Annotated in this window: 48 protein-coding genes and 1 tRNA gene (1 of these 49 running past the window's edge); 27 read left to right on the forward strand and 22 right to left on the reverse strand. The window is 37.2% G+C overall.

The window, feature by feature from the left end:
- The first annotated feature begins 601 nt into the window (after nucleotides 1-601).
- The 4 genes from nrfH to B5X51_RS05945 all read left to right on the forward strand — a co-directional run bounded on the left by nrfH (nucleotide 602) and on the right by B5X51_RS05945 (nucleotide 7,502).
- Nucleotides 602-1,207 (forward strand): cytochrome c nitrite reductase small subunit, encoded by a 606-nt coding sequence (gene nrfH / locus B5X51_RS05930; protein ID WP_079720005.1) that lies wholly within the window; start codon nucleotides 602-604, stop codon nucleotides 1,205-1,207.
- The gene (gene nrfA, locus B5X51_RS05935) at nucleotides 1,207-2,709 is read left to right on the forward strand and encodes an ammonia-forming cytochrome c nitrite reductase (protein ID WP_079720007.1); all 1,503 of its coding nucleotides are present in this window, start codon (nucleotides 1,207-1,209) and stop codon (nucleotides 2,707-2,709) included. The genes nrfH and nrfA overlap by 1 nt, the downstream gene beginning before the upstream one ends.
- Before the next feature lie 76 nt (nucleotides 2,710-2,785).
- A complete protein-coding gene (gene ccsA / locus B5X51_RS05940; protein ID WP_245828709.1) occupies nucleotides 2,786-5,935 on the forward strand; it encodes a cytochrome c biogenesis protein in 3,150 nt (1,049 codons plus the stop codon).
- A 286-nt stretch (nucleotides 5,936-6,221) separates the two neighbouring features.
- Nucleotides 6,222-7,502, forward strand: a complete 1,281-nt coding sequence (locus B5X51_RS05945; protein WP_079720009.1) for an alginate export family protein — start codon at nucleotides 6,222-6,224, stop codon at nucleotides 7,500-7,502.
- 91 nt (nucleotides 7,503-7,593) lie between these two features.
- Here B5X51_RS05945 and B5X51_RS05950 read toward each other — a convergent pair whose 3' ends face one another.
- Nucleotides 7,594-8,160 (reverse strand): PAS domain-containing protein, encoded by a 567-nt coding sequence (locus tag B5X51_RS05950; RefSeq protein ID WP_079720010.1) that lies wholly within the window; start codon nucleotides 8,158-8,160, stop codon nucleotides 7,594-7,596.
- Nucleotides 8,161-8,550: 390 nt separating this feature from the next.
- On the opposite strand from B5X51_RS05950, the gene B5X51_RS05955 reads away from it, so the two are divergent.
- From B5X51_RS05955 to B5X51_RS05970, 4 genes are read left to right on the forward strand one after another with little or no spacing between them, the layout of a single operon-like run.
- Complete coding sequence (locus B5X51_RS05955) at nucleotides 8,551-9,141, forward strand: HupE/UreJ family protein (RefSeq protein ID WP_079720012.1); 591 nt, start codon at nucleotides 8,551-8,553, stop codon at nucleotides 9,139-9,141.
- Between the two features lie 57 nt (nucleotides 9,142-9,198).
- Nucleotides 9,199-9,630, forward strand: a complete 432-nt coding sequence (locus tag B5X51_RS05960) for a deoxycytidylate deaminase (protein WP_079720014.1) — start codon at nucleotides 9,199-9,201, stop codon at nucleotides 9,628-9,630.
- On the forward strand, nucleotides 9,627-11,216 hold the full coding sequence (locus B5X51_RS05965; RefSeq protein WP_394331561.1) for a S41 family peptidase: 1,590 nt from the start codon (nucleotides 9,627-9,629) through the stop codon (nucleotides 11,214-11,216). The genes B5X51_RS05960 and B5X51_RS05965 overlap by 4 nt, the downstream gene beginning before the upstream one ends.
- 9 nt (nucleotides 11,217-11,225) lie before the next feature.
- Nucleotides 11,226-11,528 (forward strand): hypothetical protein, encoded by a 303-nt coding sequence (locus B5X51_RS05970; RefSeq protein WP_079720016.1) that lies wholly within the window; start codon nucleotides 11,226-11,228, stop codon nucleotides 11,526-11,528.
- Here the strand turns inward: B5X51_RS05970 and B5X51_RS05975 are convergent.
- Genes B5X51_RS05975 through B5X51_RS05985 form a run of 3 tightly spaced genes read right to left on the reverse strand, consistent with a single transcriptional unit; the run spans nucleotide 11,523 to nucleotide 12,905 of the window.
- A complete protein-coding gene (locus tag B5X51_RS05975; protein ID WP_079720017.1) occupies nucleotides 11,523-12,128 on the reverse strand; it encodes an FAD-dependent oxidoreductase in 606 nt (201 codons plus the stop codon). The genes B5X51_RS05970 and B5X51_RS05975 overlap by 6 nt on opposite strands.
- A gap of 1 nt (nucleotide 12,129) precedes the next feature.
- Nucleotides 12,130-12,327 (reverse strand): hypothetical protein, encoded by a 198-nt coding sequence (locus B5X51_RS05980; protein ID WP_079720019.1) that lies wholly within the window; start codon nucleotides 12,325-12,327, stop codon nucleotides 12,130-12,132.
- Nucleotides 12,324-12,905 (reverse strand): MarC family protein, encoded by a 582-nt coding sequence (locus tag B5X51_RS05985; protein ID WP_079720021.1) that lies wholly within the window; start codon nucleotides 12,903-12,905, stop codon nucleotides 12,324-12,326. The genes B5X51_RS05980 and B5X51_RS05985 overlap by 4 nt, the downstream gene beginning before the upstream one ends.
- A gap of 135 nt (nucleotides 12,906-13,040) precedes the next feature.
- Between B5X51_RS05985 and B5X51_RS05990 the strand changes: the two genes are divergently transcribed.
- From B5X51_RS05990 to B5X51_RS06015, 6 genes are all read left to right on the forward strand, one after another.
- Entirely contained in the window at nucleotides 13,041-13,604 is a 564-nt protein-coding gene (locus tag B5X51_RS05990) for a DUF3109 family protein (protein WP_079720023.1), read from the forward strand.
- Nucleotides 13,605-13,815: 211 nt separating this feature from the next.
- Entirely contained in the window at nucleotides 13,816-14,640 is an 825-nt protein-coding gene (locus B5X51_RS05995; RefSeq protein WP_079720025.1) for a DUF4412 domain-containing protein, read from the forward strand.
- 12 nt (nucleotides 14,641-14,652) lie between these two features.
- The gene (locus B5X51_RS06000) at nucleotides 14,653-15,006 is read left to right on the forward strand and encodes a DUF4870 domain-containing protein (RefSeq protein WP_079720027.1); all 354 of its coding nucleotides are present in this window, start codon (nucleotides 14,653-14,655) and stop codon (nucleotides 15,004-15,006) included.
- 4 nt (nucleotides 15,007-15,010) lie between these two features.
- A complete protein-coding gene (locus tag B5X51_RS06005) occupies nucleotides 15,011-15,748 on the forward strand; it encodes a hypothetical protein (RefSeq protein WP_139374841.1) in 738 nt (245 codons plus the stop codon).
- Between the two features lie 234 nt (nucleotides 15,749-15,982).
- Complete coding sequence (locus B5X51_RS06010) at nucleotides 15,983-16,915, forward strand: ribonucleotide-diphosphate reductase subunit beta (RefSeq protein ID WP_079720030.1); 933 nt, start codon at nucleotides 15,983-15,985, stop codon at nucleotides 16,913-16,915.
- A gap of 331 nt (nucleotides 16,916-17,246) precedes the next feature.
- The gene (locus B5X51_RS06015) at nucleotides 17,247-18,593 is read left to right on the forward strand and encodes a deoxyguanosinetriphosphate triphosphohydrolase (RefSeq protein WP_079720032.1); all 1,347 of its coding nucleotides are present in this window, start codon (nucleotides 17,247-17,249) and stop codon (nucleotides 18,591-18,593) included.
- Nucleotides 18,594-18,691: 98 nt separating this feature from the next.
- On the opposite strand, the gene B5X51_RS06020 is transcribed toward B5X51_RS06015, so the two are convergent.
- The 3 genes from B5X51_RS06020 to B5X51_RS06030 all read right to left on the reverse strand — a co-directional run bounded on the left by B5X51_RS06020 (nucleotide 18,692) and on the right by B5X51_RS06030 (nucleotide 24,089).
- A complete protein-coding gene (locus tag B5X51_RS06020) occupies nucleotides 18,692-19,675 on the reverse strand; it encodes a DUF3078 domain-containing protein (protein WP_245828710.1) in 984 nt (327 codons plus the stop codon).
- 74 nt (nucleotides 19,676-19,749) lie between these two features.
- Complete coding sequence (dxs, locus tag B5X51_RS06025) at nucleotides 19,750-21,528, reverse strand: 1-deoxy-D-xylulose-5-phosphate synthase (RefSeq protein WP_079720035.1); 1,779 nt, start codon at nucleotides 21,526-21,528, stop codon at nucleotides 19,750-19,752.
- A gap of 338 nt (nucleotides 21,529-21,866) precedes the next feature.
- Nucleotides 21,867-24,089, reverse strand: coding sequence for a tetratricopeptide repeat protein (locus tag B5X51_RS06030; RefSeq protein ID WP_079720037.1), 2,223 nt, complete (start codon nucleotides 24,087-24,089; stop codon nucleotides 21,867-21,869).
- Nucleotides 24,090-24,381: 292 nt separating this feature from the next.
- Between B5X51_RS06030 and B5X51_RS06035 the strand changes: the two genes are divergently transcribed.
- Both B5X51_RS06035 and B5X51_RS06040 read left to right on the forward strand, forming a co-directional pair.
- Nucleotides 24,382-24,831, forward strand: a complete 450-nt coding sequence (locus B5X51_RS06035) for a nucleoside deaminase (RefSeq protein ID WP_079720039.1) — start codon at nucleotides 24,382-24,384, stop codon at nucleotides 24,829-24,831.
- A 125-nt stretch (nucleotides 24,832-24,956) separates the two neighbouring features.
- Nucleotides 24,957-28,547 (forward strand): bifunctional metallophosphoesterase/BamA family protein, encoded by a 3,591-nt coding sequence (locus B5X51_RS06040; protein ID WP_079720041.1) that lies wholly within the window; start codon nucleotides 24,957-24,959, stop codon nucleotides 28,545-28,547.
- A 103-nt stretch (nucleotides 28,548-28,650) separates the two neighbouring features.
- Here the strand turns inward: B5X51_RS06040 and B5X51_RS06045 are convergent, their stop codons facing one another.
- Genes B5X51_RS06045 through sqr form a run of 3 tightly spaced genes read right to left on the reverse strand, consistent with a single transcriptional unit; the run spans nucleotide 28,651 to nucleotide 30,705 of the window.
- Nucleotides 28,651-29,127 (reverse strand): DsrE/DsrF/DrsH-like family protein, encoded by a 477-nt coding sequence (locus B5X51_RS06045; RefSeq protein ID WP_079720043.1) that lies wholly within the window; start codon nucleotides 29,125-29,127, stop codon nucleotides 28,651-28,653.
- Between the two features lie 18 nt (nucleotides 29,128-29,145).
- Nucleotides 29,146-29,454 carry a TusE/DsrC/DsvC family sulfur relay protein gene (locus B5X51_RS06050; RefSeq protein ID WP_079720045.1) on the reverse strand — a complete coding sequence of 103 codons (309 nt, stop codon included), beginning with the start codon at nucleotides 29,452-29,454 and terminating at the stop codon, nucleotides 29,146-29,148.
- A 21-nt stretch (nucleotides 29,455-29,475) separates the two neighbouring features.
- Nucleotides 29,476-30,705 carry a type III sulfide quinone reductase, selenoprotein subtype gene (gene sqr, locus B5X51_RS06055; protein WP_079720046.1) on the reverse strand — a complete coding sequence of 410 codons (1,230 nt, stop codon included), beginning with the start codon at nucleotides 30,703-30,705 and terminating at the stop codon, nucleotides 29,476-29,478.
- A 545-nt stretch (nucleotides 30,706-31,250) separates the two neighbouring features.
- Between sqr and B5X51_RS06060 the strand changes: the two genes are divergently transcribed.
- A complete protein-coding gene (locus B5X51_RS06060; RefSeq protein ID WP_079720048.1) occupies nucleotides 31,251-32,480 on the forward strand; it encodes a hypothetical protein in 1,230 nt (409 codons plus the stop codon).
- A gap of 42 nt (nucleotides 32,481-32,522) precedes the next feature.
- Here the strand turns inward: B5X51_RS06060 and B5X51_RS06065 are convergent, their stop codons facing one another.
- The 3 genes from B5X51_RS06065 to B5X51_RS06075 form a co-directional block, all read right to left on the reverse strand.
- Nucleotides 32,523-32,993 (reverse strand): hemerythrin domain-containing protein, encoded by a 471-nt coding sequence (locus B5X51_RS06065; protein ID WP_079720050.1) that lies wholly within the window; start codon nucleotides 32,991-32,993, stop codon nucleotides 32,523-32,525.
- Nucleotides 32,994-33,376: 383 nt separating this feature from the next.
- Nucleotides 33,377-35,518: a glycoside hydrolase family 97 protein gene (locus B5X51_RS06070; RefSeq protein ID WP_079720052.1), complete on the reverse strand. Its 2,142-nt coding sequence runs from the start codon at nucleotides 35,516-35,518 to the stop codon at nucleotides 33,377-33,379.
- 106 nt (nucleotides 35,519-35,624) lie between these two features.
- Nucleotides 35,625-35,888: a hypothetical protein gene (locus B5X51_RS06075; protein ID WP_139374842.1), complete on the reverse strand. Its 264-nt coding sequence runs from the start codon at nucleotides 35,886-35,888 to the stop codon at nucleotides 35,625-35,627.
- Between the two features lie 416 nt (nucleotides 35,889-36,304).
- Between B5X51_RS06075 and B5X51_RS06080 the strand changes: the two genes are divergently transcribed.
- Complete coding sequence (locus tag B5X51_RS06080) at nucleotides 36,305-36,910, forward strand: DUF998 domain-containing protein (RefSeq protein ID WP_079720056.1); 606 nt, start codon at nucleotides 36,305-36,307, stop codon at nucleotides 36,908-36,910.
- Nucleotides 36,911-36,988: 78 nt separating this feature from the next.
- Here the strand turns inward: B5X51_RS06080 and lpdA are convergent, their stop codons facing one another.
- The 7 genes from lpdA to B5X51_RS06115 all read right to left on the reverse strand — a co-directional run bounded on the left by lpdA (nucleotide 36,989) and on the right by B5X51_RS06115 (nucleotide 45,697).
- Complete coding sequence (lpdA, locus tag B5X51_RS06085) at nucleotides 36,989-38,392, reverse strand: dihydrolipoyl dehydrogenase (RefSeq protein WP_079720057.1); 1,404 nt, start codon at nucleotides 38,390-38,392, stop codon at nucleotides 36,989-36,991.
- A gap of 18 nt (nucleotides 38,393-38,410) precedes the next feature.
- Nucleotides 38,411-39,787 (reverse strand): 2-oxo acid dehydrogenase subunit E2, encoded by a 1,377-nt coding sequence (locus B5X51_RS06090; RefSeq protein ID WP_079720059.1) that lies wholly within the window; start codon nucleotides 39,785-39,787, stop codon nucleotides 38,411-38,413.
- 10 nt (nucleotides 39,788-39,797) lie between these two features.
- A complete protein-coding gene (aceE, locus tag B5X51_RS06095) occupies nucleotides 39,798-42,461 on the reverse strand; it encodes a pyruvate dehydrogenase (acetyl-transferring), homodimeric type (protein ID WP_079720060.1) in 2,664 nt (887 codons plus the stop codon).
- 373 nt (nucleotides 42,462-42,834) lie between these two features.
- The gene (locus tag B5X51_RS06100; RefSeq protein WP_079720062.1) at nucleotides 42,835-43,509 is read right to left on the reverse strand and encodes a hypothetical protein; all 675 of its coding nucleotides are present in this window, start codon (nucleotides 43,507-43,509) and stop codon (nucleotides 42,835-42,837) included.
- A gap of 108 nt (nucleotides 43,510-43,617) precedes the next feature.
- Nucleotides 43,618-44,631 (reverse strand): acyl-CoA dehydrogenase family protein, encoded by a 1,014-nt coding sequence (locus B5X51_RS06105; RefSeq protein ID WP_079720064.1) that lies wholly within the window; start codon nucleotides 44,629-44,631, stop codon nucleotides 43,618-43,620.
- A gap of 67 nt (nucleotides 44,632-44,698) precedes the next feature.
- A complete protein-coding gene (gene pnuC / locus B5X51_RS06110) occupies nucleotides 44,699-45,298 on the reverse strand; it encodes a nicotinamide riboside transporter PnuC (RefSeq protein WP_079720065.1) in 600 nt (199 codons plus the stop codon).
- A gap of 327 nt (nucleotides 45,299-45,625) precedes the next feature.
- Nucleotides 45,626-45,697, reverse strand: a tRNA-Arg gene (locus tag B5X51_RS06115).
- A 121-nt stretch (nucleotides 45,698-45,818) separates the two neighbouring features.
- On the opposite strand from B5X51_RS06115, the gene B5X51_RS06120 reads away from it, so the two are divergent.
- The 4 genes from B5X51_RS06120 (at nucleotide 45,819) to B5X51_RS06135 (ending at nucleotide 48,830) form a co-directional block, all read left to right on the forward strand.
- Nucleotides 45,819-46,121 carry a hypothetical protein gene (locus tag B5X51_RS06120; protein WP_079720067.1) on the forward strand — a complete coding sequence of 101 codons (303 nt, stop codon included), beginning with the start codon at nucleotides 45,819-45,821 and terminating at the stop codon, nucleotides 46,119-46,121.
- A 92-nt stretch (nucleotides 46,122-46,213) separates the two neighbouring features.
- Nucleotides 46,214-47,203, forward strand: a complete 990-nt coding sequence (locus B5X51_RS06125; protein ID WP_079720068.1) for a DUF1028 domain-containing protein — start codon at nucleotides 46,214-46,216, stop codon at nucleotides 47,201-47,203.
- 42 nt (nucleotides 47,204-47,245) lie between these two features.
- The gene (locus B5X51_RS06130; protein ID WP_079720069.1) at nucleotides 47,246-47,611 is read left to right on the forward strand and encodes a hypothetical protein; all 366 of its coding nucleotides are present in this window, start codon (nucleotides 47,246-47,248) and stop codon (nucleotides 47,609-47,611) included.
- A gap of 64 nt (nucleotides 47,612-47,675) precedes the next feature.
- Nucleotides 47,676-48,830: a DUF3095 family protein gene (locus B5X51_RS06135; protein ID WP_079720070.1), complete on the forward strand. Its 1,155-nt coding sequence runs from the start codon at nucleotides 47,676-47,678 to the stop codon at nucleotides 48,828-48,830.
- Between the two features lie 18 nt (nucleotides 48,831-48,848).
- Here B5X51_RS06135 and B5X51_RS06140 read toward each other — a convergent pair whose 3' ends face one another.
- Nucleotides 48,849-50,399 carry a M20/M25/M40 family metallo-hydrolase gene (locus B5X51_RS06140; RefSeq protein ID WP_079720071.1) on the reverse strand — a complete coding sequence of 517 codons (1,551 nt, stop codon included), beginning with the start codon at nucleotides 50,397-50,399 and terminating at the stop codon, nucleotides 48,849-48,851.
- 142 nt (nucleotides 50,400-50,541) lie between these two features.
- Between B5X51_RS06140 and B5X51_RS06145 the strand changes: the two genes are divergently transcribed.
- Nucleotides 50,542-52,935: a S9 family peptidase gene (locus tag B5X51_RS06145; RefSeq protein ID WP_079720073.1), complete on the forward strand. Its 2,394-nt coding sequence runs from the start codon at nucleotides 50,542-50,544 to the stop codon at nucleotides 52,933-52,935.
- Entirely contained in the window at nucleotides 52,935-54,161 is a 1,227-nt protein-coding gene (locus B5X51_RS06150) for a cysteine desulfurase-like protein (RefSeq protein ID WP_079720075.1), read from the forward strand. Before B5X51_RS06145 ends, B5X51_RS06150 begins: the two co-directional genes overlap by 1 nt.
- Before the next feature lie 332 nt (nucleotides 54,162-54,493).
- Here B5X51_RS06150 and B5X51_RS06155 read toward each other — a convergent pair whose 3' ends face one another.
- Nucleotides 54,494-55,636: a cystathionine gamma-synthase gene (locus tag B5X51_RS06155; protein WP_079720733.1), complete on the reverse strand. Its 1,143-nt coding sequence runs from the start codon at nucleotides 55,634-55,636 to the stop codon at nucleotides 54,494-54,496.
- Between the two features lie 88 nt (nucleotides 55,637-55,724).
- On the opposite strand from B5X51_RS06155, the gene B5X51_RS06160 reads away from it, so the two are divergent.
- The 3 genes in view from B5X51_RS06160 to B5X51_RS06170 are tightly spaced (at most 10 nt apart) and all read left to right on the forward strand, a layout consistent with a single transcriptional unit that may run on beyond the window.
- On the forward strand, nucleotides 55,725-56,516 hold the full coding sequence (locus B5X51_RS06160) for a DUF3298 and DUF4163 domain-containing protein (protein WP_079720076.1): 792 nt from the start codon (nucleotides 55,725-55,727) through the stop codon (nucleotides 56,514-56,516).
- A gap of 10 nt (nucleotides 56,517-56,526) precedes the next feature.
- Nucleotides 56,527-56,880: an arsenate reductase family protein gene (locus B5X51_RS06165; protein WP_079720078.1), complete on the forward strand. Its 354-nt coding sequence runs from the start codon at nucleotides 56,527-56,529 to the stop codon at nucleotides 56,878-56,880.
- Nucleotides 56,873-57,671, forward strand: partial view of a DMT family transporter gene (locus tag B5X51_RS06170; protein ID WP_079720079.1) — the 5' portion only. The gene runs 101 nt beyond the window's last position; the window shows 799 of its 900 coding nt (coding positions 1-799); it begins with the start codon at nucleotides 56,873-56,875; its stop codon lies beyond the right edge, outside the window. The genes B5X51_RS06165 and B5X51_RS06170 overlap by 8 nt, the downstream gene beginning before the upstream one ends.

Raw genomic sequence — 57,671 nt, forward strand, 5'->3', positions numbered from 1 at the left:
CTGCTATCGTTTTAGGCTTGGAAGAAATTGATTATCAGGATTAACCTATGAACAATAAAAAATGGGCCTTATAATGGTTACCGTATTTCTTTTGGGGCAATCAGCTAATAACACTTAAAATTGAATTCCTGGAAAATAATAAATACGATAAAAAATTATCTAAAATCTTAGAAAAACATCAATTCAGCATAGATAAATTAGTTGAGAGAGATTATTTATTCCCAAACATCCAACCTTATAAAGCCACAAAAACCACCTGCCCAGATGCTTTAGCAATAATCATTAGCAGTATAATTACCTGGCGAAGTAATGTTAAATTTTATTAATCTTTTTATACAGTCCCATAATAGGTATAATTATGAAATAACTCTAAAAATTTATATTTTTAGACGAGAGATTCAGCTAAAATTAACTTAAACCCCTGATATTGTGCAAACTATTTTCAATAATAAAAAAACATGAAATCATGCTTCAAAACTTTAATTAAAAATGATCATTATCATATTTTTGCAGGAATGAAATTTTTAAATTGTGCCTGGTTTTGTAGAGTTTATAATAAATTAATAAGAAATAATCAATTTATTCCTGACCCCCAAACGTAATGAAATCATTCTTTAAAATTCTACCTGAACGTGGCTCCAATTGGCGTCAGATCGCATTGTTTTTTATTGCGGTTATTATTGGTTTGGGACTCTTTATGATGAAAGAGGCCAGAGTTACTTCATATCTTTCTGACGATCCCCAGGCTTGCGTAAACTGCCACGTAATGACTCCGGTTTACAACAGCTGGATGAACAGTTCTCACAGAGAATGGGCTAACTGTAATGATTGTCATGTTCCTCATGATAATTTTGTAAATAAATATTACTTCAAAGCTAAAGATGGCTTATATCACGCCTCGGTATTTACTGCCAGGGCTGAGCCAGATGTGATCAAAATGAAAGAAGCTTCACAAGAAGTAGTTCAACAAAACTGTATTCGTTGCCATGTGCAACAGGTTACCCAGGTTAAATATGATGGTTGGATTGAAGATCATAAGGAGAAACGCACTGGTAGGCAGTGCTGGAGTTGTCACAAACAGGTTCCTCACGGAAAAATCTACGGCTTAAATAGCATTAAATATAATTTAGCACCAATACCAACCGATCAGGAAGAGATGGTTATTCCAGATTGGTTAGCAGAACAAACCACCAAAAAACCACAATAATGAAAAATAAAGTACTTTTTATTGTTACAATTATAGTTGTGTTCCTTTTGGGGCTATTAGCCTCAAGTATTATCAACAGAAAATCTGAGGCAAAATACCAGTTTGTGCCTAAGGTTGAAATTAGTGAGAATGAACCTAGAAATGAAGTGTGGGGTGAGAATTACCCAAAAGAATATCAGTCTTACCTTCAAACAAAAGACACCACATTTAAATCTTTTCAGGGAGGTTCGTCTATGATTGATGTTTTGGAAGAAGATCCCAGTTTGGTAATTCTTTTCGCCGGTTACGGTTTCTCTAAAGATTACAACCAGGGAAGGGGCCATGCCTATGCCATAGAAGATATTCATAACACCTTAAGAACAGGTGGCCCAGAAGGAGAAGGAGACGGGCCTATGCCATCTACTTGCTGGACATGTAAAAGCCCAGATGTTCCCAGATTAATGAATGAAATTGGGGTAACAGAATTTTATAGTGGAAAATGGGCCGATAAGGGTGACCAGGTGGTAAACCCAATTGGATGCGCAGACTGCCATGACCCAAAAACTATGAAACTTCGTATTACAAGACCTGCCTTAGTGGAAGCTTTTGACGCCATGGGGAAAGATATCAATGATGCTACCCATAACGAGATGCGTTCTCTGGTTTGTGCGCAATGCCATGTGGAGTACTATTTTAATAAGGAACTCCCAGGTAAAGAAGGAGTACCATACCTTGTACTTCCGTGGGAAGAGGGTATGACTGTGGAAGACATGGAAAGATATTATGATAATATCGAATTTTCTGACTGGACTCACCAGTTAAGTAAAGCACCTATGTTAAAAGCACAACACCCAGGATACGAGACGTTTCAATCAGGTGTGCATGCAGACAGAGGCGTGTCTTGCGCAGATTGCCATATGCCTTATAAAAGTGAAGGTGGACAAAAGTTTACCGATCATCATATTCAGTCACCGCTCAACAATACTTCCAATGCCTGTCAGGTTTGTCATAGGGAGGAGTCACAGAAGCTTATCGCAAACGTATATGAAAGACAGGAGAAAGCTTCCGAGAACAGGCTGAAACTTGAAGATTTATTGGTAAGAGCACATTTGGAAGCTAAAAAATGCTGGGATTTGGGCGCCACAGAAGAACAAATGAAAGATATACTTACAGATATTCGCCACGCACAATGGCGATGGGATTTTTCGGCTGCAGCACATGGAGCCTCATTCCACGCTCCGGTAGAAATTGCAAGAGTTATAGGCGGAGGACTGGTAAAAGCTCAGGACGCCAGACTTAAATTAAGTCGTTTGCTGGCCGATCTTGGTCATAATAAGCCAATAGAAATGCCTGATATCAACACGAAAGAAAAAGCTCAAAAATATATTGGGCTGGATATAGAGAAGCTTGAGGCTGAAAAAGAGCGCTTCAAAGAAAACCTTCTTCCTAAATGGATGGAAAGAGCTGAAGAGCGTGAAGCAAAAATGGATACAAAGAAAGTAGTTACTTCATCAGAGGAGTAAAAATTAAGATTGGTTTATATGGAGGCACCTTACAAAAAAAGGTGTCTCTATTTTTTATAGAGAAAAAAGAAATTCAATGAAGAGACTATATAAAATCTTTGCATCACCGGTACTAGCTATTATTTTATTGTTTGCATATGCCGTGGCGATGGCAGTGGCTACTTTTGTGGAAAATGATTTTGGTACGGCAACAGCCTGGCAATTAATCTATGATTCCTTATGGTTTGAGCTTATCATGCTAGGGCTGGGGCTCAGCTTTTTGGCCAATACATTTAAATATAACCTCTGGAGAAAGGAAAAATTGGCCATCCTGTTATTTCACCTTGCCTTTATCGTTATCCTAATTGGCGCAGGAATTACCAGGTACACTTCTTACGGAGGAATTATGCGTATTCGTGAAGGCGCAACCTCAAACACCATAATTTCAGATACCAATTTTCTAAAATTCACCCTAAGTGATAAAAATGGTTCAAAAACTCTTGAAAAAAGAATAAGTTTTTCGCCAATTGGTGATAATGATTTCTCCATAGAAACCGAATTCAACGCTAAGCCTGTAAGCGTTAGTTACAACGAATTTGTAGCCGACGCTGTGCCGGAAATCGTTGATGATGTTGAAGGAGGAAAACCTATGTTGCAAATGGTAGTTTCGGCAGGTAGCCGGCGCCAGACCGTTTTTCTTGAAAAAGGAGAAATAGAAAATATTGGTGAGCATAATCATTTAGTAGGCTTTGAGGCTGAAGGGGAAGGAGTAATTAATATTATTGAAGAGAATGGTAGCTTTAAGATTAAATCTCCCAGAAATCTTGGAACTTTTGTAATGACTACCGAAACTGCAAGTACCCTGGTAAAAGATAGTTTGCACCCTATGCCTTTACGTACGTTATACCGAGATGGAGACGCATCATTTGTGCCTATGTCCTACCATCCCAAAGCCGCTATAAAACTGGTGAGCGAATCAGAAAAACCAAAAGATAATGATGAGATAAAAGATGATGCTCTAATTGTAAATGTAAAAGTTGGTGAGCAAGAGGAAAAAGTAAGTTTACTCTACAGAGAGGGTTTTCTCCCCTCCCAGCATGAAGTAGAACTAGGAGGAACTAAAGTAATCCTGTCTTACGGATCGAAAGCCCTGACTACGCCGTTTGCTATTCAACTGGAAGATTTTCAACTGGAACGTTATCCGGGTTCTACAAGTCCTTCGGCTTATGCGAGTGAAGTAAAAGTACTGGATGAAGGGAAAGAGATACCTCATCGTATCTATATGAACAATGTACTGGATTATGAAGGCTATCGTTTCTTTCAAGCCAGTTATGATACAGATGAAAAAGGAACGGTGCTGGCGGTAAACCATGATGCCCCGGGAACTTATGTTACCTACGCAGGATATTTCCTTATGATGATTGGGATGTTCTTCACCCTCTTCGGGAAGGCTTCCAGATTTACCCAGATAAATAAGAAATTAAAAAAAATGAAAACTCTAAGTATCCTTATCCTGGTAATGCTGTTAAGCACTTTTAACGGCACACAAGCCCAGGAATCTGATCCTGAGATCACGCTAGATATTATTGAACAACAAGCGATAGACGAACAGCATGCAGAAATGTTTGGAAGGCTACTGGTTCAGGATCTTGATGGCCGTATAAAACCTGTAAATACCCTGGCTTCAGAATTTCTTAGGAAACTCACTCTTAAGCCATATTTCAAATTCAGCAAAGAAGGAGAATCAATAAACTTAAGTGCTAATCAGGCATTTTTGGCCATGCATACTTCTCCAAATGTCTGGCAATATATCCCCCTTATTAAAATAGATAAGGATAAGGCGGGAGGAGCATTTTCGGCCCTTGAATTTAGCGAAAACGGGATGGTTTCTTTTGCCCAGCTTCTTGATGACAAGGGTAATTATTTACTGGTAAAAGCCATAGAAGATGCTAATCAAAAAAAACCTGCAGAGCGTAACGAATTAGACAAGGAAGTGATTAAGGTTGATGAGCGTTTTAATATTCTGTATAACGTTTTTGCCGGTCATTATTTGAAGATTTTTCCTAACAGTAACGATGAGACCAACAAATGGTTTAGCCCCACACATGATTTCAATGACTTTCCCGAGGAAGATGCTCGTTTCGCAGAAGGCATAATTCCTGGATATTTTAATGATATTAAGAATAAGGATTGGGCGGCCGCCAGTGAAAAGTTAGTATATATAAATAAGTTCCAGGAGGTTCTTGGAGCTGAAATAATCCCCAGCCCTAAGAGGGTGGAAGCAGAAATATGGTACAATGAACTGAACCTCAATTTCTGGTTGTTCCAGATTTACTTTACTGTTGGAGCTATTCTTTTATTATTGGCCATTGTAAAAATATTTTTCAAAAACAAGGCAATAGAAATTGCCTGGCAGGCATTGATCCTGGTAACCCTGATAAGCTTTATAGCTTTTACCGGGAATATTATTTTACGCTGGTACGTAGCGCAACATGCACCCTGGAGTAATGGTTATGAAATGTTGGTGTTTGTAGCCTGGACACTTCTTTTATGTGGATTACTTACTTTTAGAAAATCTGATTTTGCCCTCCCACTGGCTACCTTGTTTACGGGAACTCTTTTATTTGTGAGTTATCTGGACTGGCTGAATCCTGAGATCACCAATTTAATGCCTGTACTCAAATCATCATTCTGGTTAAAGGTTCATGTAGCCACTATTGTAAGTAGCTATGCTCCTTTGGCGCTTTCGGCAATTTTAGGCGTAATGGCTTTACTGCTAATAATTTTCAGAACTCCGGGCTCACAGAAAAAAATCAATGTAAAGATCAGAGAGATCACTTATATTAATGAGATATCCATGACTATAGGCCTATTTGTACTGGCTGTAGGAACCTTTCTTGGAGGAGTCTGGGCCAACGAATCCTGGGGCCGTTACTGGGCATGGGATCCAAAGGAAACCTGGGCTCTAATAAGCATCATTGTATATACGGTGGTACTGCATCTTAGGTTTATTCCTGCTTTGAGGGGTAGATTTGTGCTAAATGCGGTGAGTGTTTTTGCCTTTGGCTCAATAATTATGACTTCTTTCGGAGTTAACTACTATTTATCTGGATTGCATAGTTATGCCGGTGGTGATCCACTACCCATACCTTCGTTCATTTATGTCATTTTAGTTGCTCTAATCTGTATAGCGATCCTGGCTTTTTTCAGGGATAGGAGTTATAGAAAATCAAAGGTTTCAGTATAAAGTAAATTACCTTGTAGTAAGCCCAAGAGACATCAAATGGAAAAATTTTGGATTTTGAAGCAAGCCCAGGAGCATTAAATCTAGATTATCGAATAAATATGAATAGAAGATCCTGAAATTGACTAAATGATGCCAGATTTCTTTGATGCTAATTTTTATGTTAACAAAAACATTCAATCCAATAATAGAAAAAAGCTTTATCGATTTCATTCCAGCTGATTAAGGTCATATTTATCTACTAAATATGTGTTAATATTTGTTAATCGAAAAATTAATATAATCGCTCATGACTAATCTATCTACCTTTAAGCTATTACTAGTATTCCTGTTTTTTGTGAATGGGATTATCGCACAGACTTTTGAAGCAGATGCAGACGTAAGAGCTCGTTTTGAATACAGACACGGCTTTAACGATTTATTTTCAGATAATGCAGACCCTGCCGCATTCGTGCAACAGCGAACCCGATTGAATTTAGGGTATACCGCAGAAAAATTGAAATTGTTTATTGCAGTGCAAGACGTTAGTACCTGGGGTGATACCAGACAGATTTTACCTGTAGATGGAAATGATTCTTTTTCCTTGTTTCAGGCTTATGCCTTATTAAATTTTAATGAAAACTGGTCTACCAAAGTTGGAAGGCAATCCATAGCTTATGACAACGAGCGTATATTTGGCGGATTAGACTGGGCTATGCAGGGACGTTTTCATGATGCCGCGATACTGAAGTATCAAAAAGACGGTTTTAATTTGGATTTAGGAGCTGCTTTTAGTCAGGAAAAACCTAAAAACGAAGGAAATACTTACAGAATATCGGGATTTTTCACTTATAAGACTATGCAATATGCTTACTTAAATAAGTTCTGGGACAATAGTTCAGTAAGCTTTTTATTTCTAAACAACGGTTTTCAGGGTTTTAGCGGTCCTGAAAACATTACACCAGATGGCGTTTATCACCGCCAAACCATGGGTAGTTATTTTAAGTTTCCCATACAAAACGTGAATATGGCAGGTACCGCCTATTATCAATTTGGAAAAGCCAATAATACCACCGATCTTTCAGCATACCAGCTATCCCTGGAAGTCACGTATAAACCCGGCAGCACTCTTTTTGGGTTAGGGATGGAAATGTTAAGTGGAACCAATCAGGAAGGGGAATCCAAAAACAGATCTTTCTTCCCTTTATACGGCACCAACCATAAGTTCAACGGGTTTATGGACTATTTTTATGTAGGTAATCACGCTAATAACGCTGGTCTAAATGATATCTACGCAAAAGCGATTCTTAATACCGGTGAGAAATCAAACCTCTTACTTAAGGTTCATTATTTTATGGCTAATGCAGAACTGCAAAATAATGCAGACAACTATCTAGGCACAGAAATAGATCTTGTTTATTCCAATAATTTAATGAAATATGTAAAGATGAATATTGGGTACTCACATATGCTCGCATCAGATAGTATGAGTTTGGTAAAAGGAGGAAAACCTAGTGACAACACCAACAACTGGGCCTGGGTTCAACTAAATGTAAATCCTAAATTATTTTCTTTGGACTTTAAGAAATAAATGCCTTAATAAAGTTAAGTTGTCCCGACGCTTCGGGACAACTTCTAGATATTATCTCAAAAAAGAGGATTAGCTGCCACTGGTTTTTATTTTAAACTGCCTGGCGTTCCAGCGCTAAATAATGTGTTGTATTTTCATTGATTAATGGAATCACGCTAATTTCACAATTATATGTTGTCCTGTCTTTTCTATAATTAACTAAAACTTCTGTAAAAGGCTCATCCCTGGATAGTTTATGCCTTATCCGCTCTAAAGCAGCTTGATCGGTTTCTTCTCCCTGTAAAAAATGCGGGGTTTTATTAACAGCAAAACTACTGCTATATCCAGTCATCTCGCTAAAGCCTTCACTAACCCATTCAATTTTAGCTTCTTTATTCGTTAGAACTAAAGCATCAAAGGCCTTATCTTTAAATACGGCATCAAGATCGTTCTGCCACTCAAATTTTTTCGCTAATTCTTTAAAGATACCAATAGTATGCTGTTGCCTTATCACAGCTAACTGCTTCGCATAGTAATCGTTATAAATATCCCAACTTCTAAGGGGCATAAGCTTGATTTCAGAAATCCTTATATCATTTTCAATCTCTCTATATTCTTCCATACTTAAAGAGGAAAGGTAGATATCCAAAGACTGCATATTCATTAAATTCTTCTTCATAATTTTTTATTTTATCAAAAAAACGACTCCAATTCCAGATCGCTTGATTTTATTAAAAAACAAAATGGACACCTGCAAATGGGGCATTTCAAAATTCACTTAACAAACAAAACTAACCAAAATCACGTTCAACATCGTTTAAACCTACGTTAATGTTTGATTTTCAAATGAAAAAGCTAGACAATTTGTAAAATAAAACCGGCTTGCTTTTATGATTTAAAAAGATAAAAATAGTGCTTGTAATTAAGAGCAAACATCCTCAATTTAAAATCAAAACTCCTATTTAAATGTTTAAAAAAAGATCCTATTAACAGCACAAAATCAAGGCTTATAAAGCTTTTGCGAATTTCTGAATAAGTTGTACTTTCGGGTTTTTCTAAAAATTTAAATATGTCTCAATTCTGGCTGTATTTTAGATTGGGTTTGGAACACGTTCTGGACTGGCAGGCTTACGATCACATTCTGTTTCTAATTGTTCTGGTTACAGCCTATACTTTTAGCAGCTGGAAACGAATTCTTTGGTTAGTAACTTTATTCACCCTTGGTCACACCCTGGCATTATTTCTTTCTGTATATGGTATTGTTAAAGTAGCTTCGGACTGGGTGGAACTGCTAATCCCTGTTACTATAGTACTTACCGCTTTATATAATATAGTTACCGCCAGCAAAAAAGAGCGGAACAAAAATCATAATCCTTTATATTTTACCACTATCTTTTTTGGCTTAATACATGGTCTTGGATTTTCTACTTATTTTAAAATGGTAGCTGCAAATACCGAAAGTAAATTTTTACCGCTTCTGGAATTTGCCCTTGGAATAGAAACGGCCCAGGTTATAGTAGTGATTGCTGTAATTATTCTTGGTTTCATTGCGCAAAACATCTTTTCGGTTTCTAAAAGAGACTGGATATTAATAAGTTCAGCAATAGTAATCGGAATTATTTTGCCTATTCTTCAAGAGAATTTTCAGGCTATTTTTTAAATTAGAGCGCTAATATTAAAACGAAATCGCGCCTTAAAAAGCCGGAAAAAATTAATAATGAACAAGCAAAAACAATTAAAGTACGATAAAGCTTATTTGAGAATTGCTCGGGAATGGAGCAAATTATCACAATGCAAGAGAAAGCAGGTTGGCGCAGTTATTGTGAAAGATAGAATGATAATTTCTGATGGTTTTAACGGGACCCCTACCGGTTTTGAAAATTATTGCGAAGATGACGAAGGTTACACTAAATGGTATGTACTCCACGCTGAAGCCAATGCAATTTTAAAGGTTGCAAACTCTACCCAATCTTGCAATGGCGCCACATTATATATCACCATGTCTCCCTGTAAGGAATGCAGTAAATTAATTCACCAGGCAGGAATCACGAGGTTGGTTTATTATGTAGATTATAAAGATAATTCAGGACTTGAATTTTTAGAAAAAGCCGGCGTAAGCCTTAAACAAATAAATGATTTAGAAGATTGAATACCAGGCAAAAAATATTGATTCCCATTCTCCTTGCTACAGCCTGCGCCGCCGGCGTTATGCTGGGCGGAAAATTGGATTTCTCTTCTCCTGATACACTATTCTCTTCTAACCCAAAAAAACAAAAACTCAACCGACTTATAGACTACATAGATTATGAGTATGTAGATGATGTGAATACCGATAGTATAGTAGATCTCACAGTAAATAGAATTCTTGAAAATCTCGATCCGCATTCAGTATATATTCCCAAAGAAGAATATGCAGGTGTGATAGAAAACATGCAGGGTGATTTTGTGGGGATTGGGGTAAGCTTTTATAATGTAAACGATACTGTTGTGGTAATTCAGGCACTGGAGGGCGGCCCGAGTGAAGAAATAGGAATTCGTGGCGGCGACAGAATTCTTTATGCTGATGGCACTCCGCTTTTCAACAATAATATAAGCAACGATTCTTTAACCAAACACCTTAAAGGGGAGGAAGACTCCCGGGTAACGCTTAAAATTAAAAGAAAAGGAATTAGAGACTTACTAACCTTTAAAGTAAAACGGGGGCGGGTTCCTTTAAAAAGCGTAGACGCGGCTTATATGCTATCTCCTAAATTAGGTTATATTAAAGTGAATAGATTTTCTGAAACTACTTATAAAGAATTTCAAAACGCATTAAAAGACCTAAAAGAGAAAGGAGCCAACAAAATTGCTTTAGATCTTAGGGACAATCCCGGCGGCTACCTTTCTGAAGCCATTAAGATTGTAGATGAATTCCTGGAGGATGAAAAACTAATTCTTTACACGAAAAATAAAAGTGGCGCAGTAGAAGAAACCTTTTCCAAACAAAAAGGTCTTTTAGAAAATGGAGATTTATATATACTAATTAACGAGAACTCGGCTTCTGCCAGTGAGGTTATTGCAGGCGCATTACAAGACAACGACCGTGGCACTATTATAGGCCGCAGGTCTTACGGTAAAGGCCTTGTGCAACGCGAAATGGAATTAGGTGACGGCAGTGCAGTAAGATTAACTATTGCCCGCTATTACACGCCAACAGGTCGCTCTATCCAAAAGCCCTACGATAACGGTAACGAGAGCTATTTTAAAGATTATATGCGTCGCTATAAGAATGGCGAACTTAACAGTGCCGATAGTATAAATGTAGATGATTCTCTTAGGTATGAAACCCCTAAAGGAAAAGTAGTTTACGGTGGTGGCGGAATTATTCCAGACATCTTTATTCCACTTGATAGTGATAATGAAAGAAACAATATTAAACTTCTATTACATGGCGGTTATATGAGTCGGTTTATCTTCAACGTACTGGAAAAAAACCGAAGTTTTTACAACAATGTTCAACGAGAAAATTTTGAAAAGGAAGTGGTTATTTCAGATGAAATGGTACAGGATTTTGTTCATTTCGTGAAAGGTGCAAATATCAAACTTAATGTAAATAATCAAAAAAGCTTATTAAAACAATACTTAAAAGCAGTAATTGCCCAGCAGTTATATGGCACTACGGCTTTTGAGAAATTAATAAATAAAAACGACCCAGCCATTAATAAAGTGCTTGAATTATCCAAAAAAAATCAATAGCTTGCAATCGTGAACGCGATAAATGAAAATATTGTAATTTTCTTTACTGTTTCTCCGCTATTTTTCTTCATTGTAGCGGTGAGTTTTAGATTATTGGATAATAGCGCACTGCTTTTTTTACAAAAAGAAATTCTTGTTACCTCCTCCAACGTCTCAGTAGATTGCATAAAAAGTCAAATAAAAGCCACAGAAGATAGAGAGTTTAAAAATAAATTAAAACTAGCCCTTCTTTACAGAAGAATGCACCGCACCTGTCTAATTTTAATGCTTTTTTCTATACCCTTAATGTTCACAGGCTACTATATGCTATAGTATTTTATCGTGTACCTTGGTTTGCTCCCCAGTCCATAAACTTAGAATGTCTGTTGCCACACTTGCGCCGCTTCCGCAGGCAATAGCAAATTGACTTCGCCATCCGGCAAGGCTACCGGCAACATACATGCCTGGTTTCACCAAATGATCTTCGTTTTTCAGCTGAATACGTTCTTTAGAAGCTTTCGCTTTTTGATGCGGAATCACTTCATTTTCTAATCCTTCTATTCTGAAAGGACTATTATAGCCGGTGGCTATTACTACAATTTCAGTTTCGTAGCTATTTTTATTGGTAACTACACTGAAACCATCATTTAAGAAAACAATTTCTTTAACTTTTTCACCGTCAATTTGTTCAATTCCAGGATATTGTTCTTTTAAATGCACCTCCCCTTCTTCCAGGATTTGTTTTCCCGAAGTCCCTGGAACCACGCCTAATACGTTATTAAGCATCGCCGAGTTTAAATGAGAGGCTTTTTGATGCATAATTATCCCTGCCTTCTTATTCGGAACTACATTTTTATGTACGGCAGAACCCAAAATAAGTGCGCAAGATAAACCGGCAGCTCCCCCACCAATAATAAGAACGTTGAATTTCATTTTAAGAATTATGCTTTTCGGCAATACTTCTTGAGGTCAATAAAATCCCCATGAGAATAACAAGACAAAGGCTTCCTACTATTACCAGCACAGCTGTCCCGCTATCACCTTTTAAAAGATTATCAAAATCCAATGCGGTTGTACTGTAGCCAATACTAACTACAGCCAAAAAAATTACGGTATAAATAAATAACTTCATGTAAATAAACTCTGAATGTTAGTGGCAAATAATTTTACTGCAATGGCAAGTAAAATTACACCAAATACTTTTCTAATTACGCTAATTCCCTGGCTTCCTAAAACCTTCTCTATCCTATTAGAGGACTTTAAGACCATATATACAAAGATAATATTGATTAGGATAGCGACAATAATATTTACCGTTTCATATTCTGCCTGCAGCGATACTAAAGTAGTAAGCGTACCGGCACCCGCAATTAATGGGAATGCAAGGGGAACAATAGAAGCTGTTTCGGGTTCATCATCCTTATAAAGGGTAATTCCCAAAATCATCTCCAGGGCCAGAAAAAACAAGATAAATGCACCGGCCACAGCAAAAGAATTTACGTCAATTCCAATAAGATTTAAAATCTCTTTTCCTACAAATAGGAAAACAATCATAATTATACCGGCTACCACCGAAGCTTTTTCACTTTGAATATGCCCAACCTTTTTACGCAGGTCTATAATAATTGGAATATTCCCAATGATATCAATCACCGCGAAAAGAATCATTCCTGCCGTAAAAATCTGTTTCACGTTAAGTAATTCCCACATAACTTCCTTTATTAAAAAATTTTGCGCAAAAGTAATTTTTAAAAACAGAGTATCAAGGAATTAGCAAGTGAAATTTTTATTAAAATTGAGTCATTTTTTTTTCAGTAAAAATACTGATAGAACTATATTTGCCAAATGTTTCAAATAGGAAAAACCATAGTTTCAGAAGAGATCTTAACCAAAGATTTTGTGTGTAACCTTTCTGCCTGCAAAGGTGCGTGTTGTGTAGACGGTGATGCCGGTGCTCCAGTAACACCACAGGAGCGGGAAATTCTCGATGAGATATATCCCAAAGTAAAACCTTTTTTACGCCAAAAAGGAATAGATGCCATAGAAAAACAAGGTACCTATATCACTACAGATCTTGATGAGATTGAAACACCATTAATAGATGGTGCAGATTGTGCTTACGTAACTTTTGATGATAAAGGCACCGCACTTTGTGCCATTGAGGAAGCTTACAACCAGGGAGAAATAGATTTTAAAAAGCCTATTTCCTGTCATTTATATCCAATAAGAATCCAGGAATACTCAGAGTTTTCTGCAGTAAATTACCACAAATGGCAAATTTGTGACGATGCCTGTAGCCTGGGAGCAGAACTTCAAGTACCTGTTTATAAGTTTACCAAAGACGCGCTTATAAGAAAATTTGGTGAAGATTGGTATAATCAATTGGAAGAAGCCGCAAAGGAACTATAGATTACCACAAAAATACATACAACTGATTTACAGAGCATTAATTTTTAATATTCTGAATTATTTTGTATCTTCAAATTTAAAGTTTTTACCCTAAAATATCCGAAAAACCTTTATATCGGTATTTAAAAATCCCCCTACACTTTTAATTAATCCTGCCCCACGCTGTAATCTTTAGGCTTGCAGCTTATTTTATAATCTAAAATTCAAAATTATGAAAAAGCTAATCTTATTGGGGTTATCACTCCTATTCTGTATTTCAACTATGGAGGCACAATTTCTCAAAAAATTAAAAGAAAAAGTAGAAAAAAAGGTTGAACACGCGGTAACCGAAAATATTTCAAACAAAGCTGCTCGTGAAGCCGATAAATCCCTCAATAAAATGTGGGATACAAAGCTAAAAAACAGCCCGATTCCTATGGGCGCTAATAGAGTAGATATTAGCGAAGTCCCACAGTCTTATGATTTTAATTGGGAATACCAGTTAAATATGGAAACCAAAGACGGGAATATAGATATGACGTATCTTCTAAAAGAAGACGCTCCTTATTTCGGGATGCGAATGCCTCAGGCCGAAGGTATGTTTATGATCCTGGATATGAATAAGAAACTAAGTATCATGTATTTCTCCTCTGGAGAAAATAATTTTATAACTGCCAGCAAAATAGAAGATCTCACAAATCCTGAAGAAGAAAAAAACCCATATCAGGATACAGAATTAAAGAAAATTGGCACCAAAAATATTCTGGGTTATGAATGCCAGGGTTATGAAGCCGAAACAGAAGAGTATATTATCACCTTCTACATCACCCAGGAAGCCCCCATTAGTTTCGCGAATATGTATAGTGATGAAAAAAGTAACATTCCAAAGGGCTGGAATGCCAATTGGCTGGAAGATGAAGATGCCCTAATGATGGAAATGCAAATGGTAGATAAAAAGAATGAGAATCGTAATGCTAATATGCGCTGTACCGGTTTAGAGAAAAAATCTTTCTCAATAAATAAGGAGGACTATGCTTCTTTGGGCGCACCTAAGTAATAAATAAAGATCATGGAAGACTCAAACACACATACAAACGAGGCTAAAAGCACGTTAGATCCTAAAACCATAGCCATTATTGCTTACTTAACCGTAATTGGACTGGTAGTAGCTTTTGTTTTAAACAATGAAAAAAAAGATGAATTTGCGGCCTTTCACATAAAACAATCTCTTGGATTGGTAATAATTAGCCTGGGACTTTTCATTATAGGGATGATTCCCGTTTTAGGCTGGATATTAAGCTTCCTGGGATCAATTTTCTTATTGTATTTATGGATAATGGGGTTGATTAACGCAATTAACCATAAAACTAAATCCGTTCCCGTCCTTGGGCATCAGTTTGAGAAGTGGTTCGCCAATATTTAATAAAATGAAAACAATAAACATAATCTTAATTGTTTGCTTGCTTTTTGGGGCCAATATTCAATCTCAAAATCTGATTGAAGCTCGTTTAGAAAATTGGGAACATGGGGAAGCCGATCTGGGGGTAATAGATTTTATTACCGGGGAAGCCCAAAAATTTGGAAGTATTGACGAAGATGGAAACATAAAAATTGAACTTGAAGCTAATTTTCTTAAAAAAATGAAAGATCAAATGGAGAAGGAACAAGAAAAGGCACCAAAAGGCTGGAAGGCTTCACTTAAAAACGTTTCCGGCACCTTCGACTGTTTTATAGACGATCTAACTTACACGAATGGGGAAGCCAATTTGAGCAGTCTGCCAAAACTGCTTGTTGTATATAGGGATAAAAAAGAAATTTTAGGAGAGCTCATGGCTGCATCTAACCAGCCGGTTGCCAATTACTTTTTTTCTTATGGCGATTTAAATTGTGAAACCGGAAAGTATTTAGAATGGGCTTATTTAGACGAACCCGCTACGGTGGAAGGAACTTGCAGCACTACAAATTTCACCCAAATCCAGGATGAAAGTTTTGAGGCTACCAGGGATTATTCTTTAGATTTAAAAGAAGGCTGGAATCTTATAGAATATCAAATTACTCAGGTTTTTGAAGGAGCTGACGGGAAAGTGCAACCAAAAACTACAAAAGTTCAACGTATAGAAAATATTTCTTCAGATATAAACTGGTATTTCTTACAAGACCAATGATTTTAAATATTAGCAACATCCCGAAAAGTATTCAAACACCTATTTTTAAGCTTTCAACATTCATGATCTCACAACATCGATAAAATGCATAAAATACAGGGTCAATGCGCTAATTATAAACTTTTTATGTTGAAAACTTTGTGGAAATCTTAAACAGTATCTGTTATGAAAATGATATTATTTTTTGATATTTGTTAAGAAATCATTATTCAATTATGTATAATATCGTTTTTCATGAATAGACAGAAACCCAGGCTTCGGGATAACAAAGACAGGTTTATAATATTCCCTGTAAAACACAACGATATTTGGGACGCTTATAAAGCAATTGAGGCTAATTTTTGGACTTCAGATAAAATAGATATCAATAAGGATTTAGAGGATTGGAAAAACTTAAGCGAGGAAGAACGTTTATTACTTCATAAAGTAATCGGGCTAATTCATCATTCAGAACATAAATTGAATGGTAAAATTACCCGTAAGCTCAATAAAAATATTAAACTTCCAGAAGCAAAGTCTTTTCTGGATCTCCAGATAGTTATGGAAAACACCCATACTGAAGCTTATGGCGTGTTTTTAAACTCATTTTTAAATTCAACAGAACAAGAACAGGTTTTTAAAGAAATTGAAGGTTTCCCTGCCACTACCGCAAGGGAAAATTGGATTAAAAAATGGGCTAACAGCTCATCTTTCGCTGAAAAATTAGTCGCATTAGCTGCCTCCAAAAGTATTTTCTCTTATAGTAGCTTTGCTGCTCTCTTTTGGATCAAAAACTGTGGCTTAATGCCCGGTTTAAGCTATACTTACGAGGTGATTTATCGTGATAAAGCGCTACACCGTGATTTTGCAACCCATTTATTTAATGATCATCTTTTAGAAGATATTTCAGATAAAAAAGTTCAACAAATCATTGACGAAGCCTTAGCTATAGAAAAAGACGTAATTTTTAATTTCCTTCCATTAGATTTAATAGGTTTAACCAAAAAAGCTTTGAATGAATACCTGGATTATGAAAGTAACAGGCTTTTTACAGATTTAATGGTGAACAGAAACTTAAACGAAAAAGAATCGAATAAGGAAAAACTTCTGCAACAAAGAGCACAAAAGCTTTCAAAGACTACCAGTACAGATAAAGATCTTAATAAAATCAGTAAGAATACTGATTAAAAAATACCTTGCGGTAAGTCTACCAGATAGATATACCGCAAAAAACTTTTGGTTTTGGAAGGCTCGTACGGAAGTATTTAAATCTCGATAATCGAGTAAAACTGGAACGAGCACCATATTCCCCAATGTGGTGCTGTTTCAGCTTTTTTGGAACCATGAAGTTTTTGCAATCAACTTAGATCTAATTCCTTCAATCTTCACTTCCCCCAGTCCTCTACTTTCCTATAAAATTTACTTTCAGCAATTACTTAGCAACTAGCCAGTATTCTTAAGGCTTTTTCTATTTTTGGGGTAGAATTAAAATTTCGGCTATAATAAAGATTAAATTATGATGAATTGGGAACAACTCCTTTCTTTAAAACGTTTTGGAGACACAAATAAAAGACTGAGAAAAGAGCAAAACGAAACCCGTTTGGGCTTTGAAGTAGATTACGATCGTATTATTTTCTCGTCGGCTTTTAGAAGTTTGCAAGATAAAACACAGGTAATCCCGCTTTCTAAAACCGATTTTGTACATACCCGGTTAACACATAGTTTAGAAGTTTCTGTAGTAGGCAGATCTTTAGGCAGGCTAGCAGGACAAAAAATTCTGGAAAAACATCCACAGCTGGCAAAAACACACGCTTATAAAATGAACGACTTTGGTGCTATTGTAGCTGCTGCTGCTCTTGCTCACGATATTGGGAATCCGCCCTTTGGACATTCGGGAGAAAAAGCGATTGGAGAATATTTTAGTCACGGAAACGGAAAACGTTTTAAAGCTGAACTTTCTCCTAAAGAATACCAGGATCTTGTAAAATTTGAAGGAAATGCCAATGGCTTTAAAATCCTAACACAAAACAAACCGGGCATCTCTGGCGGTCTTCGGCTTTCTTACGCTACCTTAGGTGCTTTTATAAAATACCCAAAGGAATCGCTTCCGCATAAACCTACCACTAATATAGCCGATAAAAAATTTGGGGTTTTCCAGACCGAAAAAGAGATCTTTGAAGAAGTAGCTGTAGAGCTTGGACTTTTAAAAACCGGAAAAGATGGCGATATAAGTTATTACAGGCACCCCTTAGCATTTTTAGTAGAAGCAGCTGATGATATTTGTTATACCATAATAGACTTTGAAGACGGGATAAACCTTGGACTTATAGATGAAGATTACGCGCTTGAGTATCTTATAAAACTGGTTAAAGACAATATAAACACCGGTAAATACAACAGTCTTACCAATACTGCAGATAGATTAAGTTACCTAAGAGCCTTAGCCATAAACACGCTAATAACCGAGGCCGTAGAGACTTTTCTGGAAAATGAAGATGCGATTCTTGGCGGTAATTTTCACCAGGGCCTGTTGGATAAAAGTAAATATGAAGCTCAAATAGATGATATTATTAAGATTAGCATTGAGAAAATCTACCAAAGTGAGGAAGTGATTAACAAAGAAATTGCGGGTTATAAAATGCTTTCACATCTTTTAGACACCTATACAGAAGCTTTACTTCCAGAAGAAGATCAACAAGATTCCAATTTCAACAAACTGGTTTTAAAATCTGTTCCAAACCTATCTGGCCTACAGGAAAAATCTTCTGTTTATAAACGTTTGCTGGAAATTTGTTCCCATACCGCTTCCTTAACCGATGGTTTTACCGTGGCTTCTTTTGAAAAATATAAAGGAATCAAATTATAGGAATTAGGAAGACAAAATTAAAACCTTTTGAGACAACCTATCCAACCCACGATTTTTGAATTTCACTTAGTGAATGCCGGCTTAGACAGCCGGCATCTTTAAAATTCATAGACGAGTCCTACGCCTAACATTTGTTTAAACTGAACTCTGGGTCCGGTAGTTTCCAGTTTACCATCTCCATTGGTATCTTCTTTAAATTTTACGTCGTCATCATATCGTAAATGAGAGCCCACATTGGCTTTTATAAAATCATTCACTTTTAAGTTTACCCTAAGCTGCCATTCCACATCGATATTTCCAAATTTATTCAGGTAATCTGAATACAAGCTCAACTGACTATCTAAATCAACATTTTCGAAAACTTCTTTTGAAAAATCACTAGTAACCAGGAAACCGAATTCTGTTCGCACCTTTTCGCCTTCTTCCACAATATTACCAAGTGTATCACGCACCGCGCCGGTAACACCAAACATACCCTCGTTAGCCAATCTTTGATCTAATACAAAAGTTGATTTTTGGGTAATAGGAGAAATATATACTTTAAAATCCTCTATAGGATCTGAATATTCACTACCAATACCCAGAAAGAGATACCCTGGTGCCATAAATTTAGAGATGGGACTATCGGTATCAGGATATTTATATCCATTGGTAAATTGGGTATTAAAGTTAAATTTTGCGGAATAGAACCAGTTGGAAATAGAATCTTTTCTATATCCAAAAGAAGAACTTAACCGTAGTTCGTCTTCGGTTTTTCTAAGCTTCTGACCTTCTTGAGAATTAATCCCATAACGCACTATAACTTTATTGCGCCAATAAAGATCATCCTTCTTATAATTTCGCTCCGCATTACCATATACCAATGCCGAAATTGAATTATTTCCACCCGCATTCCAGTTCACAAAAGCTACCTCGCTAAGGTTAACCCCAACTTCATTTTTCTCTGTCCAGAATGTAACCACAACAGAATCTACCTGGGTAGTAGTAGGAGGCACTACTTTAATAGAATCTGAAGGTTTTATGGTATCATTATAATAACCCGGATAGTTATGTGAATTTAAATTTTTCGCGGTTAAATTCAAGTGGATTAAGCACACGAGGAGACATAAGACTTTGATTTTCATTAGTTAATTTAGATTTTTTCGGAATTGCAAAATTAAAGATTTTGAAGAAGAGAGACTATTTCTTCCTCAATATATTCAACGTTAATTTTTGCAATTTCTTGTAACTCATCTATATTTCCATGTTCAATGAATTCATCTGGCAAACCTAAATTTCTAATTTTCACCTTATAATCGTGTTTTGTAGCAAATTCTAAAACCGCAGAACCAAAACCTCCGGTCACCACCCCATCTTCAATAGTGATAACCGCTTTATATTTTTTAAATACAAGATGCAGAACCTCTTTATCCAGAGGTTTTACAAATCTCATATCATAATGTCCTATCGCTTCATCTTTTATTCTTTCTATAGCTTTGCTCACATTATGAACCATATTGCCAATACTTAAAACAACAATGCTATCACCTTGTTTTAAACACGTAGCTTTTCCTATTCTCACTTCTTCAAAAGGAGATTCCCAATTTTTTTGAACTCCCCTTCCGCGCGGGTATCTTATGGCCATAGGAAGCTTTAGATCAAGCTGCGCTGTATAAAGTAAGTTTCTTAGTTCAGTTTCATTGCTGGGTGTAGCAATAATAATATTCGGAATGCATCTTAAATAAGCGATATCAAAAACGCCGTGGTGAGTAGCGCCATCTTCCCCAACCAGTCCTGCCCTATCCAGACAAAAAACAACTGGGAGTTTTTGCAATGCTACATCGTGAATTACCTGATCGTAGGCACGCTGCAGGAAAGTAGAATAAATAGCACAAAAAACCACAAAACCCTGGGTAGCCATTCCTGCCGAAAGTGTAACCGCATGCTGTTCGGCTATGCCTACATCAAAAGCTCTTTCGGGAAAGGCCTGCATCATAAATTTAAGAGAACTTCCTGTGGGCATTGCCGGGGTAATTCCTATAATTTTTTCATTCTTTTTTGCTAATTCCACTAAGGTGAGACCAAAAATATCCTGGTATTTTAGAGGTAGTCGGGAGGTATCATAAGTTAAAAGCTCACCGGTATCGGGTTTAAATTTCCCGGGGGCGTGATACTTTACCTGGTCTTCTTCTGCCTTCTTTAATCCTTTGCCTTTAGTAGTAATTACATGAAGAAATTTTGGCCCTTCAATTTGCTTCATTTGTTCAAAAACTTCCAGTAACCCGGCAATGTCGTGCCCATCTACCGGTCCAAAATATTTAAAGTTTAAAGCTTCTATAATATTACTTTGCTTTGGCTTATAACCAACCCTTGCTTTAGTAAGATATTGTTTTAAAGCACCCACGCTGGGATCTATCCCAATAGCATTATCATTAAGAACAACCAATAAATTAGCTTTCGTCACTCCCGCGTGGTTTAATCCTTCAAAGGCCATCCCGCTGGCAATAGAAGCATCTCCCACTACCGCAATATGATGTTTCCCAAATTCTCCTTTTAAATTAGAAGCAATCGCCATTCCAAGTGCTGCAGAGATTGCGGTTGAAGAATGCCCTACCCCAAAAGTATCGTACTCACTTTCTTCCCGCTTCGGAAATCCGCTAATACCGTTAAGTCTTCTGTTTGTATGAAAATTTTCTCGTCTACCCGTTAATATCTTATGGCCGTAGGCCTGGTGCCCTACATCCCAAACCAGTAAATCTTTAGGGGTATTGAAAGCATAATGCAAGGCAATAGTTAATTCTACCACGCCAAGACTGGCACCAAGATGCCCTTCCTTAGTTGCTACAATATCTATAATAAACTGTCTCAGTTCGGCAGCCACCTCATTTAGCTTAGCCACCGGTACTTTTTTAAGATCTTCCGGGCTATTAATGCTATTTAAATATTCATAAGCCATAGCTCACAAAGTTAAACTAATCTTATTTGAAAAATGAATAAGAATCCAGACAAGATTTTCCTTCAAAAGAAAAGATTAGTTCGTCAAATTAGCTCCACTAGAAACTTCGTATTTTGTAACATTAATGGCTGGTAAAAACAAGTTTAGTTCGCAAGCTCTCATTTAAAGCAAAGCCCAACAAAGAATTCTTAACATCTTGCTATCTAAAATTTTTAAAAAGATTTAGTTCAATTTATATCTCTGAAAAATCAAGGTTTTCATTTAGTTATAGCTTGGTCTTTTCTCTTTCTTCTTGCAGCGAAGCGATCTTGTCTATCTATCTGTACAATACTGAATTCTTATACCAATTTACCTTGCAAATTTTGCAATATTTGCTGATACTGGCTGTTTCCCGGGGCTATCTTTCTAAGTTGGCGGGCAGTTTGCAAGGCATCCTCCCTCTCCCCCGATTTCATTTCACCCAGCAATTTTATATATAGAAACTCCTCATTTTCGGGTACGGTTTTCAGCGCATCTTCAATAATCAAAAGAGAGGCTTCAAACCGAGAAGCTTCCTGTAATTTCAAAGCATAATTGTAACAAGCACGGAGATTTATCGGTTTGCTATCACAAGCTTTTCCCAAAAATTCTAAAGCTTTATCAGGTTGCCCGGTTTCATTATAGAGTAAACCCAGCATATAGTAGGTTTGCCCAAAGTTGGGTTCCTGTTCCGCTACTTTTAAATAAAGCTCTTCAGCTTCTTTACTTTGACCCTGGTTATAAAGAAGCAAGGCCAGGTTCATTCGGGCCGTATTGTAGTAATTATCAATTTCTATAGCTCTACGGTAGGCTTTTATGGCCAGCTCGGTATTTCCTTTCGCCTGTGCATACAATGCGATTTGGGTTTGTCCCGAAGCAAAATCGGCATTCATTTCCAGATTTTCCAAGAACTCCTTTTCTGCTTTTACATATGCCTCGTCCTGGGGAGCTTGTAAATTATTAGAATTAAAATACCGCGCTGCCGAAATTCTTACCAGGCGTTTTTCATCATCGAGTAAATCGGCAATATAAGTGGACATATCTTGAAGTCCTAAATTATTAAATGCTCTAACTGCTTCATTTCGCACCAGTGGCGAAGAGTCGTGCAGTAGGTTCTGTATCAAATTTATTTCCCGCTGTTGTAACCGGCGATCTACATAATAACGCAATGCAGTAGCCCTTATAATATCGGGATACTTTTTATTTTCAAGAAGCTGCTCTAATGCAGTAAGATCGCCAAGTTGTCCTGGCAGAAAATGATCTGAAAAATGATCTTCTCTCACCTTTCCATAGTTTTCTACCACAGCATCGGCAGCCCATTCTGCGCTTTTATCGGTATGGCAAGTATTACAGGCATTTGGCGTTCCGTAATCTACAGTTTGATCTGGACGGGGAATTCTAAAACTATGATCCCTTCTATAATCGTTACCCATATAAGTTACTCCCGTCATGTGGCAATTTATACATTTTGAGCCATCAGTACCGTTCTCATGAAAATGATGTTCTTCGCTGTCGTATTTTGGTACATGGCAATTAAGGCACAGATCGTTACCGGTACTTTTAAGTTTGGTAGAGTGCATATCATGACAATCGGCGCAAGAAATACCATACTGGTACATTTTGCTCTGCTTAAAGGAAGCATATACATAATCTTCATCCCTTATTTGACCATCTTTTTCATAAACCGGATAAGTAAGCAATTCTGGGTCATAGTGGTCTAAAAAACTACCATCATAGTCAAATACTTTGGTAAATTGCGAACGTCGGGAATGGCAGCGTGCGCATTTATCTACCAATTCTACGGAAGTCATATCACTATGCATATACAGTTTTGGTGGATCACCTTTCTGCAAACTATCTTCATAAAAAGCCACGTGTTCACTCGCGGGGCCGTGACAGGCTTCGCAACTCACGTTTATTTCGCTAAAGGTGGTATTATAGGTGAAATTTTCTGTATCAAAATTCTTTTCCAGGTTTGTGGAATGGCAATCAGCACACATGGTGTTCCATCGCATGGAACCGCCAGACCAATGCATCCATTCTTCATGATGAATTTCCAACTCTGGCTGCAGGTCAAACCATTTGTTCTTTTCACTGTCCCAGGCAGTTAAAAGCGCCTGGTACTGCCCTCCTGGAAATTTAATTAGATACTGCTGTAATGGCTCTACACCAAAGGTGTAAGTTACTTCATAATCGTGATATTCTCCATCTGGCCCCTGGGTATTGACATGATATTCTCCATTTTCTTTAAAAAAACGAGTCTTTATTCCTTTATTGGTAAATACCTCACCATCAAAGTCACCCAAAACCGTAGTAGAATCAGCTATTTTCATCGCCAAATCGTGGTGTGAGCCTTCCCAGCTTTCATATTCCTGAGCGTGACAGGAAATGCAAGACTGTGATCCAACAAAGGCTTGTCGCGAAGAAGGAATTTCAGTATAATTTTCGTTTATTTTGTTTGTTTTATCCTTGCAGGAGATTAGAAAAATAGGCAAACATATACAAAAACAGAAGTAGAGATATCGGGAAGATCTTAAATTCATCAAATTTGAAAATATCAAATTATACAATACATGGCAGCTCTTTTATAGAGCGACAAAATGATAGATGAAGATAATGATATTGGAGCAAAAAAATATTTGGTTTTAGGAATAAAGTCAGTAAAAACATTATTATCTAAAAAGTTTATATTTTGAGCTTAGAAATATCAATTTTAGCCTGATAACGTTTCAATATTTTCAATAATACTATTGAATTATTGCATTCTGAACACTGAAAAAAATTCCATTTTTTGGATTAAGTTTTTAATTTTTACCTTTCCGAAGAAAAAAAGAAATGCTGGAGCCCTACAATGATGAATATTTTATGAGAAAAGCCCTGGAAGAAGCCGAAAAAGCTTTTGAAAGAGGTGAGATTCCCGTAGGTGTTGTGGTAGTGATTAACAATCAAATTATTGCGCGTGGTCATAATCTAACCGAAACCCTTAACGATGTTACCGCTCATGCAGAAATGCAGGCCATAACCGCTGCAGCAAGTTTTCTTGGCGGGAAATATTTAAAAGGTTGCAGCATGTATGTTAGCCTGGAGCCCTGCCAAATGTGCGCCGGTGCTTTATACTGGAGCCAGATCTCAAAACTTATTTTTGCCGCGGAAGACCAGCAACGCGGGTATCGTAAAAACGGGGTAAAACTTCATCCCAAAACCGAAGTAAAATCTGGTATTCTCGCTCAGGAAGCTTCCAACTTACTAAAACGCTTCTTTATTCAAAAACGAAACTTAAATTAAAAGATCGGGTTTTACGTTAAAGACTTGCTAAAGCCAAGTGTTATAATGCGTTAAAAGCTATTGTTAGATGGCATTTTTTCCAAAAATTTGAGATTCTATAAAAATAATTTTCGTTTTACGTCTATATGGGGAATATCAATACATTTTTTAAACTAACATTTCTTTTTTTATTTTCAGGATTAACAGCAACTGCACAGGTTACTCCAGGCAGGGAAGAGCCTAAATCTTTAGAACATACTTTTTATGTTGCGGGTAATCTAGGAAACGACCTAACAGTTGAAGGTCAAAAAGTGCTAAAAGCTATTGTAGCAGCTTCAAAAAAAGATGAGGAAGCAACGCTTTTAGTGCCAGGGAATTTTCTTCCGCCCAGAGGGTTTCCAAAGAATGAAGCCGAACGTGAGGCCCAAAAACAATTTTTACAAAAGAATTTGCTAAATGCCGTTCAGGAATTTAATGGCACTGTGGTCTTTACTCCAGGGCAAAATGAATGGACAAAACAAGGGCAGAATGCCATAGACGATCTTGAATCTTTTCTTCAGGATAACCAGTCTAACACAGAAGTTTGGCCAGATGATGGCTGCCCTATAGAAAGTGAAGAAATTTCCCCAGATGTAATTCTGGTAACTGTAGACACCCAATGGTATTTAGAAAACTGGGACGAACATCCAAATATGAATGCTAAGTGTGATATAAAAACCAGGGAACGCTTTTTTGCCGAGTTTAAAGATGATATTAAAGATGCCCACGGAAAAACTATTGTGGTTTCTATGCAACACCCGGTAATGAGCAATTCAAAAAGATCTTTTACCGAAAAGATTGGCGGTTTTTCTCCCCAGGATTATCAAAATGAAGAGCATAGATATTTGCGAGGCAGATTAGAAACCCTGGCGAGTCAGTTTGATAATGTGATTTTTGTTTCAGGAAAAGATCACAACCTTCAATATTTAGAAGACGATGGCATTCCACAAATTATAAGCGGAAGCATCGGAAAACCTAAAAAACTAAGTATTAGGAAAGAGAATGAACATTTCGGAACTACTAAAAGTGGTTATGTTAAATTAAAACTCTATAAAAACAACCAAACGCTAGTTGAATTCTTCACCATAGAAAATACTGAAAATCCAATTTTCAGCAAAACAATTAAAAGCGACGAACCCAACTGGGATGAAATTGATTTTAAAACCAAAGAAGAAATTGGGGACACCATAAGTGCTTCTATTTATACCGAAGAACAAACCGATAAATCTGGCTTGTATAAATCACTTTTTGGAGATTTTTACAGGGATGTTTACAGTACAAAAATAAAAGCTCCTGTGCTATTTCTTGATACGTTAGACGGAAATCTTGAACCGCTAAAAGAAGGCGGTGGCATGCAATCACGCTCCCTACGATTTATTGCAGACGATAAAAACGAATTCACCATACGCGCACTTAAAAAAAGCGCTACCCGTTTTCTGCAATCTGCAGCTATAAAAGATCATTATATAAAAGATTATATAGAAAATACAGTGGCACAACGCTATGCTCTGGACCTTTTTACCACGGCGCACCCGTATGCTCGTTACTCTCTAAAACACATCAACGACTTACTTGAAATAAATGCCGGTAAACCACAAATTTTCTATATTCCAAAGCAAAAAGCGCTCGGCCTGAATAATGATGAATATGGGAATGAACTTTATATGCTTGAAGCTCACGTAGGTGATGAAAACAAAGAATTTGAAAAATTTGGTGCTCCCGAAGATATCATTAGCACACGTGATCTTTTAGCAGAATTAAAAGAGTCTAAAAATATAAAGGCAGATGAAGATAAATTTATAAAAAACCGGTTAGTAGATATGCTAATTGGCGATTGGGATCGGCATTATGACCAATGGAGATGGGGCTTGCATACCCAAAACGATGGCACCAAACTTTACAAACCTATCCCAAGGGATAGGGATTTCGCATTTCCTAATTACGATGGTTTTATTCCAGATTTAGTGAAATTGGGCTTGCCAATAGTGAGAAAAATGGAAACCTACGACGATAATGTAAATAATGTAAAATGGTTTAACCTCTCCGGATATCCTCTAGACCAGCGATTGTTGAAAAATTCAGATTGGGAAGATTGGCAGGAGCAGGTGAGTTTTATTCAATCTCAGCTTACCAACGAAGAAATAGAAACTGCTTTTAAAGCTTTACCGGAAGCAGTTCAGGATAAAACCATTGAAGATATTAAAGCACACCTTAAAGCCAGAAGAGATAATTTAGGCGACATAGCTCAGCGGTATTACAACTATCTCCAGGAATTCCAGGTATTACCCGGAACCGAGGAAGATGATGTTTTTAATATTGTAAGAAAAGAAAACGGTACTACTGCTATACAGATGATTAATGAAGATGGAAAAGAAGTCTTCAGTAATTCCTATAATTCTGAAGCTACCGATGAGATTTGGATCTACGGGCTTGATGGCGATGATACTTTTAAAGCTACCGGTGATGGCGAAAATCCAATTAGAATCAATGTTATTGGCGGGGAAGAAAATGACATTTACGATTTTGAAAATACCCGGAAAATTAAATTGTACGATCACAAAAGCAAGGAAAACACCATTACAAATCCAAAATCTAAAAAATGGTTGGTAGACGATTACGAGATCAACACTTACGACCCAGATAAGCGCAAACAAAGCGAAAATAAAATTATGCCTCACATAGATTATAATGGTGATGAAGGACTTTCTCTCGGGCTAAAAGATACCTACACTACTTACGGGTTAACTAATAATCCTTTCAACACGCAACACAGTTTCGATGCTTCTTATTATTTTGCCACAAATGGATTTGAAGTAGGCTACAGGGGTGAGTTTGCACATGTTTTTTATAACTGGAACCTGGGAATAGATGCCCGCTATACCAGCCCTAATTTTGCTCTAAACTACTTTGGTGAAGGCATGGAATCAGAAAATATGCGAGACACTTTTGGTCGTGATTATAACCGTGTAAGGATTGAGCAATGGGAATTTGCACCATCACTTATTTGGCGAGGAAAATCTGGCGGAAGCTTTTACGTTAAGCCAATGATACAATCTAAGGAAGTATCTTTTGATGAAGAACGTTTTATAGCCGAAGCTTTTTCTGAAGAGAACGATCTTTTTAATCAGCAACTTTATGCCGGTGGGGAATTAAATTATCATTATGAGAACAGGGATAACCCAGCATATCCTTCTCGCGGATTTGAAGCTGATATCACTACAGGTTACAAAACTAATATTGATGAATACAATAATGAATTCGCCTATATAAGTCCGTCTCTAGCCATAGATTATCCATTACACGAAAGCGGAATTGCTGTCCTGGCCACCAAAATTGGCGGAAAAATTATTATTGGTGATAATTATGAATATTATGATGGTGCTGTACTGGGTGGCAATAAAAACTTAAGAGCCTACCGTTGGGAGCGTTTTAACGGGAAACAATCTTTCTACCATTCTACCGATCTTAGAGTTGGTGTAAGCCGATTTAAAACGAATTTCATTCCCTTGCAAATTGGAGTGAGTGCAGGTTTCGATTACGGTCGTGTATGGGCTGAAAGCTCTAATTCAGAGCAATGGAAAAATAACTACGGTGGATCTATCTGGATAAGTGGTTTTAGCGCGTTTACTGCAAACACAGGATATTATTATGGTGATGATGGAGGCCGGTTTACTTTTACGTTTGGTTTCAAATTTTAACCAAAAACCGACGAAGTTATTTTAACAAAATTTCACTTAAATAAAGACAGGCAGAGCTGAAATTCAAGCTCTGCCTGTACAAACAACCAAACATCATGTTCTTTTAAACAAATAACATTTGCGTTCCATCCTTATCGGCTCTATTATAAAAATCGCCAATAGTCAGGATTCCATCCATATCTTCTATTAAATCTTTTTCTTCCAGGTGAAACATATCAACCGCCAGTTTACAACCCCATAATTTCACCCCTGAAGCCGAGAGAATTTCAAGAAACTCGTCTACCGGAGGCATATCAAGTTTGTCCATCTCCTTTTTCATCATTTTGGTAGCGATAGCTTCCATACCCGGCAAGCCGCCCACCATAGTAGGAATATGCATAGCCGGATTACCAACTGTTGCAACATGAAGATTATTCAGTCTTTTCTTTTGTACGGCCTCCAGACCAAAAAAAGTAAAAAATATTTCTGCTTCAATGCCTTCCATTCTCGCCCCGTTAGCCATAATAAAAGCCGCGTAAACATTTTCTATGGTAGCCTTCGATAAAATAAAGAGCATCTTTTTGACTTTTGTAGTACTCATCGTCATAAGTTTTAGTGGTTAAATACAGCTTTTAGGTTTAGGTACACCGGCAATCTTTGTAGAGATCTTTAACGGTCCTCCCGGAAAGAGAGCATAAAATTCTTTTATATCAAGCACACCGCTCTTTTTAATTCCTCTTATAGATAAAGCCTTATCTGCTTTTACCTGTTCCTGAATCCAGTTGATAACTTCCCAATGTCGCGGAGTCATTTCAACCTTCTCTTCGTTGGCAATTTGCTCCCCCACTTCTTTATTCCATTGAGAAAAATCGGTTAAATATCCTTCGTGGTTTCTGTCTACTTTTAATGTATTTACTTGAGTTTCCATGATATTGATTTTAATTGATTATTAAAGCTTTTTTCCTTTTGTACTCATATTTCGGCCAACGAATGGAATTGGAATTCCTTTTAAAAGCATATTCCAGTAAATCCATCGAAAAGCCAGTTTTCCCCAGTGATTAAAGACACTTTCTTTTAGCAGTTTTAAAGGACCCAATACTGAAAATGGAAAAGTTCCCTCTACAGGTTCCTGTTTATAATTAAAATCTATTAACAGGGCTTTATTATCACCGGTTTCAATAAAGCAATTGGCGTGGCCGTCAAATTCCTCTTTTAGAGGCTTTCCATCTATATAAAGCAAGATGTTATCTGTAAGAGTTTCTGATTGAAAATGGGCTACTGAGCCGGCCTTAGACGCAGGAACATTGGTAGCATCTCCAATTACAAAAACATTTTCGTGCTCTTTAGACTGAAGTGTATGGTGATCTGTAGGAACGAAGTTTAAGTCGTCACCCATCCCAGAGCGTTCTATCACATCGTCACCCATATTGGTTGGAATGGTTACCAGGAGATCATATTCCACTTCCTTTCCGCCGTAATCAATAATCTTATTATTTTCATTATCAACACTCTCTATAGCGAAATCTATCTCAAGATTTATTTTCTTTTCTTCAAGCAAATATCCAAGTGTCTCAGCACTTTTCTCTTTTGTAAAGGCTCCTGAAAGCGGAGTTACATAGGTGAGTTCCACCTTATCACGCATTCCTTTTTCCTTAAAATATGAATCTGCTAAAAATGCGAACTCCAGCGGAGCTACGGGACATTTTATAGGCATTTCGGTGAGGTGAACCACCATTTTACCTCCCTGCCAATCTCTAAGCTTATTTCGTAGCGCCAAAGCACCTTCATAGGTATAGAAATCGAAAACATTTTTGTGCCAGTTTTCACCTTTCATACCTTCCACTTCTTCGGGGGCAATTTTAGAACCGGTAGCAATTATCAGAATATCATAACTAATAGTTTCGTCTTCCAGTTTTACCTTGTTTTCTTCCGGAAAAATTCTATCTATTTTCTTTTGAACATAATTCACTCCTTTAGGAATAAACTTTTTTCCTACTTTTTTCACCTGTTCTTCGGTATAAATATCAAAAGGCAGAAATAAAAATCCAGGCTGATAGTAATGTGTTTTGTATTGGTCTACGATGGTAATCTGCCACTGTTCCTTTTTTAATTTGGACCGAAGTTGATTTGCCATCATTGTTCCAGCTGTTCCGGCGCCAAGTATGAGTAAATTTTTCATCTTTTATAGATTTAAATAACTTATATACAAAGTTACCTTAGAGCCTGATTTTCAATTGCAACCAATGTTACATAAGCCTATTTTGCACTTTTAAAACAAAACAGTTAATATCTTTATATAAAAACCAACAAAAATTATATTACTTAATTATTTATTCAAAATATTGCTTATTTAAACGTATTTAATTGAATATTTTATTATTTACACCAAGAATACATTATATGACGAGTATCAGTTTTACTTAAGTTTTTTTGCTTTCAGAAATTAGATCCTTACTATTTCAGAGTTTATATATGTTTCTTTAATAAAACAGCTTCTTTATTTCATTCTTAGTTTTTACAATTACAGAAGTCCAATAATGGAGAGATTCCACAGTTTTGGGGAAAAAATCCAGAAAAAATCAATAACACTCGTGGGCTCCTTAAAAACCATAAAACTCACAAAACACTGTAATAATGACGATTACACAAATAAATTCTCCTTATGTTATACACATTTCATTTTAGGTAAGGATATTGGTTTTAAGGAGAAAAATAGATTTAATCATGCCTCCAGATACCAACCTTATATTTAACCTACTACAAGTGGTAATGCTTATTCCATTTTTGCATCTTTTAAACCAATATATCTTTAAAAAATTAGGCAGAAAGCACGATTTTTTCTTTGCTGGATTAATGAACAAGTTGTTCTATTACCATTTGCTTTTTGCAGGGATCTATTACACTTATGCTTTCTTTAATCCTTCAGACTCTAAAAGATATTTTAGCGTACCGGGAAAAGAAGGTAAAACCTGGGACAGTTTTTTAGAAACCGGCACCTCTTTTATAGATTTCTTATCTTATCCGTTTATAAATTATTTCGGGTTTAGCTACGAAATGATGATGTTGCTGTTTAGCTGGATTGGCTTTCTGGGCTTTGTTTACGCCTACCTGTTCTTCAAAGAAAACATCGCCCTAAATATTAAACTATTCAAAAAAATAGATTTCCTGATACTTATTTTGTTTCTGCCAAATATGCATTTCTGGACCGCCTCTTTAGGGAAAGGAGCGCCTATATTTCTAGGTTTAATGTTATTTGCTTATGCACTTAGAGAACCAAGAAATAGGCTCATTAGCTTAGGTTTAGGATCACTTCTGGTTTTCGCAATAAGGCCTCATATGTTTTTGTTATTAGCGGGTGCAGGTATGTTGAGTATATTTTTAAATAGAAACCAAATAAGCTTAAAACAAAAAGCCATTTTCGTGGGTGCTATTACCGGTGTTTTATTATTATTTCACAAACAAATCCTTGGGGTAATGAACCTTGGAAATTCCCAAAACTTAATCGCCGATTTTCTTTCTTTTACAGAAAATAGAGCGAACGATTTAGACAATGCTACTTCGGGAGTACCAATGACCGAGTATTCTATTATAGAGAAATTTTTCACATTCTGGTTTAGACCCTTATTTTTTGATGCCCCGGGAATTCTTGGTGTAATCGTATCCATAGAGAACCTAATCTACTTATTACTATTTGGCAAATTGTTTAAAAAGAGTTTCTTCGGATTTCTAAAAACGGCACCGAGTCATGTAAAACTAAGCCTCATCCTATTTTTCACCAGCTCTTTTGCAATGACTTTTGTAATGTCTAATTTAGGCATCATCTTAAGGCAGAAATCTATGATTATGTATTTCTTATTTTTTGTGATCTATTATTTTATGGCTTACGAAAAGGACACTGTTTTTAGATTAAAACAGGAAGTGACTGGAAGTAAGACTCTGGCTAAAGCTGCGTAATGTTTGGATGGACTTAGAACCGTTTCATGAAGATTGAAATTTTTATTTCCAAAACTCATCTTCCCAAATCCCACAGGAGATTTCTTTGTCGTGGTGTTGCTGAATATGCTGAAGTTCTTCTGCTGAAGCTTTTTCCTGGATTTTATTAAAAAGCACCCGCTCTTCAAACCTAATGTGGCCTTCCAGATCGTTTTTAATCATCTCAAGAGCAAACGATATCTCGGTATCCTGAGAGAATAACGCGGCAAGATGTTCATGTTCTTCCAGAGCCTGTTTTACCAAAACATCCTTAGCGCCCAAAACCGGAAAAACATATTTTTCTTCAATGCTAAAATGTTCCTGTAATTGATTTTTCCAAAACCAATCGGTATAATTCTTAATGCGCCGTGGCTCCACTCCCGTTTCAAAACCTTTCCTGATCTTCCAGCAGAGCAAAAGACCCTGGTGATGCTCACGACTTAAAGGTTGAATCGCTTTATGCCTTTTTATCGGATTATTTTTTGGTGGTACCATAATTAGAATATTTAATTCTTATATAAAATAAGAAATCTTAAGCTGATTTTTATCGATTTTTTCAAGTTATTCTCAATTTGTTCAATTACTCAAACCAATAATAACCCTGTTATATAAACCAGCGTTCCCACCACCATCATCACCAATGTATAGGGAAGGATTTCCCGGGCTTTTAGTTTGGGAGTAAAATAGCCCACATAAAATAAAAGGCAGGAATAATTTTTGAAGTATTTTCTACAAAATTGCCTAGACTTCAAGATGTAAATTATATAAATCTTCAATACGAACTTAAAAAAGAAACCCCCGCCAAATTGACGAGGGTTTCGTGTTATTAAAGCATTTACAGTATACAATCTACATTATACACTATACCTCTTTTGTATTTACAATTTCTCAAGATCTTTTACTTCCTCTTTATCAGCTTCCATGATGCTTATCGCGTAACCGCCACCAGGAGCAGATTTTTGAGAGAGATCAGACTTACTGTTCACTCTATACTTCTTGATCTCATAAGCCTGCGGATTATCTTTATAATGCGCATCTTCAGCATCGGCATAGACAGTTGCGATATAGGTTTTCCCTTTTTCGAGGAAATCGAATTCAATTTCTGAAGTTCTTGGGCTAAGACCGTTTACATTACCTACAAACCAGTTATTCCCTCCTTTTTCCTTTCGGGCGATAGTGATGTAATCTCCGGGTTCGGCTTCCAGGTAAACACTTTTTTCCCAATCTATCGCAACATCTTTTATAAACTGAAATGCATCCATAAACTGCTCGTAATGCTTAGGCAAATCGGCCGCCATTTGTAAAGGCGAATACATTGTTACATACAAAGCCAACTGATTGGCCAGGGTGCTATTTACGTGCGAATTATTTTCTGGATTCAGTTTACTAATATCCATTTCAAAAATTCCAGGTGTGTAATCCATTGGACCGCCAATTAAACGCGTAAAAGGTAAAACGGTCACGTGATTTGGTTTACTTCCGCCGAAAGCTTGATATTCGGTTCCACGAGCCGATTCGTTTGCGATAAGGTTTGGCCAGGTTCTGGCGATTCCGGTCGGTCTAACAGCTTCGTGCGCGTTGATCATAATCTCATATTCCGCAGCTTTTTCAAGCGCATATTGATAATGATTTACAATCCACTGGCTATAATGATTTTCACCTCGCGGAAGTATATCGCCTACATAACCGGTTTTAACCGCATTGTAATTATTGGCTTTCATAAATTGGTAAGCCGTGTCTAAATGCCGTTCGTAGTTTCTAACAGAAGCCGAAGTTTCATGGTGCATAATCATTTCTACTCCTTTAGAATTTGCATACTCTCTAACCTCATCTACATCAAAATCTGGATAAGGCGTTACAAAATCAAAGACATAATCTTTAGAATTTCCAAACCAATCTTCCCAGCCTACATTCCAGCCTTCAACCAGTAACCCGTCAAAACCGTGTTCTGAAGCAAAATCTATATAATATTTCACATTTTCTGTAGTTGCAGCATGGGTGCCATTAGGTTCAGCGGCTTCAAAATCGGTTTCACCTAGTTTTACTGCAGCAAATTCATCGGTATAATCCCAGGAGCTCATTCCCGTGATCATTTCCCACCAAACGCCCATATATTTCATTGGCTTAATCCAGGAGGTATCTTCAATCTTACTGGGTTCATTTAGGTTGTAAGTGATTCTCGAAGCGAGGATATCTTTTGCCTCTTCACTTACAATTATAGTTCTCCAGGGCGTTTTTCCGGGAGCGATCATAAAGGCTTTATCCCCATTAACATCTGGTGTTAACCAGGATTCAAAAACCATAGTTTTGTCATCTAGATTTAAGTGCATCGCAGGGTAATCCAATAAAGCGGCTTCGTGTAAATTAATATACAGACCGTCTTCGGTTTTAAGCATCAAAGAAGTTTGTACACCGGTTGGTGAAAATGATTTTTGAGAAACATTGGCGGTTACCGCCTTTTCCATCAAACCTCTTATTTCTGAAAGTTTACTTTCGGTATAATCGTATTCCTGGGTATCGTAATCACCGGCGATCCAAAAAGCGGTGTGATCTCCCGTCATGGCAAATTCAGTTTTTTCATCTGAGATCACGAAATGCCCTAGATTGGATTCCTGCGGAAATTCATATCTAAACCCGAGTCCGTCATTGAATAAACGAAAACGTACAACCAATTTTCGCTCTGAATCCTCCTGATCCAAGTGAACTACAAGTTCATTATAATGATTTTCAATCTTACTTTCTTCACCCCAAACCGGTGTCCAGGTTTCGTTAAAAGTAGATTTTTCGGTGCTTTCTATGCTAAAGTTAGCGGTTAAAGGTTTCCCTTCTTTTAACTCTAAGCCAAGCTTACTCTTTTCTATTATAGTTTGTCCTTCAAACTCCAGGTTATAAACCGGAGTACCATCTTCCTGCAGAGAGAAATTCATCTGCAAGTCTCCATTAGGAGATTCAAGGCTTTGAGCCTGGAGACTACCAAAAACAACCAGGCATATTAGGCTTAATATTAATCTACTTTTCATAAAATCTTCTTTTGTATGTGTGGAACTGTACAAAAGTAAGACTTTATGTATTTCAAGGAAATGAATACCCCCCGAAACTCTTAAAATAAAAAATTAAATACTGGAATTAAGAAGCCAACATTCTAAAAAGCTCCTCGTCTATTTTAGCATTTTTATTTCGGTGATACTTATTTAGCAAATTAGCAATCAAATCACCTATGGCGTCCTGCCGATCTTCAGATTTTCTCATGAACTGAATTTTGCCCCAGCCACGAATATCGCAAACCATCATGCCATTTGCATCCCAAATTGTTTGATTTCTACTATCATAATTAACTGGAAATTTCAAGGTTTCCAATGCTAAATTGTTCTTTCCACTCAAACTCATCATTAAATTTTTTTAAAATTATTTTCAGCAAAATTAGTCCCAAGTATTCTGATGTAGGTTATTTAAAAATTAAGCCTTCACGTCTGATTTTTAATTGAATGTTAAGTTGAGAATTGCCTTCCTAACATAATAAATTCTTAGTAGTTCCTTGACCTTCAATTAACCTAAGCAGCTACCTTCTTTTATATTTTTGAAATACAAAACGAGATTATGAAGGGGGCAATTCTGAAATGAAAGTCAATCCCCCTTTTTTTATGCGATAGTTTTTAATGTTGTTGTATCGTTTATAAAATAATTCTATCCGCAATCACCTGTTTTCAAACTCTCATCAAGCACCTCTTTATCTCAAAGAATTTGCTAACTTTACTCTTCACCCTATTTAAACACTTTCCAAATTTCCGGATTAAAACAAATCACCTTTGAGTAAAGAAATCATTTATAAAACATGCGGAGTTATTGGTGTTTTAGGCTGTGTAGCTGTTTTGGCGGCCGATCTTATTGGAATAGCATTACACGAAGCACACAATCCCATAAGCAACACCATTAGCATGCTAGCCATAGGAAAATATGGATGGATTCAGGACTGGGGTATAGATATATTGGCAGTTGGTTTTTTTGCCCTTGCCATTGGACTTTATACCTGGAAGAATTCCGGAACAAAATGGATTATAGGACTTGTTATTTTGGTTCTTATAGGTGTAGACCTCATAATGATTGCGGAGCATAACCAATACGCCGGAAGACCTGGTCATAAAATACATCGCAAACTCGTTTATGCCCTGGCAGTTCTTTTCCCTGCAGTTGTTCTCTTAACAAGTTTCGATCTAAAAATGCTAAAACCTTACCTAAAAAAATTCTCTTTCTGGATTGCCGGCTTATGGCTTGTTCTAGCTCCACTTTTACCTCTAATGCCAGATTCTTTAGACGGTGCTTATGAGCGCCTGGTATGCACCTTAATCGTGATTTGGCTGGGTACAGTTTCTTATAATTTAATCTATTCTTATAAGAAGACAAAGAACACCTAATCCTGATAAGTTCAATCTTTAATAAAAGCTAGTCACTTAAAGAATATTTACTTTGAATTTTTCTCAAAATTCAAACCACTACGACTTTTTATAATGCGTGGCATCGCCGTAAAACAACTCAGCGCTTTCCATTATAGTTTCTGAAAGAGTAGGATGCGGATGAATAGTTAGCGATAAATCACTTGCAGTGCTGCCCATCTCAATTGCCAAAGCGATCTCTGGAATCAAACTTCCAGCATTTTTCCCGGCTACGGCTCCTCCTAGAATTACCTCAGTTTCCTTATCAATTAGAAGTTTAGTCAAGCCAGTATTTTCTCCAATGGCAACAGCTCTTCCCGAAGCTGACCAGGGAAATTTTACAACTTTTACATCTTTTTCATTTGCCTCTTCTTCGGTGAGACCACACCAAGCCAACTCAGGATTAGTAAATACAATTGCGGGAATAACTTTAGGATCATAGCCAGCTCCTTTTTTCCCTGCGGTCACTTCTGCAGCAATTCGGCCTTCATGACTTGCTTTATGTGCCAACATAGGTTCTCCGGTGATATCTCCGATCGCAAAAACATGCTCCAATTTTGTTCGGCGTTTATTATCTACTTCCAGGAAACCTTTTTCATTGGCCGAAATCCCAAGTTTTTTCAGACCCAGATTCTGTGTGTTTGGTTTTCTCCCAACAGCTACTAACACACAATCAAATTTCTTGTTCTGCTCTTCTTTCTTTCCTTTTAAGGAGACCTTCACGCCTTTTTTGGTAATCTTCACTTTTTCTACTTTAGTTTCAAAAAAGACATTTTTAAAGGGTTCGTTTTTCTCAAAAACCTTAACCAGGTCCCGATCTGTTCCGGGTAAAAATCCTGGTGTCATTTCGGCTATAGAAACTTTTGTTCCCAAAGCGGCATAAACGCTCCCAAGCTCCAAGCCAATATAACCACCCCCAACGACTAACATTTTTTTGGGTATTTCCTTAAGTTCCAGCGCATCGGTAGCGTCCCAAATGTTCTCATGGTCTATCTCCAGTTCGGGTAAGCCTACCGCAGAGGAACCGGTGGCAATGATCACTTTTTCAAAACTTAAATCAGAAGTTTTTCCTTTATTATCGGTCACCTCCAGCTCATTCTTGCCGGTAAATTTGGCCTTTCCCTGTATATATTCAATATTCCGGGCTTTGCTTAATTGCCCTAAGCCTTCTGTTAGTTTTTTAACCACCTTCTCTTTCCAGCTTGCAACTCTTTTAATGTCTATTTTAGGCTCTTCAAATTTCATCCCCCATTTTGAGGCATGCATAGCCTCTTCTTTGGTTTTTGCCAGGTGTAAAAGTGCCTTGGAGGGAATACAACCACGGTAAAGACAAACTCCGCCGGGATTAACTTCAGGATCAATAAGCGTTACTTTTATTCCAAGATCTGCTGCGTGAAAGGCTGCTGCATAGCCTCCGGGACCGGCACCAATAATAACGAGTTCTTTTCTATCTTTATTTGCCATTGTTTCTAAGATTTAAGATTAGCCTAAAAGCGCTTCGTATGGATCTTCCAGTGCTTTTACCAGCCAATTCATAAAACCAGCTCCATCGGCGCCATCTATTAAGCGATGATCATAAGACAAGCTTAGCGGAAGTATACTGCGAGGTTCAAACTTACCATCTATATAAACCGGTTTGGTAGTTGCGCGTGAAATACCGAGAATCGCCACCTGCGGATGGTAGACTATTGGCGTAAAATTAGTACCGCCAATACCGCCAAGATTTGAGATAGAAAAATTGCCTCCTTCCATATCTTCTTTAGATAGTTTTTGTTCTCGTGCTTTCTCTGCTATTTCTGAAATTTCTACCGATAGATCCTTGATGCTTTTTTGATCTGCATTTTTTATCACCGGAACTAAAAGGCCATCTTCTGTAGCCACCGCAATATTGATATTTACATATTTTTTAAGGATCATTTCTTCCTTATCCATATCTATACTTGCATTGAATGTTGGAAATTTATGCAGGGCTGTGGCTACAATCTTGGTAAGTATGGCTGTGAGCGTGAGTTTTCCACCGGCTTTTTCAACTTTCTCATTATGATCTTCTATATAAGTTTCAACTCCAGAGATATCGGCTTCTCCAAACTGAAACACATGCGGAATAGATTGCCAGGAGGCCAATACATTCTTAGCCGTGGTTTTTTTAATACTATTTAGCGGTTTATTTTCTACCGCTCCCCATTTACTGAAATCGGGTAATTTAGCCTGGCCGGAACTGCTCTTTTTGCTACCGCCTTCCTTGTATCCTTTAACGTCTTTTTCAGTAATTCTTCCACTTTCGCCGCTACCACTTATTTCTTTTATATTCACCCCAAGTTCACGGGCTACTCTTCTCACTCCCGGAGAAGCATAAACTTCTTTAGAAGAGTCTTCATCGGTATCTTTATCTTTTTTAGCCTCGCTTCCTTTGCTTTTCTTTTTCTCAGCATCTCCATCTTTTTTCTCATCATCATCTTCTTTCTGCTCTTTTTCTTTTTCACCAGACTTGGATTCGTCTTTTTCTTTTGCCTTAGAACCCTGTTCCTCTTCCTCTTTTTTAGCTTCTTCTTTTTTATTTTCTGAAGTCTCTTCTTCCTTATCTTTTGATTTGTCCTCCTCTTTTTCTTCTGAATCGTCACCATTATCTTCCAGGATAATAATCACATCGCCAACACTAACCTCGTCACCTTCACTAACTTTTATCTCCTTAATTGTTCCTCCTGCAGTAGCTGGAATTTCGGCCGTAGCTTTATCTGTTTCTACTGAAATTACTGACTGATCTTCTTCAATTTTATCTCCCTTAGAAACCAGGATTTCAGAAATAACAGCGGTATCTACGCCTTCTGATATTTGCGGAACTTTTATCTCTTTTGCCATAATTATTTTTTTAAGCCGTTCGTGGATTAGTCTTCTGTGGATCCATTTTCAGTTTTTTAGCTGCTTTCTTCAAATCTTCCATGCTAATTTGATTTTGTTTAGCAAGGCCATATAAGGCAGCATAAGCAATATGCGAGGCATCGATCTCAAAGAAACCACGCAAGGCTTCCCTATTATCACTTCTACCAAAACCATCGGCTCCTAAACTAATAAGCTCGTCGGGAAAATAGGATGCAAGGCTTTCGGGAAGAGCTTTTATATAATCTGAAGCGGCTACGAAAGTGCCTTTTTCATCTTTCAATTGTCGTTCTATATAATTTTGTTCCGTGTTTACCTGCGCTTTTAGACGGTTGCTACGTTCGGTATCAATAGCATTATCGTATAGTGTTTTATAGCTGGTAATACTCCAAATATCTGCGCCCACATCAAATTTATCTTCCAGGATTTCCGCAGCTTCCAGCACCTCCTTCATAATCGCACCACTCCCAAATAAATGCGCCTTCTTAGTCTTTTTTCGTGATTTCGATTTCCTGAATTTATAAAGTCCGTTAATGATGGCTTCCCTATCCACATCTTCCGGCATTTCGGGCATAGGATAGGTATCGTTTCCAATGGTGATATAATAAAACAGGTCTTTGTTCTCTATATACATATTCTTAATTCCTTCTTCTACAATAACTGCCAGCTCATAGGCAAAAGCGGGATCGTAAGCTCTTAAATTAGGAAATGCCAGTGCATATAAATGACTTTGTCCGTCCTGGTGTTGCAAACCTTCCCCGGGAATACTGGTTCTCCCGGAAATACCACCCATAAGAAAACCTTTTGCACCTGCATCTGCCGCAGCCCACATTAGATCGCCGGTTCTTTGAAAACCAAACATGGAATAGAAGAAGTAAAACGGAATGGTATTGATGCCATGGGTTAAGTAAGTTGTTCCAGCCGCAATAAACTCGGCCATACAACCAGATTCGGTAATCCCTTCTTCCATTATAGCCCCATTTTTGGCTTCTTTATAATAGAGCAAACTATCTTCATCTACCGGATCATATTTTTGTCCGTGCGGAGCGTATATTCCGGCTTGCCTAAAAAGTGATTCCATTCCAAAAGTTCGGGATTCATCAGGAATAATTGGAACAATCAATTTTCCTAAATTTTTATCCTTCATCAGCTTACCTAAAATTTGAACCATGGCCATAGTAGTAGCTACCTCGTCTTCACCCGATCCATTTAAAAAATTTTCAAAGATTTTTACGTCTGGAGCCTTTAATTTTGAACTTCTGTCTTTTCGCTGCGGAATATAACCACCAAGGTTTTTTCTCTTTTCCTCAAGGTATTTTAACTCTTCACTATCTTTCTTTGGTTTGATAAATGGAATTTTTTCCAGGTCTTTATCTGAAACCGGCACCTTAAAAAAGTCTCTAAATTCTTCCAGCTGTTCTTTATTGAATTTTTTAGTTTTATGCGAAACATTGCTGGCCTCACCGGCACTGCCCTGGCCATAACCTTTAACGGTTTGCGCCAAAACGATACTAGGTTTTTCTTTTGTTTCTAACGCAACTTTATAGGCATTGTATATTTTTTCTGAATCGTGACCGCCGCGTTTCAGGTTTTCCAATTCTTCATCGGAATAATCTTCAACTAACTTCTTTAGGTCTTTATCACTTTCAAATAAATCTTTCCGCAGAAATTCTCCGTCGCTATAGGCGTATTTTTGAAGTTGCCCATCGGTAAGTTCGCCTAGTTTCTTTAGGAGTTTTCCGGTTTTATCCTTTTCAATAAGTTTGTCCCAGTCTTTACCCCAAAGCAGTTTAATCACATTCCATCCCGTGCCTTTAAAAAGCCCCTCCAATTCCTGAATAAGCTTGGCATTACCACGAACAGGGCCATCTAAGCGTTGTAAATTACAATCTACTACAAAAATTAGATTGTCCAGTTTATCCCTGGATGCGATGCTAATAGCTCCACGGGCTTCTACCTCGTCCATCTCCCCATCACCAATAAATGCCCAGACTATACTTTTGTCTTCGTCTATAAGTCCGCGGTTAAGTAGGTATTTATTAAATCTAGCCCTATAAATAGCCTGGATGGGACCTAAACCCATAGAAACCGTGGGATTGCTCCAAAAATCGGGCATTAAATGTGGGTGCGGATAAGAAGTAAGACCTTTTTCAGATTGTACTTCGTGGCGAAAATTCTCAAGGTTCTTTTTCGTTAAGCGCCCTTCCATATAAGCTCTCGCATAAATTCCGGGAGAAGCGTGACCCTGGAAATATATCTGGTCCTGTACATCATTTTCAATCTTAAAGAAATGATGAAAACCTACTTCCCAAAGCTGCGCAATAGAGGCGTATGTAGAAATATGCCCTCCAATTCCTTCATCAGCTTTATTGGCTTTTACCACCATGGCCATGGCGTTCCACCTAATATAAGCCAGGATCTTTTCTTCCAGTTCTAAATCGCCGGGATAATCTTCCTCTTTGTCATGGGAAATGGTATTATGGTAAGGCGTAGTTAGCGTCTCCGGAAGCTCAACATTGTGTTTTTTGGCTTCTTCCTGTAAAATATTCAGTAGCTCCCCTGCCCTTTTAGTAGATTTATTCTCAATGATCCAGGTAAGTGAATCTATCCATTCCTGATTTTCCTGTTGGGTGCTGTTTTTCTTACTATTGGCCATAAGTTATCTTATTAATTTAAAAAGAGGCAGCTGAAGCCTTGATGCGGTAATTAAACAAGGAAGATAAACTCAAATAAAATTCATCTCGGTTTAATAGTTTCTATTTGAATAAAACTTTTGCATTTACCGCATAAGTCCATAATTGATTATTACCTACGCTGACTTCAATTTAAAAAATAACATACTTAACATCAATTGATTAACATAAGATTATAGCCAGATGTTAAAGAATAGAAGCCGTAAAAGTTTAATGAGTGTAGAATTGAGCTCAAATACCGAAAACCTGGAAGGGAAGTTTTACCAGATTAAATAGAAAAAAAATGCTGCCTGATAACAGACAGCATTTAATATTCTCTACAATTTTTTGATTCAGCTATTTATCTGAATCGTCCTCGTCTTCTATTTCCTTTTCCCATTCTGAAGCTATCACCTCTTCTTTTTTAATAAGGTTCCCGGAAGTTATTATTTTGAACTGATTATTTTCTGAAGTTTCCAGGTTCCAAATGATATTTTCGGCTTCAGGAAATTCGTCATTATTATTCATTTGTTCTTCAAACAATCTTTTAAGAATATTCCTATCTGAGAGTCCATCGTTCAACAACCTCAACACCGATTTTTTGCTTAGGCTGGAATCTGCATTTTCATTTGCCGGAGTAATTGAACAATGGATAATTGTGGCGCTGGAACTTGGAAACTTGCCGTTAAAAGCTTTAAAAAGTAATTGATTTACGTGGAATAAAGGAGCTTGCAGTTCCATTTCAGGGTATTCTTCACAAACTGTATCTATCAACATATCGTTGGAGATCTGCTCAATTTGCCCATCAGATAATTGTTCTCCCAGTTTATACTCCAAAACTAATTTTGCCGCTTCAGAAGGCTCAAAATCTGATATAGCCATAAATAAAAGCTCTCTTAAGTTTTCAGGATCGGAATCTTCTGCATCGGGAAAATCAAATTTTTTCAATAATTGTATGTAATCCTCATTACTCCAATATTCTCTTATTTCGTCTACATTATTAACTTTAGATATGCTTACAATATATTTCATCTTAATATTTTTTTAGGTTATCAAACAGTAAATACCGTCTTTAGCATGATAATCATTTTCTACAACTAAATAGATGAAATACCTTTAAATCTTAGCGTTTTATCAACTTTATTTAGTGAAAATATGATGTTGTGTCGCTGTAAAGTAATCGCGAAAAATTTGATTTAGAAGTTCATCATTTCTACTCGCTTTAACCCCCAAATAAGGAAATATTTCCATTATATCCCTTGAAATGCTTTTTACTGAATTTGAAGCTGAAGAATGAACCTCCTCTATATATTGATGATGAATACTGATTTCTGATTTAATATTAGCTTCAATTACTTTTGCATGCGCAGCTACTTTTAAATTAGCTTTAGAGAGCGTTTCAGCTAAGGCTTCCAAATTTTTTCCGGACTTAACTTTACGAGCTTCTGCCAAAAAATGCTCAGCCATACCAATATAATTTACCCAAAGTGTTAGATCAGCAAATACCGAAAATGGAATCTTAAAAATATCCTGGGGTTGGTAAAATTGATTGTATTTAAAGCTATAAGTTTCAGGAACCAAAATACCTTCTACTTTAAAGGAATCTGTGCTAGAAGCTTTTAACCCCATACTATTCCAGTCTTTAATAATCTCAACTTTTTCCCGCGGAATTACGAACGATAATACTTTTGGAGAACCATCTTCATTAAATAAAGGTTGGCCATTTTCCTGAATTTCTGCATTCAAAGTGAAGTGGGTTAAATAAGTTGCGCCGGTAGCATAACGCCAGGTTCCGGAAATTTTATAATGATCATCAATTTTTTCAGCTTTACCAAAAACTCCTCCGCTACCTCCTAAAACAGTAGTTTTAGAACTCTGAAATATTTCGCCTGCAGTTTCCGGTTGCAGGTTTCCTATAAAGTAATTGGCACCACTGCATAGGGTAAGCGTCCACCCCAGGCTGCCATCAATTCTTGCGAGTTCCTGAAGCCTGGAAAGCCCTTCGGAAAGGGAAAGTTCAAGTCCGCCATAATTTTTAGGCACCCAAATATTCCAAAGATTCTCTTTCGCAATCCAGCTTAAAACTTTTTCAGGAAAAATAGTTTTACCAAAACACAATTCGCTAAGGTCTTGTTGTAAATGCTCTTCTATCATTAAACAATAATTTAAACATTAAACTCACACTTTTCAAAATGAACTAAAAATTATAGGACGATTTATATTAAGCTGTTAATTGCCTATTATGGGCTTTGACAATTTTTCGCCATTTAAAGTATCCTGAAGTTCCTACTATAAATAGAAAAACAGTTAATGCGGCATACACATATAAGTCTTTATAAATAAGCAAAGGAATAGAAATAATATTGCTGATATTTAAGAAAATCCAATTCTCCATTTTTCTTTTGGCCATAAGCCACATCCCCGCCCAGGCAAATGCGCTCACCCAGGCATCCCAAAAAGGGACATCAGAATTGGTATGAAAACGAAGCCAGTAACTCATTAACGTAAAACACCCTAATACTATTCCTATAGCTTTTAAGTGTTCTAATTTGCTGGAATAGGAAATAGGAGTTTCTTCCTTTTGACTTCCGAATTTCCAGAAAAACCAGCCATAGATACTCATTACCAAATAATAAAGGTTTAAAAGAATATCAGCATATAATTTTGACTGGTAAAGAACCCACAGACTTATTAGGATAGAAACAATCCCAAATAAATAATTATGAATATTGTTTTTTCTTGCCAAAAGCACCTGAACCACTCCAAAAGTGGTTCCCAGGGCTTGTAACCAAACAAGTTTTGTAAAGAAATCCTCTATCATTGTATCCAAAGTTTACAATGAAATGAGGTGATGAAGTAGCTAAAAGTTGCAGAAATACAAATTCAACTTAGAAAATTCCTACGCTGGTATTATCCAGATCAGGTTCAGAGTAAATTACATCGGGGCAAAGCCTAAGAAAACATTTTTAGAAAAATGAATCTTGATTCGAGAAAAAAACATGCCTATTTTAATCTCGATTATCGAGTAAAACTCCCGGGTATCATCTCAGCCTGCCTTATGGCAAGCACCCCATTTCAGGTGCAAAACTATAGTTTATTTATGAAGTTTCAGAAGTTTTTAATGCTTTTAATAAATGCAGTATAAAAGTAGCCTCGCCAGGAATCGAACCTGGATCTAAAGTTTAGGAAACTTCTATTCTATCCGTTGAACTACGAGGCCCTGTAAGAGGCACAAAAATAATAATGTTTTCAGAAATTCATCATATTATAACTTAAAACTTCAAGCAGTTTCCCGGCTTTTATTAACTTTAATTCTATTATCATTTTTAAAATAAAATTTCATGAAAGTTTTTGCCATAAGCATTTTTACCGCACTCATTTTCTTTGCCAGTACTTGTGAAAGGCAAGAACCAGAAGATCAAATAGAACTTACCGGTACAATACAAAGTCAGGGGATTACTTCTTATCAATACGGCACACATACTTTAAATACAGAGGATGAATTTTATGCCTTAAAAAGTGAGAAAATTGAACTAGATAAGTTTGTTGGAAAAGAAGTCACAATTTCTGGATCAAGAATAGATGGTTATCCTGTAGATGGTGGCCCTCTCTATATTCTGGTTACAGAAGTGAAAGAGCAGTAGACTTCTGTGTCTTCCCTGAAGATTATAAACTACTGTGGAAATTAATTCAGTAGAGTTTCGCTATCTTTAACTTTTAATCAGAAACCTGCGTTATGAAGCAATTTTTACTCTGTAGCGTTTTACTATTTATCTCTACTTTAAATAGCAAAGCCCAAAACTCTAAAATTAGCGGAGACGCTTTTGCACATACTTACTCTATTGTAGCCAGGGATGCAAAAACCGGCGAGATGGCTGTGGGCGTTCAAAGTCATTGGTTTTCAGTTGGCCCATTGGTAGCCTGGGGGAAATCTGGCGTTGGTGTAATCGCCACTCAATCTTTTGTAAATCCTGCTTTTGGCCCGGAAGGGCTTAAACTCCTAAACCATGGCCACACTCCAGAAGAAGCATTAGAAACCCTTATCAATAATGATGAAGGTCGTGATTTCAGACAACTTGCCATCTTGAGTAAATCTGGACAAAATGCCGCTTATACCGGGAAGAATTGCGTAGCTGAAGCCAGGCACATTACGGGTGATAATTTTTCGGTTCAGGCAAATATGATGTTAAATGATAAAGTTGTGCCTGAAATGGCTAAAGCCTTTACCGAAAACATGAATTTACCTTTAGCCGAAAGAGTGGTTGCGGTTTTAAAAGCTGCTCAAAAAGCAGGTGGGGACATCCGCGGAAAACAATCGGCCGCATTAATTGTGGTAGGACCAGATAAAGTGGAAGAAATCTGGAAGGATAAAAAAATAGATCTAAGAGTAGACGATCACGAAAACCCGGTAGAAGAGCTAGCCAGACTGCTAAAAACAGCAAGAGCTTACCAATTTATGAACCGTGGTGATCTTGCTATGGAAAAAGGAAATGTAGAAGAAGCTTTAAAACAATACAGCACAGCCGAGAATATGTTTCCTGAAAACCTGGAAATGCGTTTCTGGAAAGCAGTAGCACTTGCCAATAGCGATAGGCTTGAAGAAGCAAAGCAAATTTTTGATAGAATCTTTGATGAAGATGAAAACTGGAGAATTATGCTAAAGCGCTTACCAAAAGCCGGACTTATTGAAGTGACGGTAAAGGAGCTGGAAATGCTCGTAAACTAATCTCCCAGGAATTAGTATCTTTAAAATCTAAATATCATTGTTATGAAAATTACTTTTAATAAAATTCTATTGGGAATTGCCGTTGTATCACTTACAGCTTTTACGTCTTGTAAAGACGCTGAAGAAAAAACTTCTGAAGAAACCCAAACAACAACCAATACTCAAATGACTGGGAACACGCCTGGAAATGGAGAAATCCCAGATGTTAATCCACCACACGGAGAACCGGGACACCGTTGCGATATGCCGGTTGGCGCTTCTTTAACCGGAGCCAACAGTACATCAAATACCCAACAGGAAATGACCTCTTCTCCAATTAGAGTAAAGGGAGATAAACCCACTAAAAATCCTCCACACGGGGAACCTTATCATGACTGCAGTATTCCTGTAGGGGGAGAACTAAACTAAAGTCTCTTTTCATTCCTTCGAAATCAAATAGAAATTATTTTGCTTTTGTTGCGACCTAAAATATATGCAAGCCACCAGTACTAGTTTCTATTCAGATCTCAAGGTTCATGGTATTTCCATTAGTTCACTAATTGGAGATAAAGATAATTTCGCCTCAATACCTGAAGATTGGTATATTCTCGTTGCAGATATTCGGAATTCTACTCAGGCCGTTAAGAATGGAGCCCATAACCAGGTAAATCTCGTAGCAACCGGTTGTGTAATTGCTATATTGAATCTGGCTGAAGCATACGGTATAAATGTTCCTTTCTTTTTTGGTGGCGATGGAGCCACCTTTCTTGTTCCCAACAGCATACGCGAGAAATCTTTAACTGTATTAGATAAACACAATAAGAATACAAGGAAAAATTTTGGTTTTAGTCTAGCCATAGGTAGTATTAGAATTGAAGAGATTTATAATAAGAATATAGATCTAAAAGTAGCTAGAGTAAAAGCTAACGAGGTTTTAAATATCCCTGTTGTGCTCGGCAACGGACTCCACTATGCTGAGGAAATAATCAAAAATGAGCAATTTTCTGAGCAATTTATTGCAGATGAAACTGCGTTGAATCTTTCCGGAATGGAATGTAAATGGGATAAGGTGAAGCCACCTAATTCAAACCAGGAAGTTATAAGCCTAATTATTTCAGGTTGTGAAGAAGCAGATTTCTCCAGAATATACTCCAAAATAATGGCTACGATAGATGAAATTTACGGTTCTATAGGACGTAGAAAGCCAATTTCTGTAAAAAAACTCAAAATAAAATCGGGTTTAAAGAGAATTAAGGATGAGATGAAAACCAAACTGGGAAAATGGAGTTTTCCTGAGTTTATAAGAAGTTTTATGGTAGCCAATTTTGGTGAATTATATCTCAAAAACACCAATGCCGGACAAAACTACCTTCAAAAACTCGTAGAGCTTTCTGACAACCTTACTCTGGATGGTCGTATAAATACAGTAATTACAGGTACCAGCGATCAGCGTAAAAAGCTAATAGCGTATTTAGATAAATTGGAGAATCTCAAGCTTATTAAATACGGTTATCATGTGAGCCAGGAAAGCATTATGTCTTGTTATGTAAAAGATATGAGCACAGACCAGCACATTCATTTTATAGATGGTGGCAATGGAGGATATACAAAGGCAGCTAATCAACTGAAATTGAAATTTCAGAATTAACTGCCGTTGTTTTAATTTTTAATCCAATCCGCCTTTCCTTTCAGCGTCTCTTGGTTCCGGCCAGGTCATTTGCTCACCTGTTCTTCTGTTAATTGGTAAAACGGCTTTCTCTCGTGAAGTAGTTTCAGGATCTTCACTAGCCATATAAGTCATAATCGCAGTTAGAATTATATTGCTACGCACATCATCAAAAACAATTTTATCGTAAGTATCTAAATTGGTATGCCAGGTATAGTCCCAGTAAGACCAGTTTAAAGATCTTAACATAAATGCAGGCGCTCCGGCAGCCACAAAAGAAGCATGATCTGTTCCACCGCTGGAAGGTGTTCCGGGGAAAGAAGTCTCAATCTCAGATTTAATTTCCTGAGGAACCGGCTCCAACCAACTTCCTATAAAATCATAGGCGTGTAAAAACCCCTGTCCGTTAATATTCTTAACCCTTCCGGTTCCATTATCCTGGTTGAATAAAGCCTGTACATTAGCCACAATCTCAGGATTATCTTTTACAAAAGCACGAGAACCATTAAGTCCCTGTTCTTCACTACCCCAATGCCCGGCAATAATAGTTCGCTTCGGGTTTGGATATAGTTTTTTAAGGATTCGCATGGTCTCCATCATAACCATTGTCCCGGTACCATTATCGGTTGCTCCGGTCCCGCCATCCCAGGAATCAAAATGCGCTGAAAGAATAACATATTCTTCAGGTTTTTCGCTACCTTCAATCCTTGCAATAGTATTAAATGTTGGTACTTCACCAAGATCTTTAGATTGGGCAACCACTTTTATTTCCGGAGCGTTATTATTTTCAGCTAAACGATAAAGCAATCCGTAATCTTCCAAAGCAAGATCTATTGTTGGAATCTCGTTGGTATAGGCACCAAAAACTTTATTTGCCCCAAAACCGTGAGACCAGTTAGAAGTAACAATACCTACTGCACCCGCTTCTTCCAACACTTTTGGGAGTTCACGGTAACTATAGCCGGTTTTTTGAATTCTACTTCTCCATAGAGAATCGGTTTCTTTTATACTTTCCTGCATATTTTTCCAGGATTTTTCTGTGGCCCATTCTTCCCAGTTATAAGGAGGTCTCCCCGTAGGTTCATTTACCGAGATCATCACAAATTTTCCTTTTACCGAAGAAAGCATTTCGGCAAACGCAGCGGAATCTGCTGCTTCAGGTAAAATCACTACCTCTGCAGTTACTCCCTTTTTCCCTGTAGAAGGGCTCCAGGCTAATTGCCGCCCATGTAGTGTTCTCACTCTTGGTTCTACAAGATCTATATGGGTAATCCCACGTTCCCAACCACGCCAGGTTCCATATTCCTGATTTTCTGCAGAAATTCCCCAGCTATCATATTTTTTTACCGCCCAATCATGTGCGTTTTTCATTTGTGGTGTTCCTACCAATCTAGGTCCAACCACATCTACCATTTCGTGGGCAAGCTCTTCTAATTTTGAATTTTCATTGACCTCGGTTACAATTTTGTCTACCATTTCTTTCTGAGCCTGCACCTGTAATGTGCCAGCCACAAGAAATAAACTAAAAAGTGTGCGTAAATTTTTCTTCATACTGTTTTAATCAATTTTTTAAAATTAAGCCTAAATATATCAATTATATCTATTCCAACTTCACGCTTATTCTTTATCATTTTTGACAATTTAACTATATTGCCACTGCTATTAAAAAATAACCCCACAACTCCTTAAATTGATGAAAAAAATTTCAGCTTATTCCTTCAAATTTAAATTTTACGTTCTCTTTTTAACACTCCTAAATTTCGGTTTTACCGCAATTTCTCAAACCAGTGAACTTTCGGTAGAAAAAATTATGCAAGATCCTAATTGGATGGGAAATTTCCCCTCTAATGTAAAGTGGAGTGCAGATAGTGAGACAATTTACTTTAATTACAATCCCGAGAAGAATAACAATGATTCACTTTATAAAATTGAATTGAGCAATACTTCAAAAATAAGTAAGGTAAGTCTGGAAGAAGAACAAAACCTGAGTCCCCGGTATGGAGATTTCAATAATGATAGAAGTAGAAAGATTTTTAGCGAAAATGGAAATCTTAAGCTTTACAACATAAAAACCGGAAAAACCACCGAGCTCTTAGACCTTTCACAATCTATTCAAAATCCTGTATTTTTAGCTGACGAAGATAAAATTAGCTTCACTGTGGGTGAAAACGCTTTTGTCTACAATAGAAAAGCAGGCAGCATTAAGCAACTTACCAATATTGAAAGTGGGAAAGCAAAAGATAGGAAAGAAAAGGAAATTTCAGAAAAAGATGCCTGGGTAAGGGATGAAAACCTGGAACTTCTACAAGTTGTAAATCAGCGAAAAACCGAAGAAGATAATACAGAGGCTTATCGTGAAGCTACTGCAGAAGAGGAAATCTTTACATTTTACCTGGAAGACCGTAATATTAGCAGTTTACAAGTTTCTCCAAATGCAAATTTCGCAACATTTAAACTCATTAGCCGCGAGCGCGGAGAAAGCACCAATGTTCCAGATTATGTAGATGAATCTGGTTACACCGCAAACCTACCTGCTAGAAGTAAAGTGGGCGAAAATGAAACTAAAGTTGAACTTGCTATCTACAACTTTGAAAAAGATACCGTTTACACGCTAAAAACAAGTGAATTACCCGGAATTACAGATCTACCTGATTACGTAAAAGATTACCCAGATAAAGAATGGGAAGAAACCGAGAGAGAAGTGGTTCCAACCACCGTTTATTTTTCAGACAATGGGGAACACGCCGTGGTTAACATTCGTTCTAAAGACAACAAAGATCGCTGGATCGCTAAAATTAACCTGGAAACCGGCGAGTTAAATACTTTAGACCGCCAGCGTGACGAAGCCTGGATTGCGGGGCCGGGAATTGGTTATACTTTTTACGGGGGTGAAGAAATGGGATGGCTACCAGATAATAAACATATTTACTTTAAGAGTGAAGAAACAGGATATTCTCATCTTTACCTGTTAGATGTTACTTCTGGGAAGAAAAAAGCGCTAACTCAGGGTGATTTTGAAGTTTTTGACCCGAAACTTTCCAATAATAAAAAACATTGGTTTTTAACCACTTCAGAAGTTGGACCCGGCGAACGTCATTTTTATAAAATGCCGGTGATGGGCGGTAAGATGGAAAAACTGACTCAAATGGAAGGTAACAACGATGTTTACCTTTCTCCCGATGAAAAAAACATGGCCATTTTACATTCCTATAGCAATAAACCCTGGGAGCTATATTTAAAGAAAACAAAAGCAAATGCGGAAGCCAATCAACTAACAGAAGGACAGTCTGAAGCATTTAGCAACTACGCATGGAGAGTACCTGAATTAATAGAGTTTGAAGCCGAAGATGGCGCTATGGTTCCTGCCAGGTTATATAAACCGGAAGCTGATGTAAAAAACAATGCCGCTGTGGTTTTTGTTCATGGCGCCGGTTACCTGCAAAATGTACACAAATGGTGGAGCAGTTATTTTAGAGAATATATGTTCCATAATCTTTTAACAGATCTAGGGTACACTGTAATCGACATTGATTACCGCGGAAGTGCAGGTTACGGTCGTGACTGGAGAACAGGAATTTACCGCCACATGGGCGGAAAAGACCTTTCTGACCAGGTTGACGGTGTGGAATATTTAGTTGAAAATCACGGAATAAATCCTGAAAAAGTAGGAATTTACGGTGGAAGTTATGGCGGCTTTATCACTTTAATGGGAATGTTTAACGAAGCTGAAACTTTTAAAGCCGGTGCTGCGTTAAGATCGGTAACCGATTGGGCGCATTATAATCATGGCTATACTTCTAATATTTTAAATGAACCAGCAGCAGATCCTATTGCCTACAGAAGATCTTCTCCAATTTATTTTGCTGAAGGCCTGGAAGGTGATTTATTGATCGCCCACGGAATGGTAGATGTAAATGTTCATTTTCAGGATGTGGTTAGGCTTTCGCAACGTTTAATCGAATTAGGGAAAGAAGACTGGGAAATGGCAATTTACCCCGTAGAAGATCACGGTTTTGTGGAACCCAGCAGTTGGACCGATGAATACAGAAGAATTCTTGAATTGTTCAACGAAAGCCTCTTAGACTAATGGATATTGAATATGTAAGAAAGCAATTTCCGGCATTGGAAAGAGAATTCACTTTTATGGATAATGCCGGCGGTTCCCAAACTTTAAAAAAAGTAGCAGAACGCATCAGTGGATATTTATTACATCATAATGTTCAGCTTGGGGCTTCGTATAAAGTTTCCCGGGAAGCCGGAGAAAAACTCAATTATGCCACCAAACAGGTTTGTAAATATATAAATGCGGGCAAAACTGAGGAGGTGGTTATTGGGCCTTCTTCAACTATGCTTTTACGAATTTTAAGCATTTGTATTAGTAAGCAATGGCAGGAAGGAGACGAGGTGATTGTAACAAATACAGATCACGAGGCCAATGTTTCTCCCTGGACAGATCTAAAGGATAAAGGAATAAATGTAAAGGTTTGGAAAGCAAATCCCGAAAGTCTGGAGCTTGAAATAAGTGACCTCAACAAATTGCTAACAAAGCGCACTAAGCTAGTAGCCGTAACCCACGCTTCTAATATTTTAGGAAGTATAAATCCTATTAAAGAAATTGCAAAAACTGTACATAAAGCTGGCGCACTTATTTGTGTAGATGGAGTGGCTTATGCTCCCCACAGGCGCGTAGATGTTAGGAAGCTGGATGTAGATTTTTATGTATTTAGCTGGTATAAAACCTACGGACCGCATTTGGCGGTTATGTATGGGAGGTATAATCAGTTATACAAAATGGAAGGTATAAACCATTACTTTTTCACGAAAAAAGATGTTCCTTATAAATTCCAACCGGGAAATTTGAACTTTGAACTCACGTATAGTCTATTGGGAATAACAGAGTATTTTGAACAGTTATTCAAACACGAATTTCCAAAAGCAAAAAAGATTGATTTTCAGGAAAAAATGGATAAAGTCTTTGAAAATATTAGCAAGTACGAAGAACGAATTTGCAAACCCCTGATTAATTATTTAACCGAACATCCAGACGTTAAAATTATTGGTAAGGATACTGCCGATAGGGAACAAAGAGTACCCACTATTTCATTTGTGCACAGTAAAATGAAAAGTGATGAAATTGTTGAAAGAGTAGATGATTACCGCATAGGGATTAGATTCGGAGATTTTTACGCCAAAAAACTAATTGAAGATGCAGGTTTAAAAGAAAAAAACGGTGTGGTAAGAGTTAGCCTGGTGCATTATAATTCGCTAGATGAAGTAAAAAGATTGATTTGGGTTTTAAAGAAAGTGATTTAGTCAAATCGCGGTAACTTATTTCTAATTGATTATAATTAGAAATCTCTATTTTAAGTTCGTCAAGCTGTACCGAAGCGTCGGGATTGTTTCAGACTTTATCCCGAATGAACTTCGGGATTCTAACCTGTTTGATTCTGAAATAAATTCAGAATAACGGTTTATTTATTGACTTAATTTACTGATATAAAATTCATTACGAACGGAGTGAAGTAATCTATATATCCTTTACTACAAATCGAAAGATTACTTCTCCCGCTAAAAACCGGGATCATAATGACGATTCTAATTTAATTTTTCAAGGCTTTTAAATTTTCTCTCAAAAATCGAAATTATTATCCCAAAGCTTGCTTCAAATCGTTTATTAGATCTTCTTCATCTTCAATTCCTACACTTAACCTAATTAGAGAATCTACCACTCCGGTTTTTGCTCTTTCTTCTTTCGGAATAGAAGCATGAGTCATACTCGCAGGATGCCCGGCTAAAGATTCTACGCCACCAAGCGATTCTGCCAAGGTAAATACTTTTAGATTTTCCACTATTTTGGTAGCACTCTCCAGCGTGTTTTCTATGGTGGTAAAAGAGATCATTCCGCCAAAATCTTTCATTTGCTTTCTCGCAATATCGTGGTTTGGATGATCTTCAAAGCCCGGCCAGTAAACCTTTCCTACTTTTGGATGTGTTTTTAGAAATTTCGCGATTGTTGCTCCATTTTCGCAGTGACGCTGAATTCTAAGATGCAGGGTCTTTATTCCGCGCAATACCAAAAAGCTATCTTGTGGCCCGCAAATAGCACCACTCGCCTTTTGAATAAAGTAGAGTTTCTCCGCTAATTTTTCATCATTCACTACTAAACTCCCCATAACTACATCACTATGGCCTCCCAAATATTTTGTAGCACTATGCATTATAATATCGGCCCCAAGCTCCAAAGGTTGTTGTAAATATGGCGTAGCAAAAGTGTTATCTACTGCAAGCAACAAATTGTTTGCCCTTGCAATTTTACCCACCGCTTCAATATCAATAATATTCATCATGGGGTTGGTTGGCGTTTCTATCCAAAGCATTTTAGTGTTTTCGTTAATAAAACTTTCAATATTGCCAGCTTTCCCCATTCCTATAAAATGGAATTTAATCCCCATCTTTTCAAAAATGGAAGTAAACAAACGATAAGACCCGCCATAAAGATCGTTAGTTGTAATAACCTCATCCCCGGGTTTAAAAAGCTTTAAAACAGCATCTATAGCCGCAAGACCAGAGCCAAATGCAAGACCAAATTTACCATTCTCAATACTCGCCAAAGACTTCTCGAGAGCGGTTCTTGTAGGATTTGCACTTCGCGAATATTCAAATCCTTTATGGCCACCAGGCGTACTTTGCGAATAAGTACTGGTTTGATAGATTGGCGGCATTACAGAACCGTACGCCGGATCTATATTTTCCTGGCCTCCATGTATTGTTTTGGTATTAAATTTCATATCTCCTGGGTTTACAGCAAATGTAGTAGGCTCATTGTGTTTAAACAAAATAGGCATATCTTTATTCAAGTATTTAACAGCTTTTTTTATGTATCGAAATATATTTTCTCTCCTTGTTATTTTCATATTATTCAGCGCCTGCCGTGATGAAAAGTCTGATGCCAGCGTAAAACAGGTTAAAGGCGATACCGAAGCCTTAAGTTTTTACGACGAAGGCTTGTTACCTAAAGATTTTGAAGCTTGTAAAGGGGTGAAATGCCCTAAAATAAGGGTCAATTATTTAAAGTTTAGAGAAGATCGTGAAGCTGCTCTGGCTATGAATCGCTATAATGAAAAAAATCTTATACAGATATTAGATAACACTGAAGAAGGCAGCAAGACCGAGAATATTAAAGGCGCGGTAGAAGAATTTATTAAAGATTATCAGAATTTTAAAAACGATTTTCCAAATTCTGCTATTGGTTACGAAGTTGAAATTTCCCAATCGGTTTTGAGCCAAACTAAAGATTTATTAGTTCTGGAAACAGATTTCTACATTTTTACCGGTGGTGCACATGGCTATGGCGCTAAACGGTTTGCTAATTTTGATATTGCTTCAGGCGAATTGCTAACAAAAGAAGATCTGTTCTCAAATCTTGATGCTTTTAAGAATTTTGCTGAAAAGGAATTCAGAAAAAAATATAAAATTCCGGAAGGAGGAAACATAAATGCCAAAGGATTTTTCTTTGAAAATGATAAATTTGCACTTCCAGAAAATATAGCGGTCACCAAAAATAGGGTGATCCTGGTCTATAATCGTTATGAAGCTGCCAGTTATGCTGAAGGAGAATTAAACCTATCTTTTCCGAAGAACAAAGTAGCACAGTGGCTTATTTACTAAATAAAAACTAATGAAAAAAGTATATCATCTTTCAAGCTGCAACACCTGCCAGAAGATATTAAAAGAACTGGAATTACCAGATTCGTTTGAGCTTCAGGATATCAAAGTAGAGGAAATTACTACAGAGCAAATAGAAGAAATGCAAGCGCTTTCAGGAAGTTATGAAGCTTTATTTAGCCGAAGAGCACGCCTTTATCGCGAAAGGGAATTGAACAAAAAAGAACTCTCTGAAGCCGATTATAAAGATCTAATCCTGGATCATTATACTTTTCTAAAAAGACCGATGATTATTAATGATGATGAAATTTTTATAGGAAATTCTAAAAAAACCGTTGCGGCGGCCAAAGCAGCGGTGCATGGATAACAAACGTATTTGGGCCATCTTAGCAGCCATTGGTGCAAGTGCGATCTACGGACTTAACCATACGATTGCCAAAGGCGTAATGCCCACTTATATTGAACCTTTCGGGTTTATCTTTTTAAGGGTTTTTGGTGCAGCTATCCTGTTTTGGGGAATTAGCTGGCTGGGACCCAAAGAAAAGATCGCAACTTCTGACTGGCCAAGAATTTTAGGCTGTGCCGTTTTTGGAATGGCAATTAATATGTTGTTTTTCTTTAAAGGCCTAAGCCTCTCTACCCCTATTAATAGTTCGGTTATTGTAACACTTTCACCGGTTATGGTGCTCATTTTGGCATCAATTCTTATAAAAGAAAGAATTACCTTGCTTAAAACTATGGGAATTATTGTTGGTTTAGCCGGCGCATTGGTTTTAGTGCTTTTTAGTACAGATAGCACCGTTAATGCACCAAATATTCCTTTAGGGAATGTGCTTTTTATTGTAAACGCTTTTAGCTACGGGCTATACCTCATTTTAGTAAAACCACTTACCGCAAAATATCACGCACTTACTTTAATGAAATGGTTATTTCTTATCGGTGTTTTTATTAATTTACCTATTACCATTGGTGAATTTACCGAAGTAAACTGGACAAGTTTACCGTTTGATGCTATATGGAAAATGGCTTTTGTAGTAGCAGGAACCACCTTTTCTACTTATTTACTTAATATTTATGCTTTAAAACAACTTTCGGCCTCTACCATAAGTGTATTTATTTACCTCCAACCACTAATCGCGATTACGTATGCGATTTTGA

The organism is Salegentibacter holothuriorum, from assembly GCF_900168045.1.
Classification (GTDB): Bacteria; Bacteroidota; Bacteroidia; order Flavobacteriales; family Flavobacteriaceae; genus Salegentibacter; species Salegentibacter holothuriorum.

Bases quoted from the DNA above. Each gene is read 5' to 3' on its own strand.
- nrfH (WP_079720005.1), top strand. From the start codon at position 602: ATGAAATCATTCTTTAAAATTCTACCTGAACGTGGCTCCAATTGGCGT.
- nrfA (WP_079720007.1), top strand. From the start codon at position 1,207: ATGAAAAATAAAGTACTTTTTATTGTTACAATTATAGTTGTGTTCCTT.
- ccsA (WP_245828709.1), top strand. From the start codon at position 2,786: ATGAAGAGACTATATAAAATCTTTGCATCACCGGTACTAGCTATTATT.
- B5X51_RS05945 (WP_079720009.1), top strand. From the start codon at position 6,222: ATGACTAATCTATCTACCTTTAAGCTATTACTAGTATTCCTGTTTTTT.
- B5X51_RS05950 (WP_079720010.1), bottom strand. From the start codon at position 8,160: ATGAAGAAGAATTTAATGAATATGCAGTCTTTGGATATCTACCTTTCC.
- B5X51_RS05955 (WP_079720012.1), top strand. From the start codon at position 8,551: ATGTCTCAATTCTGGCTGTATTTTAGATTGGGTTTGGAACACGTTCTG.
- B5X51_RS05960 (WP_079720014.1), top strand. From the start codon at position 9,199: ATGAACAAGCAAAAACAATTAAAGTACGATAAAGCTTATTTGAGAATT.
- B5X51_RS05975 (WP_079720017.1), bottom strand. From the start codon at position 12,128: ATGAAATTCAACGTTCTTATTATTGGTGGGGGAGCTGCCGGTTTATCT.
- B5X51_RS05980 (WP_079720019.1), bottom strand. From the start codon at position 12,327: ATGAAGTTATTTATTTATACCGTAATTTTTTTGGCTGTAGTTAGTATT.
- B5X51_RS05985 (WP_079720021.1), bottom strand. From the start codon at position 12,905: ATGTGGGAATTACTTAACGTGAAACAGATTTTTACGGCAGGAATGATT.
- B5X51_RS05990 (WP_079720023.1), top strand. From the start codon at position 13,041: ATGTTTCAAATAGGAAAAACCATAGTTTCAGAAGAGATCTTAACCAAA.
- B5X51_RS05995 (WP_079720025.1), top strand. From the start codon at position 13,816: ATGAAAAAGCTAATCTTATTGGGGTTATCACTCCTATTCTGTATTTCA.
- B5X51_RS06000 (WP_079720027.1), top strand. From the start codon at position 14,653: ATGGAAGACTCAAACACACATACAAACGAGGCTAAAAGCACGTTAGAT.
- B5X51_RS06005 (WP_139374841.1), top strand. From the start codon at position 15,011: ATGAAAACAATAAACATAATCTTAATTGTTTGCTTGCTTTTTGGGGCC.
- B5X51_RS06010 (WP_079720030.1), top strand. From the start codon at position 15,983: ATGAATAGACAGAAACCCAGGCTTCGGGATAACAAAGACAGGTTTATA.
- B5X51_RS06015 (WP_079720032.1), top strand. From the start codon at position 17,247: ATGAATTGGGAACAACTCCTTTCTTTAAAACGTTTTGGAGACACAAAT.
- dxs (WP_079720035.1), bottom strand. From the start codon at position 21,528: ATGGCTTATGAATATTTAAATAGCATTAATAGCCCGGAAGATCTTAAA.
- B5X51_RS06030 (WP_079720037.1), bottom strand. From the start codon at position 24,089: ATGAATTTAAGATCTTCCCGATATCTCTACTTCTGTTTTTGTATATGT.
- B5X51_RS06035 (WP_079720039.1), top strand. From the start codon at position 24,382: ATGCTGGAGCCCTACAATGATGAATATTTTATGAGAAAAGCCCTGGAA.
- B5X51_RS06040 (WP_079720041.1), top strand. From the start codon at position 24,957: ATGGGGAATATCAATACATTTTTTAAACTAACATTTCTTTTTTTATTT.
- B5X51_RS06045 (WP_079720043.1), bottom strand. From the start codon at position 29,127: ATGAGTACTACAAAAGTCAAAAAGATGCTCTTTATTTTATCGAAGGCT.
- B5X51_RS06050 (WP_079720045.1), bottom strand. From the start codon at position 29,454: ATGGAAACTCAAGTAAATACATTAAAAGTAGACAGAAACCACGAAGGA.
- sqr (WP_079720046.1), bottom strand. From the start codon at position 30,705: ATGAAAAATTTACTCATACTTGGCGCCGGAACAGCTGGAACAATGATG.
- B5X51_RS06060 (WP_079720048.1), top strand. From the start codon at position 31,251: ATGCCTCCAGATACCAACCTTATATTTAACCTACTACAAGTGGTAATG.
- B5X51_RS06065 (WP_079720050.1), bottom strand. From the start codon at position 32,993: ATGGTACCACCAAAAAATAATCCGATAAAAAGGCATAAAGCGATTCAA.
- B5X51_RS06070 (WP_079720052.1), bottom strand. From the start codon at position 35,518: ATGAAAAGTAGATTAATATTAAGCCTAATATGCCTGGTTGTTTTTGGT.
- B5X51_RS06075 (WP_139374842.1), bottom strand. From the start codon at position 35,888: ATGATGAGTTTGAGTGGAAAGAACAATTTAGCATTGGAAACCTTGAAA.
- lpdA (WP_079720057.1), bottom strand. From the start codon at position 38,392: ATGGCAAATAAAGATAGAAAAGAACTCGTTATTATTGGTGCCGGTCCC.
- B5X51_RS06090 (WP_079720059.1), bottom strand. From the start codon at position 39,787: ATGGCAAAAGAGATAAAAGTTCCGCAAATATCAGAAGGCGTAGATACC.
- aceE (WP_079720060.1), bottom strand. From the start codon at position 42,461: ATGGCCAATAGTAAGAAAAACAGCACCCAACAGGAAAATCAGGAATGG.
- B5X51_RS06100 (WP_079720062.1), bottom strand. From the start codon at position 43,509: ATGAAATATATTGTAAGCATATCTAAAGTTAATAATGTAGACGAAATA.
- B5X51_RS06105 (WP_079720064.1), bottom strand. From the start codon at position 44,631: ATGATAGAAGAGCATTTACAACAAGACCTTAGCGAATTGTGTTTTGGT.
- pnuC (WP_079720065.1), bottom strand. From the start codon at position 45,298: ATGATAGAGGATTTCTTTACAAAACTTGTTTGGTTACAAGCCCTGGGA.
- B5X51_RS06120 (WP_079720067.1), top strand. From the start codon at position 45,819: ATGAAAGTTTTTGCCATAAGCATTTTTACCGCACTCATTTTCTTTGCC.
- B5X51_RS06125 (WP_079720068.1), top strand. From the start codon at position 46,214: ATGAAGCAATTTTTACTCTGTAGCGTTTTACTATTTATCTCTACTTTA.
- B5X51_RS06130 (WP_079720069.1), top strand. From the start codon at position 47,246: ATGAAAATTACTTTTAATAAAATTCTATTGGGAATTGCCGTTGTATCA.
- B5X51_RS06135 (WP_079720070.1), top strand. From the start codon at position 47,676: ATGCAAGCCACCAGTACTAGTTTCTATTCAGATCTCAAGGTTCATGGT.
- B5X51_RS06140 (WP_079720071.1), bottom strand. From the start codon at position 50,399: ATGAAGAAAAATTTACGCACACTTTTTAGTTTATTTCTTGTGGCTGGC.
- B5X51_RS06145 (WP_079720073.1), top strand. From the start codon at position 50,542: ATGAAAAAAATTTCAGCTTATTCCTTCAAATTTAAATTTTACGTTCTC.
- B5X51_RS06150 (WP_079720075.1), top strand. From the start codon at position 52,935: ATGGATATTGAATATGTAAGAAAGCAATTTCCGGCATTGGAAAGAGAA.
- B5X51_RS06155 (WP_079720733.1), bottom strand. From the start codon at position 55,636: ATGAAATTTAATACCAAAACAATACATGGAGGCCAGGAAAATATAGAT.
- B5X51_RS06160 (WP_079720076.1), top strand. From the start codon at position 55,725: ATGTATCGAAATATATTTTCTCTCCTTGTTATTTTCATATTATTCAGC.
- B5X51_RS06165 (WP_079720078.1), top strand. From the start codon at position 56,527: ATGAAAAAAGTATATCATCTTTCAAGCTGCAACACCTGCCAGAAGATA.